At 58.5% G+C, this 57671-nt stretch carries 45 protein-coding genes and 3 pseudogenes (1 of these 48 running past the window's edge); 22 read left to right on the forward strand and 26 right to left on the reverse strand.

Features of this window, described 5'->3' with window-relative positions; all coding sequences use genetic code 11:
* A pseudogene (locus tag E2481_RS19240) lies at window positions 1–117 on the reverse strand (RNA-guided endonuclease TnpB family protein); the annotation flags it as partial.
* 185 nt (window positions 118–302) lie between these two features.
* On the opposite strand from E2481_RS19240, the gene E2481_RS16615 reads away from it, so the two are divergent.
* Entirely contained in the window at window positions 303–962 is a 660-nt protein-coding gene (locus E2481_RS16615; RefSeq protein ID WP_136718290.1) for an HAD family hydrolase, read from the forward strand.
* Between the two features lie 349 nt (window positions 963–1311).
* Here E2481_RS16615 and E2481_RS16625 read toward each other — a convergent pair whose 3' ends face one another.
* On the reverse strand, window positions 1312–2346 hold the full coding sequence (locus E2481_RS16625) for a sodium:phosphate symporter (protein WP_250137857.1): 1035 nt from the start codon (window positions 2344–2346) through the stop codon (window positions 1312–1314).
* A gap of 261 nt (window positions 2347–2607) precedes the next feature.
* On the opposite strand from E2481_RS16625, the pseudogene E2481_RS19140 reads away from it, so the two are divergent.
* Window positions 2608–2715, forward strand: a pseudogene (locus tag E2481_RS19140) (transposase); the annotation flags it as partial.
* A gap of 27 nt (window positions 2716–2742) precedes the next feature.
* Here E2481_RS19140 and E2481_RS16635 read toward each other — a convergent pair.
* Both E2481_RS16635 and E2481_RS16640 read right to left on the reverse strand, forming a co-directional pair.
* Complete coding sequence (locus E2481_RS16635; protein WP_136718354.1) at window positions 2743–3747, reverse strand: alcohol dehydrogenase; 1005 nt, start codon at window positions 3745–3747, stop codon at window positions 2743–2745.
* Window positions 3748–4137: 390 nt separating this feature from the next.
* Entirely contained in the window at window positions 4138–5487 is a 1350-nt protein-coding gene (locus tag E2481_RS16640; RefSeq protein ID WP_136718292.1) for a ribonuclease J, read from the reverse strand.
* Window positions 5488–5802: 315 nt separating this feature from the next.
* Here E2481_RS16640 and E2481_RS16645 point away from each other — a divergent pair, with 315 nt between their 5' ends.
* On the forward strand, window positions 5803–7683 hold the full coding sequence (locus E2481_RS16645; protein WP_136718293.1) for a cation:proton antiporter domain-containing protein: 1881 nt from the start codon (window positions 5803–5805) through the stop codon (window positions 7681–7683).
* 15 nt (window positions 7684–7698) lie between these two features.
* Here the strand turns inward: E2481_RS16645 and E2481_RS16650 are convergent, their stop codons facing one another.
* The 7 genes and pseudogenes from E2481_RS16650 to E2481_RS16680 all read right to left on the reverse strand — a co-directional run bounded on the left by E2481_RS16650 (window position 7699) and on the right by E2481_RS16680 (window position 16502).
* The gene (locus E2481_RS16650) at window positions 7699–8937 is read right to left on the reverse strand and encodes an MFS transporter (RefSeq protein WP_136718294.1); all 1239 of its coding nucleotides are present in this window, start codon (window positions 8935–8937) and stop codon (window positions 7699–7701) included.
* 862 nt (window positions 8938–9799) lie between these two features.
* On the reverse strand, window positions 9800–10174 hold the full coding sequence (locus E2481_RS16655; protein ID WP_136718295.1) for a hypothetical protein: 375 nt from the start codon (window positions 10172–10174) through the stop codon (window positions 9800–9802).
* Between the two features lie 288 nt (window positions 10175–10462).
* Window positions 10463–10951 carry a hypothetical protein gene (locus E2481_RS16660; protein ID WP_136718296.1) on the reverse strand — a complete coding sequence of 163 codons (489 nt, stop codon included), beginning with the start codon at window positions 10949–10951 and terminating at the stop codon, window positions 10463–10465.
* A complete protein-coding gene (locus E2481_RS16665; RefSeq protein WP_250137859.1) occupies window positions 10944–11633 on the reverse strand; it encodes a nucleotidyltransferase domain-containing protein in 690 nt (229 codons plus the stop codon). Before E2481_RS16665 ends, E2481_RS16660 begins: the two co-directional genes overlap by 8 nt.
* A gap of 246 nt (window positions 11634–11879) precedes the next feature.
* Window positions 11880–11996: pseudogene (locus E2481_RS19145) on the reverse strand (type II toxin-antitoxin system RelE family toxin); the annotation flags it as partial.
* A 416-nt stretch (window positions 11997–12412) separates the two neighbouring features.
* Window positions 12413–13897 carry an AAA family ATPase gene (locus E2481_RS16675; protein WP_370628419.1) on the reverse strand — a complete coding sequence of 495 codons (1485 nt, stop codon included), beginning with the start codon at window positions 13895–13897 and terminating at the stop codon, window positions 12413–12415.
* Between the two features lie 823 nt (window positions 13898–14720).
* Complete coding sequence (locus tag E2481_RS16680; protein WP_136718297.1) at window positions 14721–16502, reverse strand: 5'-nucleotidase C-terminal domain-containing protein; 1782 nt, start codon at window positions 16500–16502, stop codon at window positions 14721–14723.
* 284 nt (window positions 16503–16786) lie between these two features.
* Between E2481_RS16680 and E2481_RS16685 the strand changes: the two genes are divergently transcribed.
* Entirely contained in the window at window positions 16787–17572 is a 786-nt protein-coding gene (locus tag E2481_RS16685) for a sulfite exporter TauE/SafE family protein (protein WP_136718298.1), read from the forward strand.
* Window positions 17573–17638: 66 nt separating this feature from the next.
* On the opposite strand, the gene E2481_RS16690 is transcribed toward E2481_RS16685, so the two are convergent.
* Window positions 17639–17995, reverse strand: a complete 357-nt coding sequence (locus tag E2481_RS16690; RefSeq protein ID WP_136718299.1) for a four-helix bundle copper-binding protein — start codon at window positions 17993–17995, stop codon at window positions 17639–17641.
* A 195-nt stretch (window positions 17996–18190) separates the two neighbouring features.
* Window positions 18191–18541: a hypothetical protein gene (locus E2481_RS16695; protein WP_136718300.1), complete on the reverse strand. Its 351-nt coding sequence runs from the start codon at window positions 18539–18541 to the stop codon at window positions 18191–18193.
* 121 nt (window positions 18542–18662) lie between these two features.
* Between E2481_RS16695 and E2481_RS16700 the strand changes: the two genes are divergently transcribed.
* Window positions 18663–19637, forward strand: a complete 975-nt coding sequence (locus tag E2481_RS16700) for a BtrH N-terminal domain-containing protein (protein ID WP_136718301.1) — start codon at window positions 18663–18665, stop codon at window positions 19635–19637.
* Between the two features lie 274 nt (window positions 19638–19911).
* Here the strand turns inward: E2481_RS16700 and E2481_RS16705 are convergent, their stop codons facing one another.
* Genes E2481_RS16705 through E2481_RS16715 form a run of 3 tightly spaced genes read right to left on the reverse strand, consistent with a single transcriptional unit; the run spans window position 19912 to window position 21801 of the window.
* Window positions 19912–20289 (reverse strand): Zn-ribbon domain-containing OB-fold protein, encoded by a 378-nt coding sequence (locus tag E2481_RS16705; RefSeq protein ID WP_136718302.1) that lies wholly within the window; start codon window positions 20287–20289, stop codon window positions 19912–19914.
* A complete protein-coding gene (locus tag E2481_RS16710) occupies window positions 20286–21452 on the reverse strand; it encodes a thiolase C-terminal domain-containing protein (protein WP_136718303.1) in 1167 nt (388 codons plus the stop codon). The genes E2481_RS16705 and E2481_RS16710 overlap by 4 nt, the downstream gene beginning before the upstream one ends.
* A gap of 28 nt (window positions 21453–21480) precedes the next feature.
* Window positions 21481–21801 (reverse strand): EthD family reductase, encoded by a 321-nt coding sequence (locus tag E2481_RS16715; protein ID WP_136718304.1) that lies wholly within the window; start codon window positions 21799–21801, stop codon window positions 21481–21483.
* A 90-nt stretch (window positions 21802–21891) separates the two neighbouring features.
* Between E2481_RS16715 and E2481_RS16720 the strand changes: the two genes are divergently transcribed.
* Window positions 21892–22755, forward strand: a complete 864-nt coding sequence (locus tag E2481_RS16720) for a 3-hydroxyacyl-CoA dehydrogenase family protein (protein WP_136718305.1) — start codon at window positions 21892–21894, stop codon at window positions 22753–22755.
* An 86-nt stretch (window positions 22756–22841) separates the two neighbouring features.
* Here E2481_RS16720 and E2481_RS16725 read toward each other — a convergent pair whose 3' ends face one another.
* Window positions 22842–23966: an acyl-CoA dehydrogenase family protein gene (locus tag E2481_RS16725; protein ID WP_136718357.1), complete on the reverse strand. Its 1125-nt coding sequence runs from the start codon at window positions 23964–23966 to the stop codon at window positions 22842–22844.
* A 137-nt stretch (window positions 23967–24103) separates the two neighbouring features.
* Here E2481_RS16725 and E2481_RS16730 point away from each other — a divergent pair, with 137 nt between their 5' ends.
* Window positions 24104–25663, forward strand: coding sequence for an acyl CoA:acetate/3-ketoacid CoA transferase (locus E2481_RS16730; protein WP_136718306.1), 1560 nt, complete (start codon window positions 24104–24106; stop codon window positions 25661–25663).
* On the opposite strand, the gene E2481_RS16735 is transcribed toward E2481_RS16730, so the two are convergent.
* Together E2481_RS16735 and E2481_RS16745 are read right to left on the reverse strand one after the other, a co-directional pair.
* Window positions 25664–26416 (reverse strand): IclR family transcriptional regulator, encoded by a 753-nt coding sequence (locus tag E2481_RS16735; RefSeq protein WP_136718307.1) that lies wholly within the window; start codon window positions 26414–26416, stop codon window positions 25664–25666.
* 643 nt (window positions 26417–27059) lie between these two features.
* On the reverse strand, window positions 27060–27866 hold the full coding sequence (locus E2481_RS16745) for an IclR family transcriptional regulator (protein WP_136718309.1): 807 nt from the start codon (window positions 27864–27866) through the stop codon (window positions 27060–27062).
* A gap of 747 nt (window positions 27867–28613) precedes the next feature.
* Here E2481_RS16745 and E2481_RS16750 point away from each other — a divergent pair.
* The 7 genes from E2481_RS16750 to E2481_RS16780 all read left to right on the forward strand — a co-directional run bounded on the left by E2481_RS16750 (window position 28614) and on the right by E2481_RS16780 (window position 36325).
* The gene (locus E2481_RS16750) at window positions 28614–29630 is read left to right on the forward strand and encodes an asparaginase (RefSeq protein ID WP_250137860.1); all 1017 of its coding nucleotides are present in this window, start codon (window positions 28614–28616) and stop codon (window positions 29628–29630) included.
* 153 nt (window positions 29631–29783) lie between these two features.
* Complete coding sequence (locus tag E2481_RS16755; protein ID WP_136718310.1) at window positions 29784–31280, forward strand: amidase; 1497 nt, start codon at window positions 29784–29786, stop codon at window positions 31278–31280.
* Between the two features lie 352 nt (window positions 31281–31632).
* The gene (locus E2481_RS16760) at window positions 31633–32823 is read left to right on the forward strand and encodes a substrate-binding protein (RefSeq protein WP_136718311.1); all 1191 of its coding nucleotides are present in this window, start codon (window positions 31633–31635) and stop codon (window positions 32821–32823) included.
* A 9-nt stretch (window positions 32824–32832) separates the two neighbouring features.
* The gene (locus tag E2481_RS16765; protein WP_136718312.1) at window positions 32833–33699 is read left to right on the forward strand and encodes a branched-chain amino acid ABC transporter permease; all 867 of its coding nucleotides are present in this window, start codon (window positions 32833–32835) and stop codon (window positions 33697–33699) included.
* The gene (locus E2481_RS16770; RefSeq protein ID WP_136718313.1) at window positions 33692–34756 is read left to right on the forward strand and encodes a branched-chain amino acid ABC transporter permease; all 1065 of its coding nucleotides are present in this window, start codon (window positions 33692–33694) and stop codon (window positions 34754–34756) included. Before E2481_RS16765 ends, E2481_RS16770 begins: the two co-directional genes overlap by 8 nt.
* 76 nt (window positions 34757–34832) lie before the next feature.
* Complete coding sequence (locus tag E2481_RS16775; RefSeq protein ID WP_136718314.1) at window positions 34833–35618, forward strand: ABC transporter ATP-binding protein; 786 nt, start codon at window positions 34833–34835, stop codon at window positions 35616–35618.
* Window positions 35618–36325 carry an ABC transporter ATP-binding protein gene (locus E2481_RS16780; RefSeq protein ID WP_136718315.1) on the forward strand — a complete coding sequence of 236 codons (708 nt, stop codon included), beginning with the start codon at window positions 35618–35620 and terminating at the stop codon, window positions 36323–36325. The genes E2481_RS16775 and E2481_RS16780 overlap by 1 nt, the downstream gene beginning before the upstream one ends.
* Before the next feature lie 63 nt (window positions 36326–36388).
* Here the strand turns inward: E2481_RS16780 and E2481_RS16785 are convergent, their stop codons facing one another.
* A complete protein-coding gene (locus E2481_RS16785; RefSeq protein WP_250137861.1) occupies window positions 36389–37819 on the reverse strand; it encodes an amidase in 1431 nt (476 codons plus the stop codon).
* A gap of 439 nt (window positions 37820–38258) precedes the next feature.
* On the opposite strand from E2481_RS16785, the gene E2481_RS16790 reads away from it, so the two are divergent.
* A complete protein-coding gene (locus E2481_RS16790; protein WP_136718316.1) occupies window positions 38259–39863 on the forward strand; it encodes a methyl-accepting chemotaxis protein in 1605 nt (534 codons plus the stop codon).
* Window positions 39864–40180: 317 nt separating this feature from the next.
* Here E2481_RS16790 and E2481_RS16795 read toward each other — a convergent pair whose 3' ends face one another.
* Both E2481_RS16795 and E2481_RS16800 read right to left on the reverse strand, forming a co-directional pair.
* Window positions 40181–40897 carry a hypothetical protein gene (locus tag E2481_RS16795; RefSeq protein WP_136718317.1) on the reverse strand — a complete coding sequence of 239 codons (717 nt, stop codon included), beginning with the start codon at window positions 40895–40897 and terminating at the stop codon, window positions 40181–40183.
* 5 nt (window positions 40898–40902) lie between these two features.
* Complete coding sequence (locus E2481_RS16800) at window positions 40903–41166, reverse strand: PAS domain-containing protein (RefSeq protein ID WP_136718318.1); 264 nt, start codon at window positions 41164–41166, stop codon at window positions 40903–40905.
* 651 nt (window positions 41167–41817) lie between these two features.
* On the opposite strand from E2481_RS16800, the gene rdfA reads away from it, so the two are divergent.
* Window positions 41818–42450, forward strand: coding sequence for a rod-determining factor RdfA (rdfA, locus tag E2481_RS16805; protein ID WP_136718319.1), 633 nt, complete (start codon window positions 41818–41820; stop codon window positions 42448–42450).
* A gap of 7 nt (window positions 42451–42457) precedes the next feature.
* Here rdfA and E2481_RS16810 read toward each other — a convergent pair whose 3' ends face one another.
* Window positions 42458–44407 carry an archaea-specific SMC-related protein gene (locus E2481_RS16810; RefSeq protein ID WP_136718320.1) on the reverse strand — a complete coding sequence of 650 codons (1950 nt, stop codon included), beginning with the start codon at window positions 44405–44407 and terminating at the stop codon, window positions 42458–42460.
* A 683-nt stretch (window positions 44408–45090) separates the two neighbouring features.
* On the opposite strand from E2481_RS16810, the gene E2481_RS16815 reads away from it, so the two are divergent.
* From E2481_RS16815 to E2481_RS16840, 6 genes are all read left to right on the forward strand, one after another.
* Complete coding sequence (locus E2481_RS16815; RefSeq protein ID WP_136718321.1) at window positions 45091–45993, forward strand: IclR family transcriptional regulator; 903 nt, start codon at window positions 45091–45093, stop codon at window positions 45991–45993.
* Window positions 45994–46786: 793 nt separating this feature from the next.
* Entirely contained in the window at window positions 46787–48952 is a 2166-nt protein-coding gene (locus E2481_RS16820) for a hydantoinase/oxoprolinase family protein (protein ID WP_169302476.1), read from the forward strand.
* Window positions 48945–51230 (forward strand): hydantoinase B/oxoprolinase family protein, encoded by a 2286-nt coding sequence (locus tag E2481_RS16825; protein WP_136718323.1) that lies wholly within the window; start codon window positions 48945–48947, stop codon window positions 51228–51230. Before E2481_RS16820 ends, E2481_RS16825 begins: the two co-directional genes overlap by 8 nt.
* Window positions 51231–51239: 9 nt before the next feature.
* Window positions 51240–51764, forward strand: a complete 525-nt coding sequence (locus E2481_RS16830; protein WP_136718324.1) for an acetone carboxylase subunit gamma — start codon at window positions 51240–51242, stop codon at window positions 51762–51764.
* Between the two features lie 68 nt (window positions 51765–51832).
* Window positions 51833–53449, forward strand: coding sequence for a class I adenylate-forming enzyme family protein (locus E2481_RS16835; protein ID WP_136718325.1), 1617 nt, complete (start codon window positions 51833–51835; stop codon window positions 53447–53449).
* 136 nt (window positions 53450–53585) lie between these two features.
* Window positions 53586–55172: an AMP-binding protein gene (locus tag E2481_RS16840; protein WP_136718326.1), complete on the forward strand. Its 1587-nt coding sequence runs from the start codon at window positions 53586–53588 to the stop codon at window positions 55170–55172.
* A 176-nt stretch (window positions 55173–55348) separates the two neighbouring features.
* Here the strand turns inward: E2481_RS16840 and E2481_RS16845 are convergent, their stop codons facing one another.
* The 3 genes from E2481_RS16845 to E2481_RS16855 form a co-directional block, all read right to left on the reverse strand.
* The gene (locus tag E2481_RS16845) at window positions 55349–55678 is read right to left on the reverse strand and encodes a hypothetical protein (protein WP_136718327.1); all 330 of its coding nucleotides are present in this window, start codon (window positions 55676–55678) and stop codon (window positions 55349–55351) included.
* Between the two features lie 239 nt (window positions 55679–55917).
* Window positions 55918–56259 carry a hypothetical protein gene (locus E2481_RS16850; protein ID WP_136718328.1) on the reverse strand — a complete coding sequence of 114 codons (342 nt, stop codon included), beginning with the start codon at window positions 56257–56259 and terminating at the stop codon, window positions 55918–55920.
* A gap of 175 nt (window positions 56260–56434) precedes the next feature.
* Window positions 56435–57671, reverse strand: the 3' portion of a protein-coding gene (locus tag E2481_RS16855; protein ID WP_136718329.1) for an RNA-guided endonuclease InsQ/TnpB family protein. Its footprint extends 62 nt past the window's final position; 1237 of the gene's 1299 nt are visible here — the last part of the coding sequence; its start codon lies off the right edge, out of view; it ends in the stop codon at window positions 56435–56437.

Raw genomic sequence — 57671 nt, forward strand, 5'->3', positions numbered from 1 at the left:
ACAGAACTCGGCAGCACGATTCGCGCAGTAGAGGAACTGTCGCGCAGATTCGTGGAGGTCGTCGCGCCGCTCGTCGGGAACGACGAGTTTGACCGGCGCAGTTCGACGCACCTCCATATTTCAGATTCTCATCTGATGGTTTTTATAACCTTGGGAGTCGGGTAGCTACAGTCGTGCGGTTTCGTCGTCGGTTGTCGGTTTCCTCTCCGACCTACTCGCTCGCTACACTCGCTCCTTGAGGTCGGAGGCTCCACCTCGTATTATGCTGAAACGCTTATAGCCTTGACCACACAGTTACAAACATGACCTATGATACCGTCGTTTTCGACAACGACGGTGTTCTCGTCGGTCGAACGCGTTTCGATGTCCTTCGGGAGGCGACTGAAGAGACCTTCGCGCAGTTCGGTGTGACTGATCCGAACCCCGACCACGTCGAGGATATGACTATTGGAGCAACGCCCAGCGGGGTCGCGACCGTCAGTGACATCTACGACTTCGAACCGGACCGATTCTGGCGCACGCGTGATCGAACACTGTCCGTGGCACAGCAGGAAGAAGCGCGCGCAGGCCGGAAAACGCCGTATGAGGATCTCGCCTCGCTAGCAGACCTCGACATCCCAAAGGGGATTGTGAGCTCGAACCAGCAGGAGACGGTCGATTTCCTTCTGGATCACTTCGAGCTGTCGGGTCTGTTCGACACCGCGTATGGTCGTGAGGCGACCATCGAAAGCCTCACCCTGCGAAAGCCGAACCCCCACTATCTGGAGCGTGCGTTGGCCGACCTCGATGCGGAGTCCGCACTGTACGTCGGCGACAACGAGTCCGATATCAAGGCAGCCGAGAACGCCGGGATCGACTCGGCATTCATCCGTCGCCCGCACCGCAGCGACTGGGATCTCAATGTGTGGCCCACCTGGGATATCGACTCCCTCGACGACCTCCACGAGATCTGTAGCACGTGAACTACCCCGGCCTACTCGCCAATTACTGAGGCACTGTTCGTTGAGCCGGTTTTCACCGTCTCCCAGGCAGCGGAACTGATCGAGATGTCGTATCCGGCGGCAAACAAGGCCGTGACTCGACTTGAAGAAGACGGATTCGTAGAAAAACGGACTGGTCAAGAGCGCTAGCGCGAATTCCAAGCGACTGAATTCTTGATGGACTCAACCGGAAACGATCAGAGATTCCGTCGCCAGGTGAACTCATCGTCGAGTCACCTACGCCCGCCGGGAACGGCGGGGCTTGTGGGTGAACTCTCGTTCTATCCCGATGATGCCGCGAAAACCCGACATACAGATCGGCGTCGGCGACTCACGGGAACACGATGAGCAACAGCGGGACGAGCAATAGCGAGAGGAGCACGCTGATGAAGTAGCCTCTATTGTCGATAATCCGGTTTTGAACCCTGTCGATGAGCCTGCTGTACGGCGCGTAGAAGACCAACACGACGACGGAAATGACGGTCCCCCCAGTCACTACCACTAGAACGGTAAGCACGCCGACGTCCATGTTCAGCGCGATCGCAACGATAAGCGTATCGAACAGCGTCCCGATGTTCGCTCCCAGCACGAAGGGCATGATCTCGTTTCGTTTGATATGCCCTCGGTTGTAGAGCGGGACGATCACGCCAAGCGAAAACGCGACGCTCGTCGTGGCCGCTGTGACGATGAGCCCAAGTCCGAAGGACACCCACTTGTCCTGCAACCTCGAGACATAGCGCCGACGCAGCCGCTCTTTATCGATGCCATCGAGTATGTGATCAAATAACTGCAGGCTCACGAGGATACAGCCAATCGCCAAGAGAAACGCGATTCCAGCCCCGACAGAGTCGATTATTCCGTCTGCAGCGACCGAGATCACGTCCGGGAGCGAGACCTCAAGATCGGGAAGCATCTGACTATGACCCTCTCCTGTCCGGATAACCGGCATCGCGACGTATCCCAGCGCCATCGCAGGCAGGTAGATTGAATGGGTGAGCAGGAAGGTGAGCAATCCGAGGCTTGTCGATTCGCGGAGCGATTCGATCTCCTCGTTCAGGTAATCGAACGCCCCGATGAAGACGACGACGGCCGCGCCGCCGAGCCGAGAGCCGACGATCATCAGGAACAGTTGCGACGGGAGAATGAGCCCCGAGTTGAACAGGGACAGCGAGAGGGCGGCGACGATCGACCCGTTGGCTAAGACGTACGAGGCGATCCAGCTGAGTCCGAGTGCTGATCTATCGTCGACGATCACTCGATCGAGAACTCTTTTGAGTGACGGTGTCAGTGCATCCGTTGCAGCTCCCAACAACCGTATCGCGAAGAGAAATAGCACGACTGTCACAACTACCTGCGCCGCGATCACTACTGACGAATCGTCAAGCAGCCATCTGTGACTGCTGATATTCTTTCACCGGCCCACAATATGAGGTAAGACAGGTAAAATATTGTCCAGATTTTGATGACAAATAGGATGCCGAAAAAGACGGTGGCCACCATAATTGCCTTGTTATGCCTATCAAGACAGTACAGCGGCACCACTCCAGGCACTCTTGGCGACCACACAAAAGTACATCCGCATATCTGAGACCGTCACCGCCCACACGCCTCGATAGGTCCCCGACCGCTAAAGTCTGGAACGGTGAAGCCGAAGCGCGGATTTACCGCCTACCCTGATGGGTTCGAAGCCGAGTTCACGGACAAGCCCCACCCTCAAAGCGCCGAAGGCGCTTAGGGTGGGGTAGTTGACATCGGTCACCCCCTACAGTTCGAGGACGGCACGGAACCGCGCTTCGTTCGTTATCATCCGCTCGTACGCCGTCTCGACCTCCTCAAGCGAGTACGTCTCGATTTCGGGGGTGATGTCCCGGAGCGAACTGAACTCCAGCGTGTCCTGGGAGTCGCGGGCGTCACCTGAGCCCCAGCCCTCAACAGCGCCGGCTGTGCCGATGAGATGCTGGGCGTTCACCGACACGTCTTCGCCGGGAACACCGACGACGATCACGGACCCATCGATACCGATCCCCTCGACGACTGACGCGATAGCGTCACTCGATGGTGCTGTCGTGAGAATGCCGTCCGCGCCGCCGAGTGCCTGCAGCCGTTCGGCCGGCTCCGTGTCGGCTGCGTTCACGAAGTGGTCGGCACCCAGCTCCATCGCGAGGGCTTCCTTCTCGGGACTACGCGAGATAGCGACCGTCTCGAAGCCAGCCGCGTGCGCGTACTGGAGACCAAGGTGACCGAGGCCACCGACGCCCTGGATGGCGACGAGGTCTCCCGGCTGCAGGTCGGCGTTCCGGAGAGCGTTGTACGTAGTGACACCTGCACAGAGCAGTGGGGCTGCATCAGTCGCACTCAGGTCGTCAGGTATCGCAGCGAGTGCCTCTGCGGGCACGGTCGTGTACTCGGCGTACCCGCCATCGAACGTGAGCCCCGTGATCTCGGCGTTCTCACAGTTGAGGAAGTGGCCACGTCGACACGGCTCACAACTGAAGCAGTGGCCGCCGTGCCAGCCAGCACCGACATACTCCCCTTCCGACCATCTATCGACGTCCTCACCGACTGCGTCCACGTGTCCCGCGACCTCGTGGCCGGGGATTCGGGGATGACTAACGCCCGGATACCCACCTTCCTTGACAAAGACGTCGCTGTGGCAGATCCCACAGGCCTCGACCGCCACCCGAACCTCATCGGGAGCTGGCTCGGGTACTGCTCTTTCGACGACTTCGAACTCGGCACCGGGTTCGGGGACGACCACTGCGCGCATCGTTTCGGACATACCTCTACAGTCCGGCTACTCGTGAAAAAAGCTGCCGTGTATCAGATAATGCCCTTATCGGTCACAGGTAGCGTACGCTGATGGGCGAGCACCGATTTAGCAAGCTTACAGTCATAAGTACTGCCATATTTATAAAATATTAAAATATTGAAGGCCAGCAATCAGCAAGATTGCAACAATCAGCACGAGTTTCATCACCCAAGGTGGAACATCTTTCCGGATTCTGAACGCCCAGTCCATGGTTAGGAATAAGATGCCCGGTTATTATATCCCCCAGCCGAGTTTCTGGGTTGGAAACACAAGTCGATCACACTGAACGCTGCCACGAGCGATCGGTGGGAGCGAAGTGGCTCCGGTTCAAACCTCCCTCCCGCGATTTCACACGAGTTGGATCGTGTTCCCATTCGAGGTCACGTGGAGATCGCGACCGAGGTCGTATCCGTTGTTCCCAGCCAGATCGACGTATCCCGAGAACCCGGCCATGTCCTGGTGGGCCGGGATGACGTGTTGCGGCTGGAGTGCGTCTAGCATCTGGTAGTGACCTTCCTGGCGGAGGTGCCCCGAGACGTGGACGTCGTCGTAAATGCGTGCGCCCTGCATCCCGAGCAGTTTCTCTGACTGGTAGCGTTGCCCCTCGTTGGTCGGTTCGGGAATGACTCGTGCCGAGAAGATCACCTTGTCACCGTTGGTCAGTTCGTACGGCGTTTCGCCCCGCCCCATCCGGGTGAGCATCGCCCGTGGTTCTCCCTGGTGGCCGGTAACGACTGGCAGGAATTTCTCCTTCCCTTCCTTCATGATCCGCTTGAAGGCTCGGTCGACGGACTTGCGGTGGCCGTACATCCCGAGATCGTCCGGGAAGTCGACGTCCAGTCCGTCGAGGCGGTCGGCAGTGCCGGAGTACTGCTCCATCGACCGTCCCAGTAGGATTGGTTCACGACCGATATCCTGTGCGAACTCCACGATGCTCTTGACACGTGCGATGTGGCTGGAGAAGGTTGTGGCGACGATACCGCCGTCCCAGTCTTCGAGGCTGTGCATCACGTCTCGGAGCTGATGGCGGGCGACGGCCTCACTCGGGGTCCGCCCCTTCTTGTTCGCGTTCGTACAGTCCTCGATGTAACAAAGGACGCCGCCGTCCTCGCGTCCGATCTCCCGGAACCGCTTCATGTCGATGGGGTCGCCGATGACCGGCGTGTGATCCACACGCTTGTCCAGCCCGTAGACGACCGACCCCTCAGGGGTGTGGAAAACCGGATTGATCGCGTCGATGATCGAGTGGGTGACGTTGACGAACTCCAGTTCACAGCGCTCGCCGATCGACATTGATTCGCCCGCCTCCATCGAGATCAGGTCGTTGTTCACGACGTACTCGCTTTCGTCGTGGACCTCCTCGTCGACGAGTTCGCGGGTAAACGGTGTCGCGACGACGGGCGCGTCGTAGCGGTGGGCCAGCTTGGAGATGGCACCGATGTGATCCAGGTGGCCGTGGGTCGGCACGATAGCCTGAACCTCGCCGTCGAGTTCGGACATGACCCGATCGTCGGGTATTGCACCCATGTCGATGAGGTCCAGTGATCGCATCTCCTCGGTGCGGATGTTGTCGTGAATCAGGACCTTCGAGAGGTTCAGACCCATGTCGAAGACGACGATGTCGTCGCCCGCTCGTACTGCCGTCATCTGCCGACCGACTTCCTCATAACCGCCGATTGTCGCAATTTCGATTTCCATAGTTGGGATCCGATCAGAGCAGTCCCAGAACTCGAAAAGAGTGCGCCTGATGTAGGAGGAGAGGGGTTGAACCGATGAAACCAGTTGAGATGGGTTCCTGCTGAGAGGAACCCGTCCGTCTGTCACTCCCTCCCCGGGGACGACGCGTGTTTCGGTTACGCTATCTCGGGCCCCACGACGTAAATAGCCGGTGATCGTCTCACCGGAAACACGTTCCGGTATCGGGTCACCTGATCGATCGAGACCTCCATCCATCGATGGATTTCATACGAATTTTATATCGTCGGTGGGTCCGTCCTGACAGGTGCCGGTATCATGAGTTCCGGGGGCAGTTTACTCCCCCTCGTCGTGACCATCTTAGGGTTGGGTGTCACAGCCCAAGTCTTAGCCGATCGGCTAGAAATCCCGAGCGTCCTCTTTCTCATCCTTGCTGGCATCGCCGTCGGACCGGAGGGACTCGACATCGTGCGTCTCGAATCGTTCGGCGGCCCCGGTCCACTTTCGGGGATCGTCGGCCTCTCGGTCGCGATTATCGTCTTCGAGGGTGCCTTCCACCTGAAGCTCTCGAAACTGCGACAGACACCACGAGAGGCGTTCCGACTGGTGACGATCGGGGCCGGTATTACACTGCTGGGAACGGCAATTGCCGTTCGGTTCGCGCTTGACGCATCGTGGACGCTCTCCTTCCTCGTCGGGGCGCTCCTCGTCGCGACGGGACCAACTGTGGTCACGCCGATCCTCAATGTCGTTCCCGTCCGCGATCGAGTTGGGGCCGCACTCGAAACGGAAGGGATCGTCAACGACGTAATGGCTGCGATCCTGGCTGTTGCCGTCTTCGAGGTACTCACATCGGATGGGACAGGTTACGGGCTTGTCGTCGAGTCGTTCCTGACCCGTCTCGGAATCGGTCTCTTCGTCGGTAGCGTGTCGGCAGGTCTGCTGTGGTACCTCCTCAAACACGTCGACCTCTCGCCGTCGAACGCAGTCCGAAACTCCAGATTGATCGTTCTCGTTGGCGCGATTGCGACATACGGAATCGCGGACGCTCTCGCCACGGAAGCGGGGATCGCTGCCGTCGCGACAGCCGGCATCCTCCTCGGAAACGCCGATCTACCATACGAGGAGGAGATCGAGGCGTTCAAGGGCGATCTCACGTTGATCGTCCTCTCGTTCGTCTTCATTTCGCTCGCGACACTGCTGTCGTTCGACGACCTGCTGTCGCTGGGAGTGGGTGGGCTCCTCGTGGTGATCGTCGTCGTGTTGGTTGTACGGCCGGTTGCCGTGTTGCTCTGTACCTATGGCGACCGGTTCTCGTTCCGCGAGCGGTTATTCATGAGCGCTGTCGGCCCCCGGGGGATCATTCCTGCAAGCGTAGCGACATTGTTCGCGCTGGAGCTCCGCAGTTCCAATCCTGAGGCGGCGACCATTCTAGTGGGGACCGTCTTTCTGGTCATTCTGACAACCGTCGTGTTCGAGGGTGGATTCGCCCGACACATCGCCGAAGCACTCAACGTCTTACCCATGCGTGTCATCATAGTTGGCGGCGGTCGCGTCGGTCGCGGCCTCGCCGAACGGCTGGAGAATCGCGGCGAAAACGTCATTATCGTCGATAACGACCAGGAAAAGGTCGAACAGGCCCGGAATGGAGGGTTCGCTGCGCATTTCGGTGATGGAACCGACACGGACGTTCTCAGATCGGCCGGCGTCAGCAATGCGAAGATCGTCGCGGCGGCGACCGGTGACGACGATGCAAACCTGCTGGTCGCCCAACTCACCAAATCGAAATTCGACGTCGAAACCGTACTGGCCAGGGTGAATACACCCGGCAACGCCGAAGCGTTCGAAGAACTCGGCGTCCGAGCCATCTCGGCCGACGACTCCATCGCACAGTCGATGGATAACGCCATCGAACGGCCGGCACTCTCGGAGTGGATGTCCGAACTCGGCCGGACCGGTGACGTACAGGAGATCGAAGTGACCGCTGAGAGTCTCGTTGGCATGTCTATCAGCGACCTTGACGGCGAACTCCCGGACGGCGTCCTCGTTGCGCTGGTCAGCCGAGACGGCGAGTCACAGATTCCGAGCCCAGTGTGGGAACTCCAGCACGGTGACCACCTCACGTTCGTCGGGCGACACGAAGCCGTCCATCGAGCGCTCGAACAGTGCCATCCGGACCTCCACGCCGATCACGCCTGAGGAACCGCTACCGCGCTACCAGCGCAGAAGTTCTCGTGGGCCGTACCGCAGGGCGACGATTCCAACGAACGTCAGGACTCCCGTGAGAGCCGTCACACCGCCGACGACGAACACCCAGTGTATTCCCGCAGTGTCCATGAGATAGCCGCCCACGAGCGGTGCGAAGAGCGCACCCGGTCGCCAGACCAACCCGCGGACGCCGAAACTGCTCGCGATACCGTTCCCTTTCCCCTCATCGGCGAACAGCGCCATACTCGCTGGTTCCCGGACAGCGTCGGCGACGCCCAGCAGTCCGTTCAGTCCGACCGCGACAAAGAACACGCCCGGGACCGTTCCGAGAATCGGAACGGACACCGAAAATCCCAGTCGTGTCCCGAGTGCCGGTGCCAGCGGGAACGCCAGCGCGATCAGGCCGTACACACCGTCACCGAGTGTGATGAACAGGCCGCGGCCGAAACGGTCGGACAGTCGACCTGTGTACGGCTGACAGAGCATGTTGGTGAACTTCTCCGCGGCGACGGCGACACCGACGGCGGCCGCAGACAGTGCCAGTCCACCGCGTGCGACCGACACGCCAACGAAAATCGGCACCCAGTTGCGAACGAGCGTCACGGAGACGGCGTACTGGGCCCGGAAACTCGTGATTGTCAGGATGCGCTCGTTGAGGGCGAGATCGAAAAACGCGAACCCTGCGATCTGCGTCTCGTCGGCCTCGACGAACAGCCACACGCCAAGCGTCGCGAGAACGAACAGCGCGACCAGTGCCGCGAAGATCGGGTCGAACCCGAACGCGTCGTAGAGCGCTCCGGCACCGAGCGTCCCCACGACGCCGGCGGCCATGCGCCAGGCATTGTACTTCCCGATCTGGTTGGCTCGGTCGTCCGGCGCGGCGATGTCGCCGACCAGCGCCAGGCTGATCATCCCGGTCCCAACGACGCTCAGCCCCTGGAGCGTCCGGGCGACGATGAATCCGGCCGGCGTCTCGACGACGGTAAAAGAGGCGTACGCGAGGACGCTCAACAGGAGCGACACGAGCAGTATCGCACGCTTGCTGTACCGGTCGGCGGCCCACCCGAGGGGCACGATCGCGATCGCCCGCCCGAGGCTGAGCGCCGTGACGAACAGTCCGACGACGACGCCGGTCGCGCCGAGCTGTTCGATGTACGTCGGAAGCAGGGTCAACAGCGTTATGAACCCGAGACTGCCAACGAACCGAGTCAGATAGAGCGGGTAGAACTGCCGGCGACTCGACATACTGCGTGGCAGTCATAGCAGATAGGTAAGCCGCTCGGCTCGAAGCGTCAGTGTGGGGTACTACCACTCATTGATACTGACCGTATCACTGTGACGACCGTCACTCACCCGTGAGCTGCCCGAATGTTCGGGTAAGTCACTGAATATTCACCTGAGTCGGAAGGTTTGGGGATCCTTCAGTGCGGACATCCGGCTGGTGAGTTTTTGATACAGGGTCGAAGAGAATTGGTCGGTCGCTGTCACGTTCCAGAGACGCAGAGACACTTCTTTGAGTGTGAGCGTATCATCCGGACGAAGTCCTCCTGCACGTACTGGTTGGCGCTGATATTGCGTTTTGTTCCCGACGGATGCAAACGAGCGGTACTCACTCTCCAGTCGTTTCAGTGGGATTTTCGATCGTTACGAGTGGGTGAGCACTCGCCATGTCGTGTTTCAGTGTTACCACCGACGCCGAATCAGATTCCGATTCCGGAACCGTGATTTCCGTTTGTTTCGTCCCGTCTTCGAGCGCCTTGCATTCGATTGCCACTGCTTCTGGATGGTCGAACTGGCTCACGATCGTATCGACCGCTTCTTGGAGTTGCTCCGGCGAAATGTCTGCGTAAGACGAATCAGATCCCATGCGGAACTACTCAACAAAGATGGGGGAGTGTTTTGTGGTCGCCGCAACTCTACCGCCTGCTGGACCGCCAGAACGCTCGATTTTCCGGTTGTATAGCAGCCAGTGCCGGCTATGACGATTGAGTTACCCCTCTGAGACCCAGTTTCTATTAATAGATTGGCTGTCTTATCTATTTCTCCAACATTGACAGGTTTCAGTGGCCGTGCTGAATACAGGGCGCATATTCATCAAGCCGTGGGGCTACTGCTCAGCTTGAAAAATAGTCTGAGAAACCGCCCGTATCCCACCGACCATTCCCACCAGTGCCAGCGTGGCACTGATCTGTAACAGCGGGAAATCGAATCCAGCAAGCTGGAGGTAGAGGATTACCACTGCCGACGGGATGATAGGGCCGAAGATTGCAATTGACAGTTTCTGGCCTACTTTGTCACGTGCATCGGCCGCGTTCATCGTCGCTAAAAATCCCCCGACAGTAGTGAGGAGGAATCCACCGAACGCGACGAAGACACCGACTAAACCCAGGATGTTCCCGATCGGTGGGACCGGAAACGCCAGAAAGACAGCCAGAAACCCGAAGGTGATTAGAGCGGCTCCGAGTTTTAAATTCTGTCTCATCGAACCATTTCTGGCTTTTATTTTTAAATCCCTAAGAGGTTTCGAGTGACAACCGAGGAATGCTTGTATTGGCCAATTGGTGACCTCTGTAGCTTGACTAGATCACCATACCAGACCCACACACCGTGAGCAATTGATTCAGTCTGGTTCGGGCAGATGATCGAAGTTCGAGCGCTGACTACAGCCTCTAAGTCTTGCACGCTACTTGTGTCATCTGTTAGCCATTCCTCTCATAGACTTCCAATAGTGATCTTATAGCGGTCCATTCGCGTGTTGTCGAACCCCCACTCATTCACAGAGACATTCGTGGCTCTGCGAGGAGCGACCAACAACGAAGGCGTGGACCTCCTGTGCAAGCGCAGACATTGCTTCAGCACGCTCGGCAGCGGCGAGGCCGTCCTGATAGTACGTCTTCGCACGATGGTCGCGCCACAGGTCTGCAAGGTCGTCCGCCATCGACTCCGAAAAGATACCAGCTGCAGCTGCCTCGCGATACACCCCTGGATGCGTTCCCGGCAGGTCATTTGGCTCCATCGTCCCGCGTTCGAGGAGCCGAAACTCGACCGTTCGCTCTATCGCGACAAATGATGCCTCGATGACGAGCGTGTAATAACCCTGCTCGTGAAGCGCATCCGCACCGGCGAGTAACCGACACGCTTTCCGGAGCTGGAGAATTGCGGTGTCCGACACGTCGAGTCCGGTCTCGATATCAGTCGGACGGCGGTCGAACGCGGCTTGAGCGTCATCGAGGAGTTGTTCGATTCGGGTGCTACTCATCGGCGAACACCGCCTTACGAATCGACTGGAGGCGCTCGTCGCCGACGATCGTGATTCCCTCGTCGAATATCTCTCGAAGCTTCGACCCCGCTCGGGTCGCACTGTCGCCAGTCTCGACGTACGGCTCGAACGCGAACCGGTCACCGTCGAATCGCTGCTCACTCAGGTCGCTCACCACGTCGGTCACGAGTCGACGGGCACTCGTCCGGTCACCCTCGACGACGACGAACAGGTCGATGTCGCTCTGTCTGTCTGCTTCGCCACGGGCCACGCTGCCGAAGACGACGAGGCCGACGAGTTCATTGACCTCCTCACTTTCCTCGATCTTTCCACGGACCCGCTCGACGAACGTCCGTATCGGTTCGTGAAATTCGGCCTGTTCGATCGCGAGTATCGGGTCGTCCTTCTGGAGTCGCTCGGGATCGATGGAGACGTAGTTGCGCTGTGGTGTCTCACGCACGCGAACGACCCCGAGACTGTCGAGCAGGTCGACGGCCCGCCAGACCGTCGAGCGAGCGGCCCCCGTCGCATCGACCAGTTCAGGGATCGTGAACTCCGTCTCGTGGGCATCGACGAGGAGACGGAGTATCTCGTCGGCCACACTGATGCGGAACACCTCTGTCTCGCCACCAGTGATGACATCGATGGAGACCGATGGCTGCTGTTTCATTTCCTCGGACACTGTCTGAATATACGAAACGAGGTATAAAAAGAGTTGTGTGGAGCGGGGCTGGTGGCGGAACGGATTGCTTTTCAGCCACGAACAGGAACGTGCAAATGGTGGCAGTGACGAACAGTTACCCCCTCTGAGCCCCAGTTTCTATTAATATTTTGTTGGTCTTGGCGAATTCTCAAACAGTTACTGGTACCAGTGGCCATACTGCATACAGAGCGTATCTCGGCCACATCCGGGATTCAGGTAGACCGGTTAATCATCATCGGCAGTGTATGCACCGTCGCGACGTTTGATTCGTGCGACGACGAGACGCTGGTCGCCCCGTTTGAACGTTACTGAGACACGAAACTCTCCGATTCGTATCTTCTTATCCAATGAACGAACAGGGTCTGGCGAGAGTTCGGTGAGTCGGACGACCATCGTCGACCAGCAGGTCCGGTTACACATCGATAGAGGGGTGTGTACGACTAGGGGATTCCAGCGAAACACATCGATAGAGGTGTGTGGCTACTGTCTCAGCGATCAGAGCTGTCGAACTAGACGCACCAAGAGACACTGCGACGCGTCAAAACACAGGGAAAGCAAGAGGCGGTGTAATATCGTTGTTTGAGCGGCTCACTAGCCAGATTACATTTCGATAGAGGTGTGTCTCGGACAGCCGACGTTGGGCCACGGTTCGGTTGATCTGCAACTGGTCTGGCTTGTCAGGAGAGGGTACTGAAAGCAGTGAGAGACGATCTCAGATACACATCGATAGAGGGGTGTCCGTAGGCAAGGCGACGTCCTCACGTTTCGTTGTGGATCTGGGCGCGAACCACCGACTGGACTTCCTCCGCGGAGACCATCTCGATTCGTGAATCCTCACGGAGCGTATCGAGGATCGTATCCGGTCGCTCAGCGAACTGGAACTCCAGGAACATCCCGGAACTCGGCCCGTGACTCCGGCGTTCGAAATCGACCAGCGAGTACGTGGTCAGCTCTTTCATCTTGTTGACGTAGGTCTCCTGGTGATACTGGTCGGCACCGATCGCGTCGGTCAGGTACTGGTAGACGCGATAGCCGGTCGTGCTCCGAGCGGTGCCATCCGAGGTTTCGTCGGCCACCGTCGCAGTCGCATACAGACAGAGCTTCTTTTGCGTGCTGATCCCGCGGACGACTTCGAGAACGCGGTTCTTCTCAACTTTCGCCTGCGCGTCGCGCACGTGTTCCTCACGGACGGAGGGATCGCCTTCTCGTTCGGCCAGTTCGCCAGCAACACGGATAAGATCGATCGCTTTCCTGGCGTCACCGTGCGTCTGGGCGGCGAACGCGGCCGCGAGCGGAATGACGTCGTCGCTGAGCACGCCATCGTAAAACGCGTCGTGGCGTCGACGGAGAATCGCCTTCAACTGGTTCGCGTCGTAGTCGTCGAAGTGGACGTCTTCCGGTGTGAACGAACTGAGAGCGCGGCTCCCCACGGACTCCATCATCTTCGTATCGTTCGAGATGGCCACGACCGAGATATGTGCCGTCAGATCGTCGAGCGCCCCGGAGCGTGACAGCTGATAGAGGAGCCGCGAGAAGGCAGGCTCCTGTTTGTCTCGGCGGCCGACGAGCATGTCGAGTTCGTCTAACACGAAGACGACGGAGTCGAAGTGCTCGTTGACGATCCGGTAGAGTTCGTCCCACTTCTCTTTGGTCGCGACGCCGTGTTTCGGGACCTGAACCTCGACGCCGGCCTCGTCGGCGGCCTGTTGCGCGAGTTCGTAAATCGCGATCCCGAGCGTGTCGAGATCCTGGCAGTTGACCTCGATCGTTCCGAACCGAATATCGCGTTGCTGACAGATCTGCGTGATGTTCTTACAGACGGCTTTCGTGATGAGGGATTTGCCCGTCCCGGAGGGGCCATACAGGAAGAGGTTCGGCGGCCGGTTGTCGCCGAGCGCGACGCGAAGCATCTTCGTGACTTCCTGGAGTTGTTTGTCACGACCGACGATCCGGTCCTCTTCGACGACGTAGTTCGGGTCGAGGAGCGACCGGTCACGGATCAGGCCGTCCTGTTCGTCGAATTCGAGCAGCATCTCCTCGATCGATCCCGACTCGTCGTCATCCGGTTGGTCCGTCAGCGACTCCGAGGAAGCCGACGTCGGACTCGCTTCGTCGGGAAGTGTAGACTGTGTATCCTGAGCGTCGGAATCGTGAGAATCCAGGGGAGGGTCAGCCTCCGCCACTCCCTCGGTATCCGAGGACTCCGAACTGTCCCTGGACGCCTCGGAGTCGTCAGTATCCATATCGGGCACCAGACAGCGAGGAATAAAAAGTGTTCCCCCACCTCTATCGAAGTGTGATTGGAACAGTGATTGCCTATCTCGTCCGTTAAGATGTATTTCAGAGGAGCATCACCGCCGAACCGGGGACTAGTGACGATGTGTTCCGACCCGCAGCACATGAAATTTGGCGGGGTACACAGACACCCCTCTATCGATGTGTTCGAGCAGGGGGAGAGGGAGGGGGAGGGGGGAGTGATCGTCCCGATGGGATACCGGTGGAGAACGCTTGTACCTAGAAAACAGCGGTGTAACGTAGTGTAGCTTCGATTGAGGAAAAGAAGTGAAAGTCGCTCCTTCCTCTTTCTTCTTCTAGCTTTCTAGAACAAACACTCACACACACCTCTATCGATGTGTTCGATGTGTTCTGAACACCTCTCGACCGATTTCTCCTCGACTGCTGGCTTTCCTCTCATTCCGTGGTTAGCTCCATCCCCTAAATCGGCTAAATACGGCTGTATTCACTCCTCTATTGCAGATGGCTCTCCTCGGTGAGAACGCGAGCCCTTTGAGACGGTTGCATTTCCCCACTACACCGATACGCTGGGAACACATCGATAGAGGGGTGTCTGTGTGTCCAGCTGACGGGCATGGTTGACCGTCCGCTGAATTGCTCGTTCCTTTCGTCCCGAGTGTGGACCGATTCGACCGATCAACCCACATCGATACCGTTCGCTGCTTGGGTGCAAAACACATCGATAGAGGTGTGTCTAGGCGGCCGTCAACGATCCACATGTGTCGTGTCGAGGGTGCTGTCCATCGGATTCGTCGCGCGTGTCCTCGTCCCCTAGCGCGTTCGATTACGCCCTTCTTCGGGGAACGTGTTCCTGCTCGGAATCATGGACGTCTCGCAGTACGCCTCGCCGGCCGAGTAGTCGACGCCTGGCTGGATGAACGGATACGGCCCGTCTGCGGGCGTGTTCTGGGCTCGGCCGCCATCGTCGGCGCTCTCGATCAGCCCCATCACCTCGTAGTCGACCGGCGAGTGTTCCTCGAGATACTCGACGATGACATCGACTGGTATCGTCCGGTCGTCGACCTCGACGTCCTGGAACGGGAACCCGCAGTTGCCAAGGTCGCGTTCGGGATCACCAGGCCGGCGGAACGTCGCCACCGAGTACGTCTCCTCCGGGTCGACCGTCTCGCCGTCGATCTGCATCTCGACGAGGCGACGGTCGCGCTTCGCGGTCGGATCGACGGTCACCTCGACGTTCGAGGAGAAGTTCCGGACGCGGCCGTCCTCCTGGTCGTAGGGGTACGGCGTGAAGTTGTCCTCGAGGAACTCCTCCATGTGGTTCGTGAGTTGCTGTCCGTACGCCACACCGCGGGCGACGGGCGTCGTCATCGGGAAGAACGTGTACAGTTCGCCGAGCGTGATGTCGCCCGGTGGCACGGCAGTCCCATACCGGAACCCGTGCGAGACGGCGAGGTCCGTGTCGAAATGCGCCCGCAGTGCGTCGTTGAACAGCGTGTTCCACGCGCTTTCGAGGAACGACTGCCGGTAGAGTGGTTTTTTCGTCTGGCCGACGACCGTATCCAGCGGACGGTCGAGCGTGCCTGCCCCTCGCTCGAATTCCGTGTCGTCCTCGAAGAAGGGCGCCCGTACGGCTTCGACTGTCTTCGCCGCATCGGCGTCCGGTTCCGGCGTGTGCTCGCCCTCCTCGGTCAGACAGTAGAGGTAGTGACGGAACTGTATCTCCCCGTCTCGAACTCGGAGGTCCACGCGGCCGAGCGCCTCGCCCATGCCGGACTCGACGACCACGGTTTCGGTCTCCTCGACGACGATCGGGTCGTAGGTGTACTCGTGGGTGTGCGCGCTGAACATTACGTCCACGCTCACACAGTCCTTGGCGGCTTGGACCATCCACGGGAGGCCGATCTCGGTGACCGCGACCACGACGTCCGCGCCGTCCTCGCGGGCAGCCTGTGCGGACTCCTCGAGGAGTGCGGGGTGTTTGCCGAAGCGGTACTTCCCCTCGGAGAACGCGGGCGCCATGCGGTCGACGTAGACGTTCGTCATCCCGACGACGCCCACGGAAAGTCCACCGACGTCGAGGATCCGGTACGCGTCGTACAACCGCTCGTCGGTCTCCCAATCGTAGAGGTTGTTCGCGAGAATCGGGGCGTCGAGTGAGTCCATCAGTTCCACGAAGTTGCCGTCCTCGGCGGCTTCGTTCGAGTAGTCCCAGTTGCCGGGGACGTAGATGTCGGGCGCGACGTGTTCGTTGATCGGGTCGAGCATCGCTCGTCCGTCGGTGTAGGTGGTCTCGGCGGAGCCGTGGAACGTGTCCCCGCTCATGAGCGTACAGATGTTCTCCTGCTCGCGGAGCTCGTCGAGTTTAGCTGCGAGCAGGGGGATCCCGCCGCCGCGCTCGATGACGTGGTCGTCGTCTCCGAAGTTGAAGTCCGGCTTCGACGTCGGGTTGTCGTAGTAGACCTGATCGCGCGGCGTTAGCTGCCCGTGGAGGTCGCTGACGTGTCCGAAGACTACGTCGGGATCGCCCGTGGCGTCGCTGGTCGGCTCACCATCGAGGGACGTCCACTTACCGAGTGCCGTGTGCTCGTTCATCGTGATAGCACATGGTTACACGTTCCATCCGGTCGTGGCTTGTGCCTACTATGCGAAACACTGCAACAATCCATCTGCTGACGCCGTCTTCTAGAAGACCGCCCTCCAGTCCGAGACCCACACTCCCGAGTTGGACACACGAACTCGAGCCCGACCCGACAGCGTTCACGAACCGTGGCCGGGGATGTCTCTCGTCGGCCGTCGACTGCAATTACGCTTAGGTACAACGGCGTGATAGTTGCTACCGAGATGCACCCCCTGACTCGTTCATGGAGCCGGTATCGATGACGAGCGACTGGGTAACGACGGGGTTGTCTGCGGTCGTCATCCTCGTCGCGGCCGCCGTTCACGGTATTGCTGGGTTCGGCTTCGCGCAGGTGTCGATGGGAGTGATGCCGCTGTTTCGGTCACCCTCGAGCGCGTCGATTATCTTCACGGCAACGGCGGTGGTGGCCAACGCCCGCGTCTGGTGGAGCGTCCGCAACGCCTTCGACTGGGAGAAGTGGATCGTCCCCGTCGGTGGTCTCGTCGTCGGGATGCCCCTCGGCATCTTCGTGTTCGATCGGTTCAACGCGGCACAGATGCGCGTCGCCATCGGGGCGGTGCTCGTGCTGGCTGTCATAGTCGTCGGTGCGACCCAGCAACTCGATGTCGTCACGGACTGGATCGAGGAAAAGGACTACAGGCCGGGGAAGATCGTCGGCGCGACGGCTGGGCTTCTCGCTGGGATTCTCGGCGGCGCCGTCGCTGTTCCTGGCCCGCCAATGATCGTCTACGGGGCCTTCATGTCGGCGAGCGGGTTCTGGAGCGACGAGGAGATGAAGGCCACGTTCACCGCCTTCTTCGGGACGCTCATGCTGTATCGGCTGGGGAGTCTTACCTACACGGGAGCCGTGACGACGCCACTGATGATCGAGGCTGCCGTCGCCGTTCCGATGGTGTTCGTCGGTGCCTGGGTTGGCGTGTACATCTTCGACCACATCCCGGAGCGCATCTTCCAGTGGCTTGTGCTGGCGCTACTGGCCGTGAACGCGTTTGTCCTCCTGTTCACGGCAGTCCCGGAACTATAAGAGTACTACAAAAGCCTCGGGCCACCGCGCCCGAGGTTGTTCACTTGTTCTCTGTTCGGGCGTTGGTCAGGTGCTCATCATGTTCCGACAGCTCTCGGCGCATTCCTGGAGGACCTCGGCACAGACCTGGCAGTGATCAGCATCGTGACGCTCACATTCTTCGGCACACTCCTCACAGGCACCGGCGCAGGCTTCGGCCAATTGCGTGCTGTAGTTGGAGTTGCGAGCCATGAATCGGGAGTGTAGCGACGCGATGTCTGCAACGTCGCGACAGAGCCGAGCACACTCTTCCATCTCCTCGTCGCCGAGACACTCGTCGGCACACCACTCACAGACCTCCGTGGCTTCGTTGCAGATCTCGATGCACTCGCGCTCTTCGTCGGTCAGCTGATCGATCTTGGAGACTGTTTCGGCAAGGGACATTGCGCGTCACTGTACGAGCCCCTTCTAGTTCAGCAGCCTGCTTGCCCATGCGGGGCCATTCGCAACGGTGGTGTTAGGAGAACGGTTCCCCCCGGTATCGTACTCTCGGTTGAGCCGTCGGACGCAGTCGACAGCCGTGTCGACGGACGTTCACGAACAGGCAGTATCCGTCGAGCGGCCCCGGCCCCGTACAGTTCACCGGGCCCCTTCCTCCAGGATTTCCTTGAGGCGGCTCTTGCCGAGTTCCTCGATGAGAACCGACAGGTCGAGGATCTTCTCCTCGCCGAGTTCCTTGACGAGCGCCTCGATCTCCTCGGCCGTGAACGTACGAGCGAGACTCGCCATCGTTTCGACGACGTCACCTGTTCGCTCCGCAGCGTCCCGAGCCGGCGACATCGTCAGGGGTCGATTGACGAACTCACCGTCCTTGTAATAACAGAACCGCAACCGGTTCTCGTCGGCCTCTTCCGGCGTGACGATCTGGACGACGCCATGTCCGTCCTCCCATTCGTCGACCGTTTGTTCGAGCAGTGTTCGATATCGCATGTTCACAACGTCTATCGCTTATGTACGTAACTGTTTTGGGTTGTGAAAGACTTATAAAACACCATACTCGACGGAGAATGACGACCGTATTCTTTTTTGTGTTGTCGATAGACTGTCCGGTATGTTCACAAAGTACCAGCATTCTTCCGGCAAACACTGCGGATCCGCCTCACTGCGGAACCTCGCTGGGTACTACGAGTTGGGACTCGACGAAGCGTCGTGTTTCGGTCTCGGAGCTGGCATCGGCTTCGAATACGGGGAGTCCGAAACGGCCTCGCGACTGATCATGGGACGAAACTCGAACCTGGAAACGACGTTTTTCGATACGCTTGGCATTTCGACCGTACAGGGGGAGGGCCAATCGAAGGAACCGGCCTGGGAGACACTCGAAACCCGGCTCGAATCGGGCCCCGTTCTCTGTTTCGTCGACCTCTTCTATCTCCCGTATTTCGGAAGCTCCACCCACTTCGGCCCTCACACGATCGTGGTTCTGGATGTCGATGGCGACTCGGTGACGATCTCGGACAGCGAGTTCGACGAGCCACAGACCGTCTCCCGGGACACGTTCGACGACGCCTGGAGCTCCGATCACGGGTTCTGGCCGATCGAGCGTCGGTGGCTGGCGATTGAAGATCCGACTCCGACGGTCGCGATCGATACCGCGACACTGGAAGCGATCGAACGGGGAACGGAGACGATGCTACACGGCGGCGACTCCGGGAGCAGCGGCGTAGCCACGATACGGACGTTCGCGGACGATCTCCCGACGTGGACGCGGTTCGACGACCTGCAGTGGACCGCACGCTTTGCCTATCAGAACATTGAGCGCCGGGGAACGGGCGGTGGTGCGTTCCGTCGACTCTACGCGACGTTCCTCGATACGCTCGGCACGGATGCAGGTCTCGCTCCCGAGTTCTCCGAGCGGATGGGTCGGATCGCCGACGATTGGACAGCTCTCGGTGGGGTTCTCGAAGAGATCAGTGAAACCGACGATGCAGCGAACCGACGGGATCGGCTTGACGAGGCAAGCGACCTCGCACACGATCTCGCGGATCGGGAGGATACGTTGTTCACCGATCTCGAACGGGCCATCTAACGACTCGCGAAGGGTACGTCGTCGTCTCGGAGCTCTCACAACCAGAATTTCACGACAGGGATTGAGACTCGTCTGAGAGAAGTCATCCAACAAGCTATAAATCGGACCTCACCGTACAGCGATATGCGGCAGCGAGAAGCGATACATCGTTAACCATGAGTGTCTCCGTTTGTCGGTGCCGCGAAGGCGGACTCACGCCAACTACTGGCCAGTGAGGGTTTGTCATCCCCGCCTTCAAGAATGTGAGTTGGCCCACTCGTCGTGCGGATTGTCCTCAGGGCCGTTCAAACGCGACGAATCGTTCGCCGTCAGCCGATCCGACGGTGAGCTGTACCGTCTGGCCGATCTGGACGTCGTCCGAGTCGACTCCCTGCAGTTGCCCAGTGAGAGTGATCGGTCCGAAATCCGCGATGGCCGTGACGTAGGGGCTGTCGTCGCGAAACCGCGGGGCGGGAACAGCGACGTTCGTGTAGGTCACGATCTCGCCGGTTTCCGGGAGTGACTCCTTGGATAGGGTTTGTTCCGTACACTCCGGACAGATCCGTTTGGGCGGAAGTGACCCGTGGTCGTTAGGGCAGGTGAGGTAGAAGGGATTCCCCGCCTCGATCGCGTCGAGGAACGATGCGAAGGTGCTATCGCTGGTATCGGTCATTCCACCACCTCCAGAACGTGAACGGTCGCGCTGGCTACGGTCCCGCCAGCGTTTTGAGCGAGTCCGACCGTCGGCGAATCCAGTGCGTCTGCACGAGGATGGGTGCCTGCAAGGAGCTTTGCAACGGCGGCGATTTGTGCAGTCCCTGTCGCGCCAACGGGATGCCCCTTGGCTTTCAGGCCACCGGAGAGATTGACGGGGAGTGGGCCGTCTCGCGTTGTCTCGCCGCGACGTGCGGCGCCGATCGCTTCGCCATCCTCGTAGAGGTCGAGTGCCTCTAGCGCGAGTACTTCGGCGATCGTGAAGCAGTCGTGTACCTCCGCAACGTCGATATCGTCGGGGACGACGGTTGCGTCGTCGTAGGCTTCCTGTGCGGCGTCTCGGGTTGCCGGTGTCTTGGCGAAGGAATCGCGGTCCTGCAGGGCCATCCGGTCGCCACCCTGCCCGCTACCGGTGATCGCAACGGGCGCATCGAGATCGTGGTGCTCGGCGTACGCGTCGCTCGTCAATATAACCGCACTGGCGCCGTCGCTGATGGGACAGGCGTCGTAGAGCCCGAGCGGGTCGGCGACTGTCGGTGCCTCGGTGACGTCGTCGACGCTGATCTCGGTCTGCAGGTGGGCGTGATCGTTGACGAGGGCGTTCTCGTGGTTTTTGACGGCAATGTGGGCGAGATCGGTCCTGTCGCCGCCGAACTGCTCGAAGTAGGCCCGTGCCATGAGCGCGTAGGCAGCCGGGAAGGTCACTCCCGGCCGGACTTCATAGAGGGCGTCGGCCGCGACGGCCAGGCTGGCGGTCGCCCCAGCGGTATCCATGTTCGTCATGCGCTCCATGCCCCCGGCGACGACCACATCAGCCTCGCCGTTCCGGACAACGCGGGCCGCCTCGCGTATCGCCAGCCCGCTCGACGCGCAGGCACCTTCGATTCGCTTTGCAGGTGCGGTCGACCCGAAGGCCTCGCTCATCAGTGGGCCCTGGTGGCCCTGGTTCTCGGACAGCGTCCCGACGAAGTTTCCGTAGAACACTTCGTCGACATCGTCCGGTGTGAGTCCCGCATCCTCAAGTGCAGCAAGTCCAGCCTCGGCGAAGAGGTCCCGGCCCGACCGGTCAGGGTGTTCCCCGAACGCCGTCATCCCAGTGCCAGCAATGCGTGATCGTGACATGTGTGTGTTGTACGGGTGAATCGACTGCTCAATCGTCGCCAAACTGTACCGTCTCGTCGACGACGAGGACCTCGCCCGCGTCGTCGTCGAGGAAGTTCTTGGTGTCGGCCTGGATACGCTGGCCGGCCTCACTCGCGAACACATCTGCGACGTTCGTATCCGCTTCGAGGTACAACTCCGCGATGCCGTCGTAGGTCGCTTTCTCCGGATCGGTGGGGACCGACGTCGCGTACTTCCTGACGCCGGGGAGCGACTCCGCCAGCGGCGCGTGTTCGTTCAGCCAGTAGTCGACGAACTCCTCGTGGCTCAGCCCGTCCTGGCGGACGAGTAGATTGACAAATTTCCGCATAGCTGCGGGTTGCTCGCCGACCGTTTTTGTTCTGTCGATCCGCGAGCCGTTTCGGCACACTTAGGTTCTTCGTGGGTGGAACGACTAGTGATGTCGCTTCAGATAGAGTCGATCGACCGCGTCGGGGTCGTCGGCGCGGGCACGATGGGTAGTGGTATCGCACAGGTCGCTGCGATGGCAGGCTACGATGTCGTAATGCGTGACATCGAACAGTCGTTCGTCGAGAGCGGCTTCGAGACCATCGAGGACAGCCTCGACAGCCTGGTCGACAGCGACGAGTTAACTGCCGACGAGGCGACGGCCACCCAGGACCGCATCACAGGGACGACCGACCTCGAAGAACTGGCCGACTGTGAACTCGTCGTCGAAGCCGCCGTCGAGGACATCGATGTCAAACAGGACATCTTCGCCGACCTCGATGCAGTCACCGACGACGACGCAGTGCTGGCGACGAACACGAGCACGCTGTCGATCACGACCATCGCGAGCGCGACCGAGCGCCCCGAGCAGGTGGTCGGGATTCACTTCATGAATCCGGTTCCGGTGATGAAAGGTGTCGAGATCGTCGTCGGTGAGAAGACCGACGAGGACGTGGTGACGCTGGCCCACGACTTCTCGGAAGAGCTCGGCAAAGAGACCTGGGAGTCCGACGACAAGCCCGGATTCGTCACCAACCGCGTGCTGATGCCCTGGATCAACGAGGGTATTCGCGCCTTCGACGAGGGCGTCGCTTCCAAGGAAGACCTGGACAAGGGCATGACCCTCGGGACGAACGTGCCGATGGGGCCGCTGACGCTGGCCGACCACATCGGCCTGGACGTCTGTCTCCACGCGACCGAAACGCTTCACGAGGAACTGGGCGACCGCTACAAGCCGGCGTACCTGCTCAAGCGGAAAGTCGAAGCCGGCGACCTCGGGAAGAAGACGGGCAAAGGCTTCTACGAGTACGACTGAGCGTCAACCGGTTTGGTGTAGCCGTTTCCCGCTCCAACCGCCTGATTGCGGGCGGGCGATGCGGAATCCGTCTACAGCAGTCCGTATCAGTCCTTCAGGTGGCGTGCGATGACTTTTTTCTGAATCTCGGAGGTCCCCTCGTAGATGGTCGTGATCTTGGCGTCGCGGTAGTAGCGCTCGACGTCGAAGTCCTTGGTGTATCCGTAGCCGCCGTGGACCTGGACGGCCTCGCTGGCCACGTCGACGGCCGTCTCGCTGGCGAAGTACTTGGCCATGCTCGCTGATTTGGGGTGGACGTCATCCTCGTTTTTGCGCGCGGCATCGCGCGTGAGCAGACGCGCGGCCTGCACGTCCGTCTGCATGTCCGCGAGTTTCTGCGCGATGGCCTGGTGTTCGATGATCGGCTTGTCGAACTGCTCGCGCTCGTTGGCGTATTCGACGGCGTCGTCTAGCGCGGCCTGGGCCACACCGACGGCCTGACTGGCGATAGCGATTCGACCCCCGGTCAGGATAGAGAACGCAGCCTTGAGGCCGTCGCCAACCTCAGTCAGGCGGTTCTCGGCGGGAATGCGCACGTCGTCGAAGAGGAGCGTCGTCGTGTCACTGGCGCGAAGCCCGAGTTTGTCCTCTTTTTTGCCGATTTCCAGGCCATCGACGTCTTTGGGAACGAGGAACTGCGTGACCGTGTTCGGGTCGTCACGGTCGGTTTTGGCGAAGAGGATTACGACGCCCGACCGCTTCCCGTTGGTAATCCACTGTTTCTTGCCGTTGATGACGTACTCGTCGCCCTCCTTGCGGGCCTCGGTCGTCATCTCGGCTGGGTTAGATCCGGCGTCGGGCTCCGAGAGCGCGAACGCGCCGACGGGCCGGCCGTCGACCATCTCCGAGAGCCACTCGTCCTGCTGCTCCTCGCTCCCGAACTGCCGAATACACGACGTTGCGAGGCCGTGGACCGACAGGGCCGTCGCGACGGCCAGATGTCCACGAGCCAGCTCCTCGTTGACGATACTGTAGGTGACTTCGTTGGCGTCGAAACCGCCGTACTCTTCGGGAACTGTCAGCCCCGTCAGGTCGAGGTCGGCCAGTCCGTCCCAGATCTCCTCGGGAAACTCCTGGGCCTCGTCGGCTTCGGAGACGTTCTCACTGACTTCGTTTTCGACGAACTCCCGAACCGTCTCTTGGATCATTTGCTGCTCGCTGGTAAGCTCCATCACACCTACGTTCTGACCGCGGGGTCCTAAAGAATACGATGTGTCTGTCGATTACCCGGCAGATCTACTACGTTTAACCATGACATTCGGGAGAAGTAGCAAGAGGTTTGTTCCGTGGCTTCAGTACTCCGAACGACATGGCCCTCGTAGAGCCCGTCGAGACGGCAGTCGAGTGTATCGAAGATGGAGACACCGTGGGGGTTGGCGGCTTCGTTGCCGTCGGCATTCCGGAGTACGTGCTGGAAGCGCTCGGTGACCGGTACGCTGAATCGGGTGAGCCCGGTGACCTCACACTGTTTCACCCGGCGGCAGAAGGTGATCGCCAGGGCAGTGGCATCTCCCATCTCGTTCGAGACGGTATGCTTGAGCGGGTACTCGGTAGCCACTGGGGCTTTGTCCCGGACTTGATCGAGAAAATCGTCGCAGGTGATGTCGAGGCGTACAACCTCCCCTTCGGTGCGATGGACCACCTGCTGCGCGACACCGCCGCGGGCAAACCGGGGACGATCACAACCGTCGGCCTGCGAACCTTCGTCGACCCACGTCAAGAGGGGGCCAAAGCGAACGACGTGACCACCGAGGACATCGTCGAAGTCGTGAGCCTTGACGGTGAAGAGTACTTGTTCTACCACGCCCAACCTCTCGATGTCGCTCTCATCCGCGCAACGACCGCCGACGAGAACGGCAATCTCACGATGGAGCGCGAGGCACTCACGTCGAACATGCTGGCGACCGCACAGGCCGCTCATAACTCGGGTGGAACCGTCATCGCGCAGGTCGAACGCGTCACGGAGGCAGGGTCACTGAGCGCACGAGACATCGACGTTCCGGGTGTCGTCGTCGACACGGTCGTCGAAGCGCCGGACTCCCATCACATGCAGACATACGGCGAGGAGTACAGCGGTGCATTTAGCGGTGAGATCAGAGTCCCGCAGGACGACACCGCCACTGACACGGCACTGACCGAGCGACGGATCATCGCTCGCCGAGCTGCGATGGAACTGGTTCCCGATGCTGTGGTGAACCTCGGTGTCGGCGTCCCGGAGACCATTCCGGTCGTTGCAAACGAAGGCAACATCAGCGAGGAGATCATTCAGACTGTCGAGGCCGGTCCTATCGGCGGCTCACCGTCTGGCGGGATCAGTTTCGGGACGGCTGTCAACCACGAGGCACTGGTCACCTCGCCGGAACAATTCGACTTCTACGATGGCGGTGGCCTCGACATCGGCTACCTCGGCATGGCTCAGGTCGATGCCGATGGCAACATCAACGTCAGCCGCTTCGGGTCTCAGCTCCCAGGGTGTGGTGGGTTCATCAACATCACCCAGAACGCCGAAAAGGTCGTTTTCTGCGGGACGCTCACCACTGGCGGGATGGAAATCGACGCGGGCGATGGGACCCTCGACATCGTCTCCGGAGGCGGCGATACGAAGTTCGTCGACGAGGTCGAGCAGATCACGTTCAGCGGCGACTACGCGGTCGAGACCGACCAGCCGATCGTCTACGTCACCGAGCGGGCCGTTTTCGAACTCTCCGACTCGGGCCTCGTGCTGACCGAGGTCGCCCCGGGCGTCGACGTGGAGACCGAGGTCGTCGACAGGATGGCGTTCGACCCTCTCGTCGCTGACGACCTCGATACGATGAACCCGGCGTTGTTCCGCGAAGAGCCGATGGACCTGACCGAGTACGTCACCTAATCAGGCGTAGTCCAGATTCACCTGGACCACGTTCGCGGAGCGCCGAACGACATCCGCGATTGCTTCTTGCCGCTGTTCGTCGATCCGACTGCGCGGCCCGCACACACAGAGCGACGCCTGTACGTTGTCTTCCTTATCCAACACCGGCGCGGCGATACACACCATTCCAGCGATCCGTTCGCCATCGTCAACAGCGTAGCCCTGTTCACGGATGGTTTCGAGTTGCTCGAAAAGCGTGTCGCGGTTCGTGATCGTCTGATTCGTTACCGCAACGAGCCCGTGTTCGTCCAGGATTTCGTCGACACGCTCTCTCGGGAGGTACGCCAGTATCGCTTTGCCCGGCGCAGTCGCGTGTAACGGCATCCTGGCACCGGGGTACGCAAAGAGGCTCACGGCATCCGATCCTTCCTGAATCGCAATGAGGACTCCCTGCCCTCCCTCCTCGATCATCAGCGTGACGTGTTCCTTGGTTTCCTGAGCCACTGTCTCGAGTTCGTCTTGGGCCGCTGTGAACACGTCCAGTCGGTGTCGCTGGCGTTGTCCGACTTCGAGAAAGCGTGTGGATGTCCGATACACGTTCTCCGTTTTCGTCACGAATCCCGTCGTGACCAACGCCTGCAAATAGTCGTGAGTCGTGCTCACAGGCATGTCCAACTCTTCGGCGACCGTGGACCCTCGGAGGCCACCCTTTTCGGCCAATACGTCGACGATCTCGAAGGCCCGATCCACCGTCCGGCGTGAACCACTGGTCATGGTAGGTAAGGTATTTCGACGATAGTTGAAAGGTATTTCGAACTGTTCGGAAATCTGCGTGTTCGCTCGGAGGTGAGACCGCTGATGACGACCTGACAGACCGCCAGGGACGCACGTGGCACGAGTTCAGTATCTCCGTATCACGGCTAGAGAACTGGCCTTCAAGCACTATTGAGATTCGAACTGTGACTGAACGATCGACGAGAGCTGATTGGAACCATCCGAACATCCCGGACCAGTAGTGAGAGCCGATAGTCGGTTGAGAGCCGTCTGTAGCGTCGTCACGAAGCACAATGGGTCGATTCAACGGTTCGGAACGAGAGCAACGACAGTTGCCTCCAGGGCAAACGAACTGTCAGTTGACGTCGATGAAACCACCGTCCTGTGTGGATAACAATACTATCTTTGTTATATAGAGGGGCCGTCTCATGGACTTCATCTCATAGTCTGACTTGTCCCGACCTGGATCGTCTCCCCTCCCGCAGTTGGTGATTGCAACGACGATCCTGAGACACAGTGCAACGAACATTTGTGAAAACTTCCAGAACCGACCGAATATGATCACGATGGAATGGATCGCTGTTCCTGGTGGGGCCAACGCAGTACAGCACCAGTTATGTACTGGATCTGTGCTACAGTACGATCAGAACTCCTCGGATCGCGTATCCATGTTGATATTGACTTCGATGACGTCGGCAGTGTTCATCACCTTTTTCGGGAGTTCTTCCTCGAATCGTTCCCCCTGCATGCGACTTTTGGGCCCGGATAAACTGATTGCGCCGAGCACATTCCCATCGGGTCCGTCGATCGCTGCACCGACAGCACGGAGTCCGTCAACTTCTTCCTCGATGTTGTATGCGTACCCGCGTTCGTTTACTTCTGCCAACTCCTCGAACAGTTTCTCCTTGTCCGTTATCGTATTTCCAGTCCGTTTGCGGAGTCCGTGTTGGTCGACGATTTCTTCAACGCGTTCGTCAGGGAGACGGTCGAGTATCGCTTTCCCCGCAGCCAGATGGTGAAGGTTGATGGGTTTTCGCTCCATCTGGTCGGGATAATTGCTGCCGATAGCCTTCTCGCCACGTCGTAGATAGAGAACGATACCGAGACCGTGGCGTTCAGTTATCAACTGTGCATATTCGCCTGTTTCTTCAACAATCTTGTCGAGTTCTTGCTTCCCGAACTGATATAGTATTCTCTCCTGACGAACGTGTTCTCCAATGAGGATGAATCGAGGACTGAGGTCGTACTCTTCACCATTCTTTATGACGAAATCGTTCTCCCTGAGTGTCGCGAGGTGATTGTAGACCCCCCCCTTCGAGAGCTCGAGGTGATCCGCCATCTTGGTGACGGTCGCGCCGTTGAGACTTTTCAGTGCATTGATGACGTTCAGTGTGGTCGTGGATGTCCGTAACGTCCGGGGCGAATCGGTGTTGGCCGAATTTTCTGGCATACACAGTCTACAAACCGCAACGACATATCATTTGTGGACTGCAAACACACACCATCTCTCTGTCCCAGTTGGAAATGACATTCGCATAAAAAATGCCAACTTAAAATCCGAACCCAGAATAGAGTGCGGTAACTTCTCACATCCTTGCCTAATATGATCACGCATTACGACGAGTCCGGGAAACGCTGTTTGCAGTGTGCAAACCCCGCTGTGTACTTGAATGATTCTGGCACTTCCGGAGACAGTACTCGAGATCAGTCGTGGCCGGAAGTACGACTGGTAATGGTGGATTTCCATCGTTCAAGTATCGGCAGTTGACGCTGAGCGAAAGAACAACGCCAAGTGGCAATCTGACTGCGATGCAGCCGGACCCCCTGCTAGCGGCGCAATAGCGTGATCGTATCGGTACGGTCTCTTCGTAGTGTAACTAGGTATGGAATATCTGTACTAACTTCTGGTACTCATCTGGGGTCTCTGGGTATTTAACCAGAAATATGCGTATTAGCAGCTGTACAGACGAGCTGGCGTCCATTGGGCCCATCGCACGAGCACGTGGCCGTCGACCGGATTACCTGCCAAGTGGTGTTTGCGAGGCGTGAACCTGGAAAACCGACTGCACTGTGATACGGATTCCTGTCGAACAGTACCGGATTGACCGCAAGACGGCGTGCGGTCGTCTCGGGACCCAGCGATAGCAATCCGCCTGCGTCATCTAGGTAATACTTTCATCGGGAGAGTCTGGCCGTCATGAACTACGCCGAAACAACTAACACCACCTATACGTATCTCATATGTTGTGTGATGCCAAATATTCGAATCCTCAGCACTGGAGGTACAATAGCGAGTACCGACGGTACTGAGGGTGCAAGGCCGGAGAAGGACGGAGCAGAAATTCTCGGAGATGCAGCAGAAGCAAGAGAGTACGCATCCATTAGCGTCGAGGAAGTTGCACAAATACCGAGCTTCGACATGGGTTTTGAGACGATGGCCACCATCGTTCGGAGCGCGCATGCAGCCGTTAAAGACGGTATCGACGGCGTAGTCGTGACTCATGGTACTGACACCATGGAGGAGTCAGCATTCTATGCGGATCAGACGTCTACAACCGCCGTTCCGATCGTGTTTACTGGGGCACAGCGGCGTCCCGACGAGCCGAGCCCGGACGGACCAGCGAATCTCATCGGCGCTGTCCGTGCTGCAGCCCACGACCGGATACAGGCTGCGGGCGGTACGTACATCGCGTTCGACGATCAGCTTCACGAGGCAGATGCTGCCACGAAAGCACACACCAGTCGGGTCGGTGCGTTCAACTCGCCTGGTTCAGGGCCAATCGCTTCGCTCGATCGTGACCGTATCCGGTTCCACCACGAACCAGACTCGACGGAGCAGAAGTTCGACCCGGTCGTTCCGACTTCGTCAGTACGGGTCATACCGAGTGGTGTAAACGTGCCCAGCGACCCGATCGATGAGGCAATAGAGGTCGGTGTGGATGGACTCGTCGTTCAGGGAACGGGCCTTGGCAACACGACAGACGCTCTCGGGCACGGGATCGCCAATGCGATCGACCACGGAATACCGGTCGTTGTCGGGTCGCGCTGTCCCGGTGGAGCGACAATGCCCGTATACGGTGGCGATGGTGGCGGCGAAACACTCAGAGAGTATGGGGTCGGATTCGCCGACAACCTGCCCGTACAGAAAGCACGGATCAAACTCGCACTCGCACTCTCGACAACCGACGAGCCCCTCGAATGGTTTAGGAGATAGTAAACGCCGTCTGAACTGGGACAGTCCGCCACAGTTGCTAACTGCAGCAGCGCGATACTGTCGAATCGTTGGTTCGTCTGTCCACGTTTTCAATCACCACTACTATTAAAAAATCAACAAAAGAATAAAGTTCTATTGAGATACCTACCTGACATGGGTTTTCAACCCCCCTCAGAAGAACAACTTGCCAAACTTGGTGCGGAACTGTCCCTGCATCTCGACGATCAGGAAATCACCGACCACGTGGAACTGATAACGGACGCTCTCAGTTCCTACGAGACGGTCGCGACGTATGAGGACGACACGGCCGAATCGATGGCCCAGGACCGTGATGGGGGAGAGCGCGTCGTAGCGAACGACCCCTACAACGCCTGGATCACACGCTGTAATATTTCAGAGTGTAACGACGGGCGACTAGCCGGGTGGGACATCGCAGTCAAAGACAATATCGGAGTCGGTGGTGTCGAAATGACCTGTGGCTCCAACGTTGTCGAGGGATACGTCCCCGAGACTGATGCGACACTGGTTTCGCGGCTCCTTTCGGCGGGTGCCACGATCGTTGGAAAAACCAATCTCGACGACATGGCGTTTAGCGGGAACGGTCACTCTAGTGCCTTCGGTCCGACGCTGAACCCACATGCCCCCGAGCATCTGTCTGGGGGCTCCAGCGGTGGAAGCGCGATAGCGGTCGCCAGAGAGGAAGTCAGGGTCGCTATCGGAAGCGACCAGGGGGGGAGTATCCGTGCTCCGGCATCTTGGACTGGCGTCGTCGGTCATAAGCCAACCCATGGACTCGTCCCGTACACTGGGTGTGTCGGAATCGATAACACTGTGGACCATGCGGGACCGATAGGGAGAGATGTCGAAACCGTTGCCGAGACGTTGACGGTACTCGCTGGGAGCGACTCCCGTGATCCACGGCAACCGAACACTGTCCCAACACGCGATTACGCGTCAGAACTCGATGGGAACGTCGAGGAACTCGACATTGCGGTGCTCGAGGAGGGATTCGACCAGCCCGAATGCGATCCAGCAGTGAACGATCGGGTAAGGGCGACACTGGACCAACTCGAGGACCTGGGAGCAACTGTTGAGAACGTCTCACTCCCGATCCACGACGACGCTGCGGACATCTATTCGGTGTCGCTCGCGGAAGGGTTCCTGGCAGCGTTCCGCGGAGAGGGCCTTGGCCACAACTGGAAAGGATGGTACAACACCGACTGGGCACGAGAGTTCGGCCGTCTTCGCCGTGAGAAAGGGGGACAGTTCCCACCGACAGTTAAGTTCACACTCCTTCTCGGGGCGTATGCGAGTGACGAGTACTGTTCCGCGTACTATGCGAAGGCGATGAACCTCCGGAACGAGCTAACCGAAGCGTACGATGGGATTCTGGAAGGGTACGACCTCATCGCGATGCCCACGACACCGATGACTGCCCACGAGTGGAAACCGGATCAGGATACGATCGAGTTCATCGGAGACGCCTGGACGAACCTGGCGAACACGAGTGCGTTCAACATGACTGGCCATCCATCGGTCAGCGTTCCCGCGGGATCAGTCGGTGACCTCCCAGCCGGCTTAATGCTCACTGGTCGAGCATTCGACGATGCAACCGTACTAAACGCAGCTCACGCAGTTGAAGGTCGGTGACGACGTAACGTCGCATTTGGAGTGTCCACGCCATCAGCTGTTCCTGTACTGTGTTTCGACTCTCCTTATTTACCAACGGTCAACTGTATCTTCGCCGAGTCTCGTACTGGCCACTCGGGGTCCGTGGTTTCCCCCGTAGCGTGACTAGACCGTGTCTGGTTTGGGAACCATATTGTATGAGACTAGTATGATTATTCAGGGAAAATCGAGTGCTTGGCCACTTCGACCCGATACCTGTTAACTATGGACAGTTCTAAACCGCCTCATAGACTCGAACTGACGGACCTTCCGGCAACATTATCCCTAGACAGTGAATCTTTATATCAATACTGTGTCTTGGCGACGTAGTCGCATGAGTGATACTTACATCAATCGGCGTCGTGTGCTGCAAGCAACTGGTGGCTTGACTGTAACTGGACTTGCTGGATGCCTTGGAGCCAGCGGTAGTGAGACCCTCACGATCGGAGCAAACCTTCCACTGAGCGAAGGATGGGAGCCGTACGGAAACACGCAGGTACGAGCCGCGGAGATCGCTATTTCGGAGATTAACGATAACGGTGGACTCGACGGAAAGGACGTCGAGCTCGTTGTCGAAGACAATCAGGTTGACCCGCAAACGTCTCGGGATATGGCGGATCGACTCGTCTCGAACGAGGGTGCCAATGTCCTCATGGGTCCGATTAGTAGCGCTAACCGAGTCGCGGTTTCATCAGCGTTGGAACGCTTGCAGGTTCCGTCGTTGTACGCGAGCCAGTACGAAGGGCCTGCGGCAGATGATTACTGCAGTGAATGGATGTTTCAACTAGGAGACATTCCATCGCAGAAGATAGAGCCGTTCGTTCCGTGGCTGATCGAGGAACACGGGGACTCATTCTATCTCCTCGGGGATGACTACAGCTGGCCAAAGCAAACGAATGAGGCAGTCAAGCAGGCAGTCGATGACGGCGGTGGAGAGATCATCGGAGAGGAATACGTCTCACTGGACACGACCGATTTCAGCTCGATTATTCCCCGAATCGAACAGGAAGATCCCGACGTGCTGTTCATGACTATCACTGGTGGCGGTCCAGCGGCAATGCAGAGCCAGATGCAAGAACAGGGGATTCGTGACCAGTTTGCGCAGGTTGGCCTCGCACACGGACAAGGCGTTCTCCAGGGTGCATCACCCGAAGCGACTGAGGGTGTCTACTCCTGCCATGCGTATTTGGAAGGCATCGAAAACGATTCGAACACCGAATTCATCAGCAAGTACCGTGACAAACACGGGGACGATGCGCTTGTCAACTATTTCACTGGCCCAGCATACAACGCTATCAAACTCCTCGAGGACGCTGTCGATCGATCCGGCGGGAGTTCACCTGAGGATATCAAACAGGGACTCCAAGGTGCTTCTACAAACTCGATTATGGGTGAAACGATAATCGAGTCGGACAATCAGATGACTGTAGGGACGTTCCTCGGGCAGGTAAATAGCGACCAGAAGTACGACATCGTCAAGAGCTTCGATCCCGTGTCACCGACCGGTGACTGCGACGACATCTAACACAGAACCATGGCTGAAATAGCAATAACACTCCTCCTGAATGCCCTGAGTGCGGCGTTAGCGCTATCGCTCGTCGCACTCGGGCTGGCGATTATTTTTGGATTTATGGGGGTTATCAACCTAGCACATGGAGCGTTCCTCACCGTTGGTGCGTACGTAGTGTGGATGGTACCGGCAAAACTGGGACTCAGTTTCTGGGTCGGACTCGTCCTCGCACCGATCATCGTTGGTCTAATCGGGGCGCTCATCGAACGGTTCGTCATCAGATATCTCTATGATCGGCTGCTTGATACGATTCTGGCAACATGGGGTATCTCGCTGGCACTCGTTGAACTCGTCAAGTTAGCCTTCGGTACGACGAGCAAATCAGTTAGCAACCCGCTCCGCGGTAGTGTGGATCTGGGCGTTACCGTGTATCCGACATACCGCTTGTTCCTTATTGGCTTCTGTCTCGCGATCCTGGTTGCAGTATTTGCGTTCTTCAAATCGACCGATATCGGTGTCCGACTTCGCGCAGTGATTCAGGACCCGGATGCGGCGAGCTTACAGGGATTGAACAAAACACGCATGTATCAGTATTCGTTTGCCAGTGGGGCCGCCCTTGCAGGGCTTGGTGGTGCGGCAATCGCACCGATTACCACCGTTGACCCCACGATGGGAGTAACGTATCTGCTCGAATCGTTCTTTGCAGTTATTCTCGGCGGAACAGGTGCGCTAATCGCCGTCGTACCCGGGAGCCTCATCGTTGCAGGGTCGACGAACGTTATGACGTTCATCATCTCTCCCGTTCTGGCACAGACGATCGTCTTCGTCTTTGTCATTGTTGCGATGATCATCCGTCCACAGGGAATTGTTCCGGAGGCATGGCATGAGTAATAACAACAGGAATCTCGCGATCGGACCGGTTGAGCTCTCAGTAGCTGACGGGTCGATGCAGTTATCGATTGGACGGCTACAAACTGATGCCAAGAAGCTACTTCTCGGTACCAGTTTACTCGTATTACTCGCTGCCCCAGCGATCTTCACTGGGTACTTTATCGGGCTACTGGCAGTCGCATTTTTGTATGCGATATTCGCTATCTCGGTCGATCTCGTCTGGGGCTACGCCGGCATTCTTACGTTCGGTCACGCGGCGTTCTTTGGGCTCGGTGCGTATCTCATGGGAGTGATCACAACCGAACTGTCCCTGCCGAGTATTGGACTACTTGGTCTCCTTATCGCATTTCTCGGTCCGGCTCTGGTTGGGCTAGTCGTCGCGGGTGTGTTGTTCTCCCGCGGAATCAGTGAGGAGTATTTCACCATCATTACGTTGGCCCTGGCCATCGTTGCAAGCCAGGCAGCACTCATTTTGAGTGATATTACTGGTGGATCGAACGGGTTGACAGGTATTCCTCTACTCGGGATCGAGATACCCGGCATTATGACGTATCGCCTCCCGTACGAACTGTTCTATTTCGTGGCGCTCGTTGCGCTGGTTGGTGTGTACCTCGTTGGAAAACGCATCGTTCAGTCACCGTTCGGTACCACACTGGCCGGAATTAACGAGAACGAAACCAAAGTTTCGTCACTGGGATACGATCCTGTAAAATACAAAACGCTCGTGTTCGGTCTGTCGACCGGAATAGCTGGCTTTGCAGGGGCACTCTATGCGGCGTACTCCGGGTTTATCTCCCCACCTCTCCTGGGCTTCGCCCTCTCGACCGAAGTGCTCATCTGGGTACTGGTCGGTGGACGTGGCACACTAATCGGTCCGGTTATCGGGGCGACCGCTCTGTACCTGGCCGAGAATATGTTCAGTGGGCTGTTTCTGAACACGTGGGTTCTGGGACTTGGACTGCTTCTCGTTGCTATCGTGCTGGTATTCCCGGCAGGAGTTGTCGGCGTGTTCAGTCTCGCCGAACAGAAGCTGAACCGGTACTTGGAGGAAACATGACAGACGTCTCACCACCGAAACCGCCGATACGTGTCTGTACCGATAGAACGGCAGAATCAGATGGAGGTGCAGTACTATGACGACAGCAGAAACCGCTTCAGAGGGAACGAACACGGCTGAATCCGCTGAACCTGTGTTGTTACGGACGGAAAACTTGACACGGCAATTCGGATCGCTGGTTGCCGTCAACGACGTGAATCTCTCGATCCCGCGAGGAGAGTTCCACTCGATCATCGGGCCAAATGGCGCAGGGAAAACGACACTGTTCAATATGCTTGCGGGAACGTTACCCGAAAGTGAGGGACGGGTCGTGTTCGATGGTGATGAGATAACGGGATTGAAAGACTACGAACGCGTTCAACGGGGCATCAGTCGGGCGTTCCAGACCCCCCAACTGTTCCCGGGGCTAACAGTGCTCGAGAACCTCCGGTTAGCCGTCCAGGCTCAGAACCAGTCGTTCAACCCGCTGAAGAAGACGGATCCAGCGCACGAACGCAGGGCCCATGAGGTCCTTGAGCAGATCAAATTCGACGCTGACCCGGGGCAGGCAACCGAGAACCTCTCTCACGGGAACAAAAAGAAACTGGAGCTCCTGATGTCCCTTAGTGTCGACCCTGACCTGCTGCTCCTCGACGAACCGACGAGCGGTGTCTCTCATGCGGATTCCGAATCACTCATGGAGTTCATCTCGAAAACGAGTCGAGAACGGACGGTGCTCCTGATCGAACACAACGTCGACCTCGTGCTCGAATACTCCGACCGAATAACGGTGTTGAACAGAGGCGAGGTAATCTCGCAGGGAACGCCGTCGTATATCACTGATGACGAAACCGTGCAAGACGCGTACATGGGGTCATACTGATGGTGTTACTCGAACTCTCAGACGTCCACGCGGGGTACGGGGGCGGGAACGTCATCAACGGGGTCTCGCTCACGATCGAAGAGGGCACTGTCGTCTCTCTGTTGGGACGAAACGGTGTTGGGAAGACGACGACACTTCGGTCGATCGTCGGCGTCATCAGCCCGGACAGAGGGACAGTCTCGTTCGATTCACTGGATATCTCGGGCTTCGAGCCACACGAGACCTACAAACAAGGAATCAGCCTTGTGCCTGAAGATCGAGGCATCTTCCCAGATCTGACGGTTAGCGAAAACCTCCGGGTTCCACTCGTCGACACTGACGATGAGCGGTCTATCGCCGAAATCTACGGGTATTTCCCCAAACTAGAGGAACTGCAGGACTCGAAGGGCAGGAATTTAAGCGGTGGTGAACAGCAAATGCTGGCAATCGGGCGCGCGCTTCGACAGAACCCACGACTGTTGCTCCTCGACGAACCAAGCGAAGGGCTTGCGCCACAAATTATCGAGGACGTTGGCAGGGCGATCGAAACGATTGCCGAGGAGGGAATGACCATACTCGTTGTCGAGCAGAATACGAAGTTCGCACTCGATATCTCCTCGCACGCATATATCATGGCTGACGGGCAGATCGTAATGGACGGTTCAACGAATGAATTGCGCGACGACGAGGAGAGACTCGAAAAGTATCTTGGCGTCCACGAGACGTAATCGATTGCTGCATTTGGGTTCCGCCTCCGTTCTCGGTACCTGTGGATTCACCACGTCTCCTCACTAGCGGGGGTACTGATCGGACCACGGTCGCCGACGCTCGAAGGCGGCACTGGCAGCGATAACATCGTGGTCAGCATGGCGGCGACCGGCAATCTGCATCCCAACCGGAAGACCATCGACAAACCCGGCCGGGATCGATGCGGCGGGGTGTCCCGTAAAGTTGTACGGCTGTGTGAGCACCCAGCCACGGAGCGGGTCGATATCAACGCCATCTATCTCCGAGGGTTCCTCTCCATGTGGAAACGCCGTCGTTCCAACCGTTGCCGAGACGACGATATCGTACTCTTCAAAGCAATCCTGCAGGTCGTCGAGCACTGTCGTTCGTACGTGGTTGGCGTGTCTCTGCTCCTGTGGCGTTGGTTCGTCGGCGTTCATTACGAGGTCCACGAGATACGGGCGGAGACGGTCGCGGTCCGCACCGCGTGGTTCGAAGCCCCGCTCTTCCAGTCGACTGAACAATGCCTGCCATCGGGCGGTCACCATCGTGTAGTAGGCGTCGAGTATCTCTTCGGCGTCGTGCGTGAAACCGGGATCCACTGCATCGACAAGTGCGCCTGCTCGGTCGAGAGCCGAGATCGCATCGTCAAGTGTCTCCCGTACGGGGGTTTCGACGGGATAGATACCCAGGTCTGGACTGTACGCTATCTTCATCTCGTCGATGTGACGGTCGACGCCGTCACGATAGTTGTTCTGAGCGGGGATAGAGAACGGATCTCGTGAGTGTTGGCCCGCCATCACGTCGAGCGTCAGCGCGGCGTCTTCGACGGTTCGAGCCATCGGTCCGATGTGTGCAAAGGGTGTGTGGTTGGAGAACGCGTCCGGTCGGTCAACGTTTGGAACCACGCCAAACGTTGGCTTGAGTCCGTAGACACCACAGAAACTCGCCGGAACACGGATCGAACCGCCAACATCCGAACCCGGCGCAACCGGTACCAGTGAATCGCCAAGCGCTGCTGCGGCACCACCCGAGGACCCACCAGAGACACGGTCGGGATCGAACGGGGTGCCAGCTGGACCGACAATTCGATTGTCCGTGGTCGTTCCAAGACCAAATTCGGGCGTATTGGTCTTTCCAACGATGATCGCTCCTGCCGCTTTCAATCGAGACACGTACGGAGCGTCCTCGTCAGCGATGTCGTCCTCAAACAGGAGCGAACCGGACGTGGTACGGACCCCGGCAACATCGTGGAGGTCTTTGATCGCGACTGGCACCCCATGGAGTGGGCCGAGCGTTTCCCCGTCCTCAACGGCCCGTTCAGCCTCTCTGGCTGTTTTACGCGCCAACTCCTCGGTGACCGTGACGAAGCCGTTCGTCCGATCGTTTCGTTCGGTAATGCGGTCGAGATGGGCTTCAACGACAGCGACCGGAGAGACGCTCCCGTCGCGAGTCCGTCTCGCGATTCCGGCAGCAGTCATGTGTGTCAGAGACATCGATGGTGAGTTCTCGAAGCAGATATATAATAGTATCACCCACCAAGCATCGCATCCGTTCGAGCACAGAGACTCATACTCTTGGCTATACTCACGTGAACGGATTCGGCACGACGAGGTGTCGAAACCGTTCACGAAGCCGTAATCAACAGTTTCGGTATCTACGACAACTATCCCTGGAGCGACCGTGAGCACTGTCGTTCCGGGACACTGCTGTTATTGTCGGGAAATTAATACACCGGGCGAAACTCGGAGCACATCTCGCCCCTCCGGCTTGCAGTCGACGGACTGATCGTGTGCACGTATGAACTGCCCTCTCGATATACGCCACTTCAAAAAATCCACGCTCGAACCGACTATCTGATCGCGTTCAAAGCCAGGAAGGTCTCGAGGAACTAGATTGCCCATAGTCATAAGTAGGCCGTGAACAATTAACACGATGATGGACGGAACAGATAAATCTTCGCAGCCGGAGGACCAGTGCCATTGTAGACGAACCCGTATTCGCCCCGACGGTGGGGTGGAGTCGGGAGCCGAGCGGGCGACGGGTGGGGACGACCCATCTCACTCAGATCTCACTGTCGAGCTCGACGTTCACCAACTCCTCGGGCTCTTGCCGATGGTTGCGTTCCTGATCGCAGACGACCACACCGTCGTCGGGTACAATGACTCCTTGTGTCGCCAACTCGATCTCGAACCCGGCCACGATGACTTCATCGGACAGGACTGTCGCGAATCCATTGCATCGGCTACCTACTCCGATAACCGACGTCACCGGACGCTCGTCGACAAGGTTCTCGAATCGGACGGCCCACCCGAAGACGAGTGGGATATCGAACGCGCCGACGACGAGTTTCCGTTTTCTCCTCACAAGCTGTGGAGTGACAGCAGTACGATGAAAACCGGTGACGGCCGGGAAAAGGAGATTTCGTTCGTTGCCATTCCACTCTACGATGACGACGGCGAGATGGCATACATCCTCGAACTTACCGAAGACAATACGGACGTCGTCCGCCGACAGGACGGAGTAAACGAACTAGTGACCAAGGTGACCTCGACGCTCGATGACATCGGTGACGGGAACCTCTCGGCACGAGCGGAGTCGGTCGAATCCGAATACCTCGAGAACGATCTGCTCCGATTGACAGACGATATCAATGGGATGGCTGACAAGTTCCAGACCCTCGTCGACCGGGTCGGCAATCAGGCCGGGGATATCACGACCCTCATGGACGAAACCATGGATGCCGTTGACGACATCGACGAGACGACTACTAACCAGCTCAAATCCCTTGACGATGTGGCCAATGAACTCTCCTCATATTCCGCGACGATGGAAGAAGTTGCTGCCTCCTCCGGGCAGGTCGCAACTGCAGCCAACGATGCACTCGAGGCAACTGATCGGGGTGTCGATGCCGGTGTAGATGCACAGGACTCCGTCGAAGGAGTCCAGCAGGCCAGTGACGAACTCGTCTCGAATATCTCGTCGCTCGAAGACGAAATCGACCAGATAACCGATGTCGTCGACGTGATTGCAGATATCGCTGACAAGACGAACATCCTCGCTCTCAATGCGCAAATTCAGGCAGCCCAGACAGACGCAACCAGCGGGGGCGGTTCGAACGCCAGTAGCGGCTTCAGCGTCGTCGCAAACGAGGTCAAAATCCTTGCAAACGAGACGAGCGAGCACGCTGCCGAAATCAAAGAACGGATGCAACGGATTCAGCGCAAAAGCAACGAAACGGTCGCTTCTGCGAACAAATCCCAGGATCGGATCGCAGATGCGGATGAACAAATCGAAAAGGCGCTGCAGGCACTCAGAGAAATCGAAGGCCTCGTCGGTGAGGCAGCAACCGGTATCACGGAAGTATCACAGGCGAATGATAACCAGGCTGCAAGCATCGAAGAGATCACTGCAACCGTCGACTCCGCGATCGACGACACCAACTCGGTTGTTACGAGTGTCGAAACGATTATCGAACGGGCGAGAGACAGCGAAGAGGCAGCGACCGATCTTGCGGAACTGGTTGAAGAAATATCATGATAACCACAAGGTTAACCAAGAATCTAGCCGTCTACTCCCTGACCACTAGTGCACATCCAGTGTCATCTATTTCAGTCAACCAATAAACAAACGTCGGCCTCAGTACTCCGTGTGACTCGAGAGAAGACGATAATAGTACCGTTTAGATCCAGATATTACTTTCTAGGTCCAATATTCACCCATATGGTATGGTATTAGAAAATAATAAATCAAATATTGGAATCATATGAAAAGACGCTCTACTCGAGATTTAAAAGCGTAATTATGGGGCTAAATAACAGCTATACGGATACAGTATTGTGGGCATAGTCTTATACTCATGTTATAAAAGGTAAAAGCAAAGCAGAGAACGATCGTATGTCAGTGTCGATGTGTATCTCCGAAAAATATGAGGGCGTTTCATCGAAATACTCATACGGATTGGTGAAGCGATTCACCGATAGGATCGGTCTAGTGCTGAACCTCCGCGGCCGGCGTTCGAGTGCCGTGATAGCGTACCCGATAGAGGTCCCCAGTTGCGAGGGAACGTCCACCTCCCGGTCACTGAACGTGTCCGGCTCGTCCGCAACGACGGTGAGCACACCGTGTGTGATACTATTGTAGAGGAGTGGCACTGCACAGACCGATCCCGCACCGTTGCGAAGCAACGTCCGTTGCCAGGCGCTCCGACGGCCACCGCCGACGAGGTCGTTCCGAACCGACGACGGTGTCGGACTCGAACCCGAACACACGCTCGAACGCCCCGTTGACCCCCGTCTGATCGGATCGTGCTCGTCGAATTCGACTCTGAGAACTGGGTCCGGATTGTTCTCGAACAGGACCGATCGCTGGTCGCGTTCGGCCTCAAGATGCTTTTGCCGGTCTCGACGTTCCGTCACATCGGTTGTCCATCCAACGTGTGAGTACGCGTTGTCCTCTTCGAGGAGGGGATATCCCGTCCAGTCGAACCATCGCGTCTGGCCGTCCGGCCGCTCGAACCGGGACTCGAACTCGTCTCTATCGTCGGCAGCACCCGACTGTATATCGTCGATCATCGCACTCACGTCGTCGATGTACCCTTCCGGTCTTCGGGGTGGATGTGTTCGACGAACGTATTCGGGTCGTACAACTCTTCGACCGAGATTCCGGTCAACTCCTCGGAGACTGGATTGAGGTATTCGGGTTCGACCTCGCCTTCAGGGAGGAGCATGACTCCCGCGTTGATGCGTTCGACGATAGTCTGGAAGCGGGTTTCGGCTTCCTTTCGCTCGGAGACATCGCGGCCACTCGCCAGCACACGCTCGGTACCCTGTATCTCGACCACTTTCAGGTGGACTTCGACCAGGAACGTCCTGCCATCTCGTCACTAATTTCCCATCTCGAACAGTTCGGGTTGTCTTTCGCGTGCGCGGGTGATCGATTCTTTCGCTCGTTGGCCGATACGTCGACGATCTCGAACGCCCGATCGACGAGAACTGACCGGAACCATCCGAACATCCCGGACCAGTGAGAGAGCCGATAGTCGGTTGAGAATCGTCTGTAGCGTCGTCACGAAGCACAATGGGTCGATTCAACGGTTCGGACCCGGAGTAACGGCAGTTGTCTCCAGAACACCCGAACTGTCAGAGGACACCGATGAAACGACCAGCGTGATTGAATAACACTGATAACTTTGTTATCTAGAGCCGCTTCAATCTCGGCTAGAGTCAGGACCGACAGCTTTGGCATCGTCGAGGTGGTCCGGGATTGCTGTTCCACGCGATCGACCAAATCATGGCAAACGAAATGCAGAGACGGAAGGTTTCACCGAACTCGGGAGGGGGGTTTCGTGCCGGAAAACTGGCCTGCTGACGCTCCTGGACGGTGCAAACTTCTGCTGACTACTAGTTGAGAGACCCGTCGTGCGGACGTGTGTTCGACGCCACTCCGGAACCCCCGAATTTAATGCTCGATTTCTCCTAGGGTAGGGTAGACGATGGTTACAGAAAACGATGACGAGGGGTCAACCGCGATCGACAGCAAAGTTGCCCGCTTGATCGACGACTACAGCCTCGGCGAGGCGTACGGCGACCGTCTTGAAGCGCTCTGGACGGCCGACGGCAGCGAACGCGAGAGTCTCCGGGCGCTCGCAGACCGATTCAACGAGCGATTGCTCGAAGCCGCGATCACAGATGCCGGGATGTCGACGGTCGACGGCGAAGTCGCCAACATCTACCGATTACTGACCGACGACGACGTGAGCAGTGGCAACCGAATCGAAGCGCGCCGCCGACTCGAACAGCACGACGTCGACGTCGACAAACTCGAGCAGGACTTCGTCACGTACCAAGCGATTCGCTCGTACCTCAAGGAGTACCGGGACGCCCGGTACGAGGGGAAGAATCAGGCAGACCGCAAAGACAGCGTGATCGATACGATCCAGCGACTCAAATCGCGCACGCGGTCCGTGGCGGAACAGAGTCTCGATCAACTTCGCGGGGCTGACCGTATCACACTTGGCGAGTTCCGACTGTTTCTCGATATCAGTGTCCACTGCGAGGAGTGCAATACACAGTACGAGTTCGTCGAATTGATAAAACGGGGTGGATGCGATTGTCAGTCGGAGTAACGCGATTTCAAATCTCTGTCACCCGGGTGTAGTCGTCGGAGAGTGCCTGAGCGTCCTCGGGCAGGAGTGCGACGACGAGGAACTGCACGTAGTCCGAGAAGTACGAGACGAGATCGGCGAGTCGGTCGGAGTCGATGGCCTCCAGCGAGTCCAGTAGCATGACGGGTACCGTTTCGTGAACGTCGTGGACCAGGTAGCCCGCCAGAGCGAAGGTGAGTCCAGTCACCTCGCGTTCGCTTTCCGAGAGGTGCTCGATCGTGTCTTCGTAGGTTGCCCCGGAGTCGGTGGTCCGCACCACATGGAGCTCGAATACCGTCTTCTCGACGTTGCGCCGCCCCTCCTTGACGGTTTTCTCGATGCGCTCGATCCAGATGCGCGCGAGGTTCTCGTAGCCGAGCAACTCGAGCACCTCGTCCATGTGGGTATTGAACTCCTCGACGGCCTGCTGTTCGATACGGTCGATGCGCGTCCGTTGGGCTTCGAGGGCATCGTTGATCTCCTCGCGCTCTGCCCGCAGGTCGTCCTCGTCAGCCAGTCGATCCTCGAACGCCGCGATGCGGTCGGTAACATCGTCGAGATCTGACTCGAGTTGGCCCAGCTCGAACTCTAACTGGTTGGCCTCCTTGTGTAGGTCGAGTATTTCCGAGAAGTCCTCGGATTCCAGAGTTTCGACCTCTTTTTCGACTGTTTCAACCTCCTCGCTGAGTTCGTCGCGCTGCTCTCGGAGGTCGTCGAGTCGCGTTTCGCGCTGTGTGATCTCGCCTTCGAGGTCTGCAATTTCGCCGTCGATCGATTCACGGCGGCGCTGCTCTTTTTCCCGTTCGCGCTTGTCGGCACGTAACTCGTCGAGTTCGTCCTCGATGTCGCGGATCTCGCTCATCTGGTCCTGTCGGACTGTCCGGAGCGTGTCCAGCGTGTCCTCGATACGGTCGGGCTCGACTTCGCTCCCACAGGTCCAACAGACCGTCGTCTCGGATTCCAACAGTTGATCAGTCAGGTCCTCGTAGGGGTCGTCCTCGGCTGCCAGCGCGTCGGTGACGGCCGTGTCCTCCCCTTCGAGCATCTCTTCGTTGAACTGAATGATGTCCTGGAGGTCACTGACTTCCGATTCGAGCGTTAGTTTGCGTTCGCGAAGCCGGGAGATCTCCTGATCGAGCTCTTCGTGGTCACCCATCGGCGTGTCGGGTAATTTCCCGCGTTCCGTTTCGAGGTCCGCTAACTCCCGTTTGAGCGATTCAATGCTCTCTTCTTGCACGTCGATGTCGGATCGAACGGATTCGAGATCGGACCGGAGTTCTCGGAGGTCTTCGAGCCGGGATTCGAGTTCTCGCTTTTCTTCGCGGGTTTCGTCGACATCGGCATCGGCCGACGCAATCTCGTCTTCCTTTGCTGCGAGTTCCTCGCGTTTCGCCTCAATTTCCGTTTCGAGTTCGTGTTTGCGCTCTTCCAGGGATGGGAGCCTCTCTTTGACCGAATCCAGTTCCTCGAGTTCCTCGGTGATTTCGTTGCGCTGGCGTTCTAGCCGGTCGATTTCGGCCTGGATCTCGTTAGTGTCGACGGGCCGCATGATGAGTTCCCTCAGGTCACGCTGCTGTACGACCGCCCGACGGGCTTCGTTCGATTCGAGCAAGAACGCGAAGAGATCAGCGAGTGTGGGGTCGTCGAGGTACGGATCTCCGTTGAACGTAATGGTACCGTTCGTGCGGCGGAGGGTCCGTCGATACGTGTCGCCGTCGATTGTGAGTTCCACGTGGCCCTCGTCGGCATCGCCTTTGAGTGTAACGTCATTACTCCCCATCACCGCCATAATCGACTGCAGAAACGACGTCCGGTTCGTCGCGTTCCGTCCAGACAAGATGGTTACCCCTTGCGGGATATCCACATCCGTCTGCGTAATACCGCCGATATGCTCCGCGTGGATCGTCGCTTCTGGAACCGCGGTATTGGTCTTTGACATAGTCAGAGAGTCCGAACGAACGAATAAATAACTAGCTATTGTGTCATCGACTTTCGCCTGTTGTTCCAAAATAAACTCGGTCTGCGTCACTTGTTTATCGGGTAGGGTTCGAGCATCGAGCCACTCGTAGAAAGAAGTCCCTGTTAAGAACTCCTTCAGGTAGATCGCCATTCGGTTGTGAGCGGCCATGACATCCTCCTGTGCGTCAGCGTCCGAGGTGATCGGTTACTGGGGAAATGTACTGTAATAAACAGGCTATCACTGAAAGCCGTGTTAATCAGTTCGATAGCACCTGACCACCTGTATCCGAGCTATCGAAACCTCACCGATCCCGGAGAACTGACTCGTGCCCTCTCTGTTCACACATCCCGAATACCTTCCAGTTTGAATCCGCAGAACACGCACCAAAATTCAATATGTTCGAACTAATAGCGACCTTCTCATCGTAAACCAACTACCCGATATTCGAATACACGAAATATTAGCCGGTGGTATACTCTATTATGAATTTCATACGGTTCCATATTTCCGATTTACGCGCAAAAGCTGAATTTCGTGAGGTGAGCTCGGGGCGAAATACGGCAAGTTGACTGTCCTTCGCGGTACAATCGCGGTTCGGTTCTTGTAAACTGTTCATCCGGGTTAGTTCGGGTTCACATCGAGGATCTGTCTCACGGTAGCTAATGTCTCTCATGCCCGTGTGGGCTATATATAAGGAGTCATTCGATATATTCGTATCAGAGGGGGCAGAAAATACACGATTCGTGCCCAACTATACGAAAATACTAACAGGAGGTACCCTGTACTATGTTGTCATGGCACTATCCGAACCCGGACGAATGGTGAAATCAGCCCGAAACGCGTTCGAGATCATCGAGTATCTCCACGACCACGGCGGGGCAGATCTGGGCGAGTTAACCGAAGAATTCGACCTTGCAAAGAGTACCATCCACGGATACCTTTCGACGCTGGAATCGCTCGAATACCTCGTGAATGACGGCGCTGGCTACCATTTGAGTCTTAAATTTCTCTACCACGGGACTGCAGCACGCAACTCCGTCCCGATATCCGGGCAGGCCGACGAGATACTCTCCGCACTGGCAGACGAGACTTCCTTAGTCGCCTGGCTCGTCGTCGAGGAGCACGGACGGGCTGTCTATCTCGACCGAGCAGTCGGTGACGAGGTCGTACAGACTTACGGTCGCATTAGCAAGCGAACCGATCTTCATGGCACTGCTGCCGGGAAAGCTATCCTGGCCCATCTCTCCGACGAGATGATTGACACGATCGTGGACAACTATGGGCTTCCCGCACGCACGGAGTACACCATAACCGACGTGGATGAACTCCACGAAGAGCTATCGACGGTTCGACAACGGGGATACGCGACCAGCAAGCACGAGGTCGCGCTGGGCGTCCAATCCGTGGCAGCGCCAGTTCATCACGAGGGTAGGGTGCTTGGTGCTATTAGCGTCTCCGGCACATCGAATCAGATTGACGACCGGTACTTCGAGGAGGACCTCCCGGACGTGATGACGACGGCTGCGGCCGATCTCGCGGACCGGTACGTCGAACATCACGCCTGATGCGTGATGGGTCCGTTTTTGACTCGGAATCACCGCCCCACCGCCAGCTGTGTCGAGTGGGCTCCGACAACTCATTCCGGTGCCGTCGACGAACTGTCGCGACAGCAAGGGTTCCGGTTGCGTCTTTCGGAACGCTCACAGTGGCTCTACAGACCACGAGAGGGGGGAAACGATCGCGATACGGGGAATCGGGGCACCGCCACAACCCTTTTTTCGACCGCAGTATGCCATCATCTATGGTGCGCATTGCGAACCCCGATTCGTGCGCTATCTGTGGAACCGATCTTCCAGACGATCCGAAATGTGTGACGCTCCCGACCAGGTTCACGCTCGCGATGACGCCCCTTGCGGAACCTGGCGTTCAGAAGGTGGCCTTCTGCAGCGAACGCCATCGACAGGACTGGCTCGACGCCAACAGAGGGGAATGGCCAGAGGCGGTCAAAGACGGTACGGCGGGGGATGATGTATAAAACGCTGTGTGTGACTGGATCTAGACCGATCGTTCTGAACTACAATCTCAGATGACTGTCCAGTATGTGGATGCTCACCGATTCGACAGCTTCGGCGGATTCGTCGTCAACTCGGGCCTCACGACTGAACACTCGGTCTTCAGAGACCTGGTCACTCCGGCGGCGCATTGCTGAGCGCTGTTGACGCTGATCCAGGTGAGTACACACTCGAAGGACGAGGTATAGAATTCTTGCTAAAAAATAGCAAGGTTTTTACCAGCTGATGGTGTGTTTAGGGGTGACACGGGATGTGTGGTGACAATTCCCGTGGAGGTAAGCCACCGATGAGTACTGAGGACCAATCAGAACACGAACCTCGTCTCCTCGCCCTCGACACGGGTGGAACCATGACGGACTCGTTCATCGTGGACGAAGAGGCGAACTATACGGTCGGAAAAGCACAGACAACGCCAGATGACGAATCCGTTGGCGTAAAGAAGTCCTTCGACAACGGACTGGGCTACTGGGGAACCTCGTTCAGCGAGAGTGCTGCCTCTCTAGACGGTGTCGTCTACGCCGGGACGGCAATGCTCAACCGGTTGCTCGAACGCGAAGGTGAGGGGAACATCGGCGTCATCACGACGGCGGGCTTCGAGGACCACCATCGAATGGGACGCGGGATCGCGAGCTGGGCCGACCTGTCGTATTCGGGTCGCCTCCATGCTCGGGAACACGAACATCCCGATCCACTCGTCCCCCGGGAGAACATCAAGGGGGTCCGCGAGCGCGTCAACATGCTCGGTGCCCCGGTCGTCAGCATTTACGAGGACGAGATCCGGGAGGCCGTACACGACCTCCTCGACCGGGACGTGCGGGTCATCGCCGTCTGCATGATCTTCTCGTATGCGAACCCGGAACACGAACAGAAAGTCAAGGAGATCGCCGAGGAGGTCAAGGAGGAACGGAACGACGATACGCCGGTGTGGCTCTCGAGCGAACAGAACCCAGTCCGTGGGGAAACGCCACGGCTGAACACGCTCATTCTCGAAGCCTACGCCGTGGAGCCGTCGCGAGAACAACTGTACAGCATCGAGGACAAGTTACAGGACGAGGGCCTGGACTCGCCGTTCCGGGTTCTGACGTCCTCCGGAGGAACCATTGCGCCGGACCACGATTGGCTGGCCGAGACGATGCTGTCGGGCCCTATCGGCGGCGTGTTCGGGGGCGAGTTCCTCACGGAGAAACTCGGAATCGACAATCTCGTTTGCTCGGACGTCGGGGGCACCAGCTTCGACGTGGCGCTCATCACGGAGGGCCACTACCCGACGCGCTGGGACCAGACCCTGGCGCAGATCCCGACCAACATCCCGATGACCGCACTGGACTCCATCGGTTCGGGAACCGGGTCGTACCTCCGCGTCGACCGTGCCTCGAATCGCATCGAGATCGGTCCGGACTCGGCGGGCTACCTCGTCGGCGTCTCGAACGAAAACGCCGACGTCGAGACGCCGACGGTCACCGACTGTACGGCATTGCTGGGGTACATCAACCCCGACTTCTTCCTCGGTGGCGACATCCCGATCGACGTCGATGCCGCGAGGGAGGCCATCGACGAGCAACTCGCCAGCAACCTCGGCGAGGACCCCGTCGAAACGGCACGCGGTGTCCTCGACATTGTCGAGCGCGACATGGCGAACGAACTTCGGTCGATGGTCCACGGGTTGGGCTATGCTCCGGAGAACTACAACCTCATCAGTTACGGTGGCGGTGGGCCGCTCCACGCGGCCGGTTACACCAAGCCACTGAACTTCAAGGACGTCATCGTTCCGGACTGGGCGGCCGCGTTCTCCGCGTTCGGCACCGCCTGTGCGGATTCGGCCTACCGGTACGACCAGTCCGTCGACGTCATCCTCCAGCCAGACTTCAGTAACGCCGACCAGGTGGCTGACACCCTCACTGGCGTCTTCCACAAAGTGCGTGACAAGGCGGCCGACGCCTTCGTGCGCGACGGCATCGACGCCGACAAGATGGAGTTCCAGCCGGCGGTTCGCGCACAGTACACCGGCATGCTTGACGACCTGGAGGTCGAGATCGAGGAGTTCTGGGACGGCAGGCTGAGCGGCGAGGACATCGAACAGATCATCGAGAAATTCGAGGACGAGTTCGGCCGCGTGTTTCAGCGTGCGGCCCGCTCGCCCGAGAACGGCTATCAGTTTACCGTCGCAATCGGAGAAGGCGTCGCGCCCTCGCCGAAGCCCACGCTACCCAACGAGGACCCAGTCTCGAGCGATACGCCCCCGGAACAGGCCCACAAGGGCGAACGTGCCATCTACTGGGAGGGCGACTGGCACGACGCCAACATCTGGGACATGGACCACATCCAGGCGGGTAACGTCGTCGAGGGGCCGGCGGTCACGGAGGCACCGGCGACCACGATGCTAGTCCCGCCGGGCTTCGAGGCATCGCTCGACCACAACCGCATTTACCACCTCACTCAGACCAATGAGTAAACCAGAATCCGAACTCCACGATCCAGAAACCACTACCCGCGAACGCGAATTCGACGACGTAGAGCCGCCGATCGGCTGGGACGGGCAGACGCTCCAGGAGATGCTCGACGAGAGTGAACACCTCCTGGAGGAGACCGGCCACTACCGCGGCCTCGACGAACTCGAGTTCAAAGAACAGGACCCCTTCCAGTACGAACAGATGTACTCGCGGCTCCGGGGCGCGCTCGTCTCCGCTCGTGAGACGGCACTCCACGTGAGCGCCTCACCGATCGTCCGCGAGATCGGGGAGCTCTGCTTCCAGATTTACACCCCAGAGGGCGATTCGGTTGCGGTCTCGACGGGTATCATCGTCCACGTCCACACCGGCTCCCTCGCGATCAAGTACATGATCGAAGAGGACTACGAACACGGTCGTGGCATCCAGCCGGGGGACGTGTTCTGTAACAACGACAACGACCTCGGCAACGTCCACACCACGGACGTTCACACGTTCGTCCCCATCTTCTACGAGGACGAACTCGTCGCATGGGCCGACGGCGTCACCCACGAGATCGACATCGGCGGCATGACCCGCGGTCACGACCAGATCGCTTCGACCAACCGGCACGAGGACGGGCTGTACGCGACATGTGAGAAGATTGGCGAAGACGACCAGTTGTATCAGGACTGGCGGGATCGCGGCCAACGGGGCGTGCGAACCCCGATGTACTGGGACCTCGACGAGAAGTGTCGGCTTGCGGGTTGTCACATGATCCGCGAGGCGATCCACGAGATGATCGACGAGGTCGGCGTGGACACGTTCAAACAGTTCCTCTACGAGGCCGTCGAGGAAGGTCGCCAGATCATGGAGTCTCGGGTCAAAGAGCGAATGTTCCCCGGGACGTACCGGGAGGCCGGTTTCCATCCGATCCAGTGGGAGGACAAGGCCTGGCAGCCCGGTGCCCAGCAGAACATGATGAACCACCTCCCCGTCGAGATGACGATCGACGGGGACGGCGAGATGGAACTGGATCTGGAAGGTGCCACGCCGCCAGGGCCTCACCCGTTCAACTGCGCAGAGGGGTCGATGGAAGGTGCGCTCTGGGTGTACCTCACCCAGTCGCTGCTGCACGACGGAAAAGTGAACGACGGGGCCAACTACGCGGTCGACACCAACTATCCGGAGGGGAGCGTGGTGAACCCACAGGACCCCGATCGCTCCTACCACACTCCGTGGGCGACGATCTTCTCGACCTACCTGGCGGTGTCGAAGTGTCTCTCCAACGGATTCTTCTCGCGAGGGTTCCGCGAGGAGGTGATCACTGGCTACGGAGAGCCCGGCGACGCGCTGCAGGGTGGCGGGAAGCTGAAGGACTCCGTGGCCGACGCCATCCCGGACGCGCTGGGTGACTACTGGCCGGTCGGTCCGTTCGACTTCTCGTGTCAGGGGCTCGGAGCCTCGGCCTGTCGCGACGGGCTGGACTACGGGTACGCGATGTTCAACCCCGAGGCGGACCTCGGCGACGTCGAGGAGTGGGAGCAAACCCAGTGGGGGCTGTTGCAACTCAGTCGCCGAGTCAAGCCCAACACCGCCGGCCACGGCAAGTACCGCGGTGGCTCAGGCTGGGAAGGGCTCCACACTGTCATGGGCAGCGAGGATGTCTCGATGTACGCGTTCAGCATTCCGACAGTTACCTGGTCGTCTGCCGGGATGTCCGGCGGTTACCCCGGCGGAACGAGTTACTCCGTGCGCGTACACGATACCGACCTCGCCGAGCGGGCCGCCGCGGACGAGCCCTACCCCCTCGACGACCAGCCGGTCGGTTCCCTCGAGGACCAGATCGAGGGCGAGGAGGTTATTCGCGACCAAGACGGGATGTTCTTCCCGGAGGAGTTCGAGAATCACGACCTGCTCCGGTATCAGACCAGCGGCGGCCCCGGCTGGGGCGACCCGCTGGAGCGGCCACCGGAGAAGCTCAAGGAGGACATCGAGGAGGACATCTTCACTCCGGACATCGTCGAGCAGGTGTACGGGGTCGTGGGCGACTACGACGCGAACGACCGGGAGTTCACCATCGACGAGGAGGCGACCGAACAGCGGCGACAGGAAATCCGTGAAGAGCGCGCCGAGCGGACTCAGTCGTTCGACGAATTCTTCGACGAGGAGCGAGAACGTGTCGAGGAAAGCGACTGGAACGACGGCATCCAGTACATGTACGATGGCGTGTTCGAGCAGAGCGAAGAGTGGGCCGAGGAGTTCCGCGAGTTCTGGGACCTCGACGACGACTACTCCCCCTAGGTGATACCAATGACTGATTTAGACAAAAACCGCGTGCAATCGTTGATCGAAGGTGAAATGTCCTGGGACGAGATGCGCAACGAGGTGCTCCCGGACCCGAAGGACCCGGACCGGTTCGAGAAAACCCGTGCTGTTCTTCAAGAGCGCGTCGACTGGGACGATCCGATCCTGGTCCCGCTGAACGATCACCTCTACGTGGTCGGGACCGACGACGGCCGCGTCGTCAGGGCCGACTGCGGCGAGGACCTCTGTGGCGTGGACGACAACTGGAAGCGCTCCTGCGAGGTCTTCGTTCGCGATGACGCCGAGGAGTTCGAGGAACTCTACGAGGAGTACATGCATGTCGACCCGGACTGGGCGTTCGAACTCCGTGAGTGGTACTGTCCGGGGTGCTACGAACTCATCGACGTAGACGCCGTGCCGGTCGGCTATCCGGTTATCAAACCGTTCGACCCGGACATCGACACGTTCTACGAGGAGTGGCAAGGGCGCCCGGCACCCGACCGCGGGGGCGACGAGACGGCAGCTGACTGAGCCTGGTCCCCGTTCCCACTGTCGTTTTGTGCGGTAGCTTTTTTATTAATGCTCCGTAATGTGTTACCATGTCAGCCGGAAGCGGCAGTTCTGAGAGTCGGCAGGGACGTGGCGAAGCGACGGGCGCGCCGTCGACCCTGATCGAAGCACTGATCCAGAGCCTCGATCGATTCGATGACCGGGTTGCTGTGACGGTCGACGGATCGGAGTATACCTACGGCGAACTCGACGAACGGTCGAATGCTGTGGCGAACGCGCTCGTCGACCGGGGCGTCGAACCGGGCGATCGAGTTGCACTGATGATGTCTAACTGTCTGGGCTACGTGATCGCGGACCTGGCGCTGCTGAAGGCCGGGGCGGTCAAACTCCCACTCAACGATATGCTTACCGAGGACGAGTTCGAGTACATGCTCTCGGATTCGGGTGCCGAGACTGTTATCGCCGGGCCGGGGTTCACCGACACATTGGCGTCGCTTGACGCGTCCGTCGATAGCCTCGATCGAGGGATCGTTATCGACAGCGAGAGCGACCAGTTCGACTCGCTCGCGGATCTCGAATCCGACGGCGATCCCACCGAACCGCCGTCCGTCTCCGTCTCCCCCGAAAGCCCCGTCGGACACTTCTATACCGGTGGGACGACTGGAGATCCCAAGGGCGTCATCCATTCTCACGATAACTTCCTCCAGAACATGTACGCACACATTACCGAACTAGACATGACGGGGGACGATACGCTTCTCTTGATGACGCCGCTCCCACACTCTGCGGGCCTGTTCCTGTGGGCAGCGATGCTTCTGGGGGCCAAGTCCGTTATCCGTCCGGGGTTCGATCCGGAACAGGCGCTTCGGGATATCGAGGATCACGAGGTGACGTGGTCGTTCCTCGTCCCGACGATGATCTACACTCTCCTCGATGACCCAGCGCTCGACGAAACCGACACGTCGTCGCTAGAGACCCTGATCTACGGGGCAGCACCGATGACACCAGCCCGGCTCCGAGAAGGCCTGGCGGAGTTCGGACCGGTGTTCACGCAGTTCTACGGCCAGACGGAGGTGCCCAACCTGATCACTGTACTGGGGAAAGAAGAGCACCGCATCGCGATCGAGGAGGAGCACGAACAGCGATTGGGGTCGGCTGGTCAGCCGACACTGATGGCCGACGTGAAGATCGTCGACACCGAGACGGGCGAGGAGCAACCGCCCGGACGCGAGGGTGAGATCATGGCGAGTGCGCCGTACGTCATGGACGAGTACTGGGGGCTTCCGGAGAAGACCGCCGAGACAGTCGAGGACGGCTGGGTCCATACGGGAGACATCGGGAAGCGCGACGAAGACGGCTACGTGTACCTCCTGGACCGGAAGAGCAACATGATAATCTCTGGGGGCATGAACGTCTACAGCACCGACGTCGAGGACGTCCTCGCGACACACCCGGATGTGGCCCAAGTCGCTGTCATCGGCGTCCCGGACGAAAAGTGGGGCGAGGCGGTGACCGCGATCATCGTTCCCGACGGGGAGGTCACGCAAGCGGACATCGACGATTTCGCCGACGAGGAACTCGGCGACTACAAGCGCCCAAAGCACGTCGAGTTCCGTGACGAGTTGCCGAAGACGCCTTACGGCAAGATCGACAAGAAAGCACTCAGAGAACCGTACTGGGACGACTCGGACCGTAGCATCAACTGACCGGTCCCTCACTCGAGAGCCTGCCGGGCGTGGACCGCGGGGTAAATTTAAGCCATCGGGTGAACCTGTTGTTCGATAATGCACACCACAAAACCCGAAGCGGGGCGGAATCGCTCGCGACGGAGGTGCGACACGTATGAGCCAGGTCGGAGCTGACGAGTACGAGACCATTAATACGTTGCTGGCAGACCGGGCGGCCAGCAAGGGTGACAGTCCGCTCGTCCACACCGCCGACCAGAGCTACAGTTATCGGGACCTACACGAGACGTCCAATGCCATCGCAAACGCTCTCGTCGAGCAGGGAACCGAACCGGGTGATCGGATCTGTACGTTCCTTCGGAACTGTCCGGAGTACCTCGCGGTCTGGTTCGGCATTGCCAAGGCTGGCGCAGTGATGGTCTCGTTGCACAACGACCTCCGTGGCGACAGTCTTTCGTACGTCCTGCGCGACTCCTCGGCGACGACGATCTTTTTGGACTCCTCGACTCGGGAGAACTACGAGATGATTCGGGGAGAACCGAACGACGTGACGTCGGAGTTCCTGCTTGGCGACCAACCTCCGGAATCCTCGTACCAGTCCTACGAGTCGTTGCTCGACTCCGATCGGAGTTCCCGACCCGATCGCTCACGCCGGGCGTCGGATCCGATGTCAGTCATCTACACCAGCGGGACCACGGGCAAGCCGAAGGGTGTGATACTGCCCCACTACTCCTACATCAATACCGGGCGGGAGTTCATGGACAACGTCTTGAGCCTTGACCAGGACGACCGTGCGTTCACGACATTGCCGCTCTCTCACTGCAACGCACAGCAGACAACGGTCACGGGATCGATCCTTGCTGGTATCGACTTCGTGCTGTACGAGGAGTTCGACCCGGACCGGTTCTGGGACCAGATCCGACGCCACGACGCAACGGTGTTCAGCTACCTCGGGACGATGATAACCAATCTTCACAATGCCGATTCGCAGCCCGACGACGCCGACAATCCGGCGGTGTACGGGATCGGTGCCGGTGCACCGGCGGGTGTCATTGACGAGTTCGAACCTCGGTTCGACGTGCAACTCCTCGAAGGCTACGGGCTGACCGAGACGGCTACCATGGCGGCCGTCAACCCTCCCGAAGCGTCACGGTCCGGGAGCATCGGGAAACCCCTCTCGTACACGGAGATAGAAATCGTCGACGAGGAGGACCGACCGCTACCACCCGGTGAGGATGGCGAGATCGTCGTCAGACCGACGGAACCGAACTCGTTCATGCTTGGGTACCACGCCAAGCCAGACGAGACGGTCGATGCCTGGCAGAACCTCTGGTTCCACACGGGCGATGTCGGATACAAAGACGAGGACGGCTACTTCTACTTCGTCGACCGGAAGGCGTACGCCATCCGGCGGCCGGGCGGCAACGTCTCGTCGTACGAGGTCGAGAACGTTCTCAGTGACCACCCGGACCTAACAGAGGCAGCGGTGTTCGGTGTTCCGACCGAGCGGGACGACGAGGCAGTGAAGGCGGTGGTCGTCCCCAGGCCGGGAAAAGACCCCTCTCCAGTCGACATCGTCGACTACTGCGACGGTCGACTCGCCTATTTCAAAGTGCCACGGTATATCGCTATCCGAGACGAACTGCCGAAAACGCCGACCGAACGCGTCAAGAAGTACGAACTGATCGCTGAGAACGACCAGGATACGTGGGACCGCGAGCGAGGCTACGAACTCAAGCGGTGACGATCTCGCACCGCGCCGATTGGTATTCTTTGCGGTGGGGACCTCGTCGCCGACGTCGTTGACGAGACGCTTCGGTCCGCGTCTTTCCTGTTCCAGCTGCTACTGGTCGAGTACCATATCGAAATGAAACCGTGACTCGATTCTGGCCCTCGGCTTGGATTCGGAGTTTTCACCAGTCAGTTCTGATCTATCGACTCGAGAGGTTCGATGCCCTGGACTACACCACGATGCTCCCAGTCCCCCGGCTCACCCGGTTCACGTCGCGTGTGTAAATGCAGATCCCCGTTTGGCCGCAACAGCAGGGCATGCTGGTAGCCGTCCTCATCGACGACGAGGCGACATGCCTCCCAGTCGCCGTCCTCGTCGGCATCAAGCGTTCGATTCATCCCGATGATCCGGCCGGATTCATGAGTGAAAACGAACTGCTGGATTCCCGGCGCGACTTCCGCAGTCTCCTGTGGTCGAAACACTATGACCGACACTTCACCGATGTCTGGATCGGTCACGCGTGCCGTATCTCCGTGTGTCAGATCGCGAATTACTGTGCCAGGCTCTGGCATGGTATTGGTAACATGAATTGCAACGGTTTATAGATAGTGGACGATCGGGGGGTCTGCATTCGAATACAGTGGAGCTATTACGAACTGAGTGATGTTCACGCTACACTGTTTCCGATAGACTGGCTGTCCAGCATTCAACTCGTACACACTCTCGGAACTGTCTTCGCGTGTACGTTTCAGAACGACTATCGGATATCGACAGTTCCAGAATCCTCACTTAGTACGCCCTGCTCAAACTTGTCGCCATACTGTTCTTCGACCCACTGTGAGACCCGCTCCTCTTGCCGGTCAACTGTCCACTCCTCCTCTGGGAACGACTCGAATTGTATCCACCCGCCTTCCGTATCCGAGTAACCTAACAGATGGACCTGCTGGGATTCGCTCCCGTAAAACGCCATCGTGTAGATCACGAACGGGTCTTCGTCCTTCCCTTTGAGGACGGATAACGGGACAATTCTCGCGTCCTGTTGTTTGAGGTGTTCCGCCTCCTCATCTGTCAATGGACGGTCCGGTAGTGATTCTAGCACATTCTACCACTTTAGTCCTAGTCAACAAAACGCTTCGGGAGACACTGCTGGGCGCTGTTCAGATACAGTTCGAAATGTACAGTGGTTACGAAGTACCTAACATGAAAGTAATCAGGAACGAGGGTGTCATAGAAGCAGTTGCACACCAACGAGCGCCGCAAACAAGTGAACTACCCTACTCGCTCACGGCTGACGCCGTTCGCTCCTTGAGGGTAGGGCTTCCTGCTTCCACGACGCGCTTTGCAGATACGGACGTATCCACAGGGAGCGCAGTCTCCACAGGCGTTAACGAGAGCGAAGCTCTCGTTCGCACATCAGAATCGCTCTGCGATTCTGAGGACGTTGATTCGGAGTGTCCCACTCCTATATCAGAAAGACCGCGAGAAAGAATGTTCCACGCCGCGTTCGCGTCCCGGTCCGCCTCAAACCCGCACGCAGGACAGGAGTGTTCACGGACCCACAGCGGCTTGTCCGTCTCCACACCACAGGACGCGCACTCCTTGGTCGTCCCTCTCGGGTTGACCGCCACGAAGTGCGTCCCCTCGCGTTCACACTTGTATTCGAGTAACGAGAGGAACGTCCGCCATGCGGCAGACGCGGTGTCGCGGCTGTTCGACGGACTTTCCATCATCCCCTTCACGTTCAGGTCTTCGACCGCCACGAGGTCGTACTCCCGAGCGTAGTACGCCGAGAGTTTGTGCAAGAAGTCGCGGCGCTTCCGACGGAGGTCGGCGTGACACTCCGCAACGCGCTGTCGTTGCTTCTCGTAGTTGTTCGACCCGTGTTGCTTCCGCGAGAGTTTCCGTTGCTCGCGCTCCAAGCGTTCACGCTCGTCGGAGAGGTCGAGCGACCCCACGGCGGTTCCGTCCGTGTCGTGGGCATACTTGAGAATCCCCATGTCGATACCGACACAGTTCTCGGGATTCTCAGGCGGTTCAGGAGGTTCGCGATCCATTTGGACGCCGAAGGTGGCGAACCACTCGCCCGTCGGCTCCTTCTTGAGCGTGACCTGCTTGAGTTTGGCGTCGTCGGGGATGGCGCGGTGGAGCCGAATCGGTATGTCCGCGAGTTTCGAGAGTGACAGCACAGTCTGACCGCCCTTCTTGTCGAGCTTGAAGCCAGATTGACTGTACGTGAAACTGCGGAACTCGCGTGGTGGTTTCCACTTGAGTTGACCGACCCCGTAGCCATTCTCCTTGAGTTTGGAGAGTCCTTTGAGGTTATCGAACAGACGTTCCACGACGGTTTGGAGAACCTTCGAGTACACATCAGAGAGGCTGTCCCACTCCTCCTTGAGGTCGGGAAGTTCCGACCGTAGGGTGGTCATAGACGGCAGTTCGCCGTGTTCGTCTTGGTACTCGTTGAGGCGGTAGAGCGCGTGGTTGTAGAGTTGCCTACAAATGTCTCGGTGG

The sequence above is a fragment of the Halorientalis salina genome, from assembly GCF_005049285.1.
In the GTDB taxonomy this organism is placed as follows: domain Archaea; phylum Halobacteriota; class Halobacteria; order Halobacteriales; family Haloarculaceae; genus Halorientalis; species Halorientalis salina.

Coding starts and splice junctions, on each gene's coding strand:
- E2481_RS16615 (WP_136718290.1), top strand. CDS start 303: ATGACCTATGATACCGTCGTTTTCGACAACGACGGTGTTCTCGTCGGT.
- E2481_RS16635 (WP_136718354.1), bottom strand. CDS start 3,747: ATGCGCGCAGTGGTCGTCCCCGAACCCGGTGCCGAGTTCGAAGTCGTC.
- E2481_RS16640 (WP_136718292.1), bottom strand. CDS start 5,487: ATGGAAATCGAAATTGCGACAATCGGCGGTTATGAGGAAGTCGGTCGG.
- E2481_RS16645 (WP_136718293.1), top strand. CDS start 5,803: ATGAGTTCCGGGGGCAGTTTACTCCCCCTCGTCGTGACCATCTTAGGG.
- E2481_RS16650 (WP_136718294.1), bottom strand. CDS start 8,937: ATGTCGAGTCGCCGGCAGTTCTACCCGCTCTATCTGACTCGGTTCGTT.
- E2481_RS16655 (WP_136718295.1), bottom strand. CDS start 10,174: ATGAGACAGAATTTAAAACTCGGAGCCGCTCTAATCACCTTCGGGTTT.
- E2481_RS16660 (WP_136718296.1), bottom strand. CDS start 10,951: ATGAGTAGCACCCGAATCGAACAACTCCTCGATGACGCTCAAGCCGCG.
- E2481_RS16675 (WP_370628419.1), bottom strand. CDS start 13,897: ATGGATACTGACGACTCCGAGGCGTCCAGGGACAGTTCGGAGTCCTCG.
- E2481_RS16680 (WP_136718297.1), bottom strand. CDS start 16,502: ATGAACGAGCACACGGCACTCGGTAAGTGGACGTCCCTCGATGGTGAG.
- E2481_RS16685 (WP_136718298.1), top strand. CDS start 16,787: ATGACGAGCGACTGGGTAACGACGGGGTTGTCTGCGGTCGTCATCCTC.
- E2481_RS16690 (WP_136718299.1), bottom strand. CDS start 17,995: ATGTCCCTTGCCGAAACAGTCTCCAAGATCGATCAGCTGACCGACGAA.
- E2481_RS16695 (WP_136718300.1), bottom strand. CDS start 18,541: ATGCGATATCGAACACTGCTCGAACAAACGGTCGACGAATGGGAGGAC.
- E2481_RS16700 (WP_136718301.1), top strand. CDS start 18,663: ATGTTCACAAAGTACCAGCATTCTTCCGGCAAACACTGCGGATCCGCC.
- E2481_RS16705 (WP_136718302.1), bottom strand. CDS start 20,289: ATGACCGATACCAGCGATAGCACCTTCGCATCGTTCCTCGACGCGATC.
- E2481_RS16710 (WP_136718303.1), bottom strand. CDS start 21,452: ATGTCACGATCACGCATTGCTGGCACTGGGATGACGGCGTTCGGGGAA.
- E2481_RS16715 (WP_136718304.1), bottom strand. CDS start 21,801: ATGCGGAAATTTGTCAATCTACTCGTCCGCCAGGACGGGCTGAGCCAC.
- E2481_RS16720 (WP_136718305.1), top strand. CDS start 21,892: ATGTCGCTTCAGATAGAGTCGATCGACCGCGTCGGGGTCGTCGGCGCG.
- E2481_RS16725 (WP_136718357.1), bottom strand. CDS start 23,966: ATGGAGCTTACCAGCGAGCAGCAAATGATCCAAGAGACGGTTCGGGAG.
- E2481_RS16730 (WP_136718306.1), top strand. CDS start 24,104: ATGGCCCTCGTAGAGCCCGTCGAGACGGCAGTCGAGTGTATCGAAGAT.
- E2481_RS16735 (WP_136718307.1), bottom strand. CDS start 26,416: ATGACCAGTGGTTCACGCCGGACGGTGGATCGGGCCTTCGAGATCGTC.
- E2481_RS16745 (WP_136718309.1), bottom strand. CDS start 27,866: ATGCCAGAAAATTCGGCCAACACCGATTCGCCCCGGACGTTACGGACA.
- E2481_RS16750 (WP_250137860.1), top strand. CDS start 28,614: ATGAACTACGCCGAAACAACTAACACCACCTATACGTATCTCATATGT.
- E2481_RS16755 (WP_136718310.1), top strand. CDS start 29,784: ATGGGTTTTCAACCCCCCTCAGAAGAACAACTTGCCAAACTTGGTGCG.
- E2481_RS16760 (WP_136718311.1), top strand. CDS start 31,633: ATGAGTGATACTTACATCAATCGGCGTCGTGTGCTGCAAGCAACTGGT.
- E2481_RS16765 (WP_136718312.1), top strand. CDS start 32,833: ATGGCTGAAATAGCAATAACACTCCTCCTGAATGCCCTGAGTGCGGCG.
- E2481_RS16770 (WP_136718313.1), top strand. CDS start 33,692: ATGAGTAATAACAACAGGAATCTCGCGATCGGACCGGTTGAGCTCTCA.
- E2481_RS16775 (WP_136718314.1), top strand. CDS start 34,833: ATGACGACAGCAGAAACCGCTTCAGAGGGAACGAACACGGCTGAATCC.
- E2481_RS16780 (WP_136718315.1), top strand. CDS start 35,618: ATGGTGTTACTCGAACTCTCAGACGTCCACGCGGGGTACGGGGGCGGG.
- E2481_RS16785 (WP_250137861.1), bottom strand. CDS start 37,819: ATGTCTCTGACACACATGACTGCTGCCGGAATCGCGAGACGGACTCGC.
- E2481_RS16790 (WP_136718316.1), top strand. CDS start 38,259: ATGATGGACGGAACAGATAAATCTTCGCAGCCGGAGGACCAGTGCCAT.
- E2481_RS16795 (WP_136718317.1), bottom strand. CDS start 40,897: ATGATCGACGATATACAGTCGGGTGCTGCCGACGATAGAGACGAGTTC.
- rdfA (WP_136718319.1), top strand. CDS start 41,818: ATGGTTACAGAAAACGATGACGAGGGGTCAACCGCGATCGACAGCAAA.
- E2481_RS16810 (WP_136718320.1), bottom strand. CDS start 44,407: ATGTCAAAGACCAATACCGCGGTTCCAGAAGCGACGATCCACGCGGAG.
- E2481_RS16815 (WP_136718321.1), top strand. CDS start 45,091: ATGTCTCTCATGCCCGTGTGGGCTATATATAAGGAGTCATTCGATATA.
- E2481_RS16820 (WP_169302476.1), top strand. CDS start 46,787: ATGAGTACTGAGGACCAATCAGAACACGAACCTCGTCTCCTCGCCCTC.
- E2481_RS16825 (WP_136718323.1), top strand. CDS start 48,945: ATGAGTAAACCAGAATCCGAACTCCACGATCCAGAAACCACTACCCGC.
- E2481_RS16830 (WP_136718324.1), top strand. CDS start 51,240: ATGACTGATTTAGACAAAAACCGCGTGCAATCGTTGATCGAAGGTGAA.
- E2481_RS16835 (WP_136718325.1), top strand. CDS start 51,833: ATGTCAGCCGGAAGCGGCAGTTCTGAGAGTCGGCAGGGACGTGGCGAA.
- E2481_RS16840 (WP_136718326.1), top strand. CDS start 53,586: ATGAGCCAGGTCGGAGCTGACGAGTACGAGACCATTAATACGTTGCTG.